Below are 57,671 nucleotides of genomic sequence, written 5' to 3'. Positions count from 1 at the left end.
AAAGCAGGTGTATAAGGGTCGAGTATTTAAGCCCCTCGGCGCGGGCAGCGGCATTAATACGCACAATCCAAAGGCTGCGGAAACTGCGTTTTTTATTGCGGCGGTCGCGGTAGGCGTACAACAACCCTTTTTCAATTGCGTTTTTGGCAACCGTCCAAACATTTTTACGGCGACCAAAGTAGCCCTTCGCCAATTTCATTACTTTTTTGCGGCGCGCGCGCGAGGCTACACTGTTTACAGAACGTGGCATTTTTTTAAATATTTTTTTAAGATGAAAAAAAACCATACATAGTGCATCTATGCAGGTGACTTTCTGGTGCCAATTTTACAGAAAGTACTTTAGCTATTTGTTTATTCTATTTTTAATAAAAAACAGCTTTGGCTTTGTGGTTAATAAAATAAAACAGCAATACAACGAAACATTTATATATGTAACATTGCTTTTACGCGCTTAATATCGCTGGGTGCTACTAAAGACGCTTTCATTAAACGCTTTTTGCGCTTTGTTTCTTTGCGGGTTAGTAGGTGGCTTTTGTAAGCGTGGTTGCGTTTTACCTTACCCGAAGCCGTTACGCGAAACCTCTTCTTGGCCGAAGAGTTGGTTTTCATTTTTGGCATTGCCTTGAGTAAATGGGTAAATTTTGATCAAATGAATTAATAAGGCGGCAAAGGTAAGGCTTTTTTCCGGATATTTAGCAAATACTGCGCCTAATAATTATTTATCCGGATATTTTTTTATTCTTTTCGCTTCAGATTAATCTTGTATTCCATATTATTTGCGTGGGTCAAACATATTGCCATTTAAAACAAATCAAGCAAAAAAATTAACAGTATTACCAAACATTTATTTTGCGTCTTAATTTTGGCCAACTTTTTAGGTAGGCCTCTTATTCCAATTGTTTTTTTCTTTTTTTAATTTTTTAACGAACCTATCTACATTTATGGGAATGATTTCCGAATTTAAAGAATTTGCCCTCAAAGGCAATTTAGTTGACATTGCCGTTGGTATGGTAATGGGTGCTGCCTTTGGCAAAATTACCACCGCTTTTGTTGATGGTATGGTTATGCCTTTAGTTGGTCAGCTAATTGGCGGCGTTGATTTTAGCTCGCTAAAGTGGATATTAACGCCCGGCGTTGCCGAACTTAAAGATGCCACCGGAAAAGTTGTAACGCCTGCCATTGCCGAAGTTGCCGTTAGTTATGGCGCATTTATTGTAACCCTTATTGACTTTTTAGTTGTTGCTATGGTTATGTTTATGGTAATTAAAGCTATAAATAAAGCCAAAAACGCGCCGCCACCCGCACCTGCAGCCCCGCCTGAGCCAACTGCTACCGAAAAATTATTAACCGAAATTAGAGACTCTCTAAAAAGGTAATTTAATTTTGTTGCTTTGTTGCTAATCAGTAACAGCAAAATAAAAAACTCGGGGTACCAATTAATCTGTATCCCGAGTTTTTTTTTAGTTGTTACATTTGCGGATAGTTTATGTACGCACGAAGTTTTGGTGGGTATCTCCGGAAAAAGAAAAAAAATATATACACTGTTTATTATTTACAGTACTTTTGTTTTTAAGAACCAATTCTAATTTAAGTATTTCGCCAATATTACCGAAAAAGAAAAAACTAATACAAACTCGTCTTTTAACAGAACCATTTTTGCCCTGTTCGCCGATAAAAAAGACTATATACAAGCCGAACTACAAACCATAAATGCCCAGCCCTTTGAACCCCAATTCCCCGGAGACGAAAACTGCTACAAAAAAAACCTGACCATTATTTTAAACAGCCTAAACAACACACAAAAAAACATAGATTCGTTAAAAACAATTCAACCAAAAAAATAATTATGAAACAGGTAGTAAAATATTTATCAATAACATTTTTATATATTTTTCTCTCAACCAATTTAATAGCCGCCGATGTTTTAACCGCCGATATAAGCCCCCCAACTTATAATTTAGATTGTAAAAATGGTAAAATAGATTTGCATATAAACGGCGGTTTTACCCCCTACGGTGTGTTTTCTTAAAAATATCCGGAAAAAAAAGAAAAAAATTTAAAAAAAATATACACACTGTTTGTTAATTACTGTACTTTTGTTAAACAATTCTAATTTTTCATCATCAACTAACTTTTTTGCTATGGGTTTATTTTTTTATACTACAAACCGCCTTGTTTGCGGACTTTGGGCTGCTAAACCTGTTTATTTGCGTTTTGGCGGGTATAGGGCTTATACGCCACAAACATAATTGCGTAGCGTTTTTTACAGCATTAAAAGGTAATTTTTCTTTGTTAAAATAAATTTTAAATCAAGTTTTTCGTTATGAAACATACAAAAGGTTATTTTATTTTATTTTATTTTATTTTATTTTATTTTATTTTATTTTATTTTTAATATTTCCGCCCATATTGTATGCACAAAATGGCAGCCTTAAAAAACAACGGGGCGAAAATGAGTTTGAATACGAAGGCTGCGGGTGCAAGGCAAACGTAAACCTTTATATTTATGATGGACTAAACACCCTCGGAGAGCCGGGAAACTGGGGTGGCAATATTGTTTCAGGTGCGCGCAATAAATTTGATGATGGCGCCATTACAGTTGCTAATTTAAACGATACAGATGGCGACGAAACTATTGATATTGACGACCAAGTAGTAACAGCAAGCGATTTTGGCGAAGATGAATGCGATTTAATGAAACTTAATATAGTACCAACCGGAAATTCATCGGGCAACTGTATGGTAACTTTAACCTACGAGGGCGATATTGCATTTTACAACAGCTACACCAAAGGCACACAAATAACAAATTTAGAATTTCCGTTAAAAGACGCTTCGGGCGAGAGCAATATAACCACTTTATTTGTTGAAGCACGGGCAGTAAGTACTGCTATGCGCGACATTAAAATTTATGCCAAAATAGACAACGAAATAAAAGATAAGGTGGCGGCAACTGCAATTTGGGTAGAGAAAAAAAATATTTATTCAGACGAAGATAGTAAAATAGAAGACCCCGACCCGGCATTGCTTACTGGGCTTGACCAACCAGTTTTAGTAAATGTAATAAATAATGATGCGCGCGCCAAAGATTTAACAAGATATGGTTTTGGAAGCTTTCAGGAAATTAATTCTCCACCATATACCATTAACGAAGACCTCTTGAACGGTGGAAGAATATTATTTGAGTTTGAGCTAAAGCCAGCGGCTATTTTAAGCGAAATAAGCAAATTTAATATTACGCTTGACGGTGCAAGAAGGCAAGACTCGAGTACAGGGTTTCGATATGTGTATAATAAATACCTGCCTGAACCAACCATAAATATTCCAAAGCTGGAAAAAAAGAAAGATTTTGCAAACGACGACCCAAAAGACAATAACCCTGATGACAGTTGGCTTTATGGCGATATTATAGATGAAGACAAAAACCCTTTAATCTTGTATTCTTTTGACGGTCCTTCTACGGCAAGGTCTTCGTATGCAGACTCAGATGGTAATTTACAGGGTATAGAGGCATATAGGTTTAGACATGTTACGTTTGAAGAATATTTTAGGGTGTCATTTAATCAAGTAAATGAACTCGAGGGTAATGTTTTATCTGGAAGCAGGGTGTCGAATAAACATTTTTGGAGTATTGATTACGCCACTTACGCAAAAGATACTAAAGTTGCCGATGCCAATAAATATAATATTGGATACCATTACGCCGAATTTGTTGCTACACCGGGCGATAAAATTATCACCTACCCAACATGTTATTTAGAAACATCGGGTAACGGCAGTATTAATATTACAAGTAACAATTTGCCCACAGACAGAGAACTTTATGCAATTAGCTATTCCGAAATTGGCGGTAAGCATTTTGATGTTAAGAGAAAAAAACATGAAAATAACAACAAATGGGATCAAATTGGGAGTAGCAATATAGATGCAACGGGTCCCTGGGTATATACTGATGCTGAAATAACCATTGAAATGGCAAATGACTCGGACATTCCATTTGCACAGGATAATATATTTTATTTTTGGGTTATACAAACATCTGATACTATTATCAACAAATTAAATTACTAAATTATGAAACACCTTTTTTTAAAACTACTACTTATATTATTTTGCAATACCACCATTGCTTTAGCACAAGTAAACGACTCAGATAAAATAATACCCACCGATACAATACTGTCAAAAACGCTTGAGGATGACACCCCACCGCCATTCGCCAACTATGGGTATTGTTTTAATATGACCCCAGAAGAAAAACTAATAGCAGACTCTTTGGCTATGTTTGAGGCGTTTTATAGTCGCTTTTTAGGGTATGATGCTTTCAGGTCGAAATGTTTATTTTATAGATTCATGAGTTTCGAAGTATATAAAACAGTTAGAGCGTTAGCTGTTGTGGAGGAAAACCTATTTATTCATAAAACTTTTGACAATGTCGATGCCGACCCTGTTCTTTCATTGAATCGTTACACACTTGCACCTATGTATATGACTGTTTCTGTATTTACTGACAATTATTACCCCAAACTAATTGGCGAATACGCTTTAAAGAAAAGCTCCAGATTAAAGTACAGTTGTAAGTATTTCGCCAATATTACCGAAAAAGAAAAAACTAATACGCTCTCGTCTTTTAACAGAACCATTTTTGCCATATATGGCGACCAAAAAGACTATTTACAAGCCGAACTACAAACCATAAATGCCCAACCCTTTGAACCCCAATTCCCCGGAGATGAAAACTGTTACAAAAAAAACCTGGCCATTATTTTAAACAGCCTAAACAACACTCAAAAAAATATAGATTCGTTAAAAACAATTCAACCAAAAAAATAATTATGAAACAGGTTGTAAAATATTTATCAATAATACTATTATATATATTTGCCTCAAATAATTTAATAGCCGCCGATGTTTTAACCGCCGATATAAGCCCCCCAACTTATAATTTAGATTGTAAAAATGGTAAAATAGATTTGCACATAAACGGCGGTTTTACCCCCTACGATGTGTTTTGGTACAGGGTAATAAATGGCATAGAAATGGCTGTGCAAGGCAATTATGGTGTTGCCGGCACCAACGACGGCGAAGACCTAACCAATGTATTGCCCGGTATTTACAAAGTTGAAGTTATAGATTATTTATGCGGCAAAGCAGAGGCCTATTTTCTTATGTCCCGCTGCCAATGCAGCACCAACTGTACCATAAATGCAACCATAACCAATGCCGTTTGTAGTGGTAATGGCAAAATTGAGGTAGAAATTGATTGCCCCGAAACAGGGCACGAGCCTTTTAATTATAAATGGGGCGATAAAGGGGCAATAGGAAATTATAGAGGCAATTTATCGCCCGGCGTGTATTGCGTAACCGTAACAGATGCCGACAACTGCACCTATGACAAATGTTTTGAAGTAGGCGGAGACGGTGCTTTACAAGTGGTACTTGCCTATAAACAAAACGTTTCAATATGCAACGACTCCAACTTAACATGCGACGGTATATTAGACATAGAAGTAATTAAAGGGGCAGGCGGTTATACCTACCAATGGTCTAATGGCGTCACTACACAAGACCTAACTAATTTATGCCCTGGCACCTATACCGTTACCGTTACAGACCTGGCGCAATGTACAAACATACAAACATTTGAATTATGCTGCTGTAATGAAGAGGTTGAAATTGAACCCGGCAATTTTAACACCCAAAAAGGCAATTGCTACGCCGAAGGCATACAAAATACAATCCCTCTAAGTATAACAGGGCAGGCATACAGCACCAATAAAATGATTGAAACTGAAATTTTCGGCGGTACAAAAGATTATACCTGCGTTTGGCAGGGACCCAATGGGTATATTTTTTATGGCTGTGTTGATATATTAAGCGGCTTAGAATTGGGGCAGTACTGCTTAACCGTATTTGATGGCTGTAGCCAAGCCGAAGCCTGTTTTGATATTATAGATTGTAGTCTGCAAACAATATTAGTAGATGCTACCATTGTAGAAAATTGTACCGGATTGAACGTTGGAAGTATTGAGTTAAACATCACTGGCGGCACAAGCCCTTATAAAGTATCTTGGAACAATAACAACAAAACCGGATCAAAAATTACCGATTTATACAAAGGCACCTACTGCGCTACTATTTTAGATAAAAACGGCTGTACAAGCGGACCTCATTGCTTTTATGTAGCGGCAAACGAGCCTATTATAACTACAACATCCGAACCTTGTCAAAAAATTACTACTTGTAACGGCATAGACTACACAACAAGTTACGATGTAGACGTTGTAATTAAAGATTGTAACTATCTTGATGAAATTTGTACGGCAAATAACGACGTGATTTCAACTACATATTTGGGCTACGCAGGCGAATATATAAACGAAAGCTGCCAAAAAATAGGCATCTGCCAAGACGGTACAGAGTTAATACTTGAGTACTCAATTGATTATGACCATGAAATGAATCTAGAAAAAGCATGTGGGGCAAACAAATATATATGCCTTGAAGCCGCTTGTAAAGTAGATGGCGAGTATCATGGTAGCTTTTATTGCGCAGATAGATACGAATACAGTATATTTGATTGGGAAAGCCAAAATCATTGTGATGAAGGGCTGTGCTATGTTGAGTATGCATGTGGTTGGGATGAGAAAACACATTGCGAACCATGTAGTAGTTGGAAAAATCAATCGAAACCAAACCACCTACAAAAAGGGGTGCTCTTATACCCCAACCCCTCAACAGGCATATTGTTGTTGCAGTTTAATACCTCCTTAAGCAATCTAAAAATAAAAGTATTCGATGTTTTAGGGCGCGAACAATACACCGAAACCGTTGGCGCGCTAAAATATAACGTGAATTCGGAGCTAAGCTATAAAAAATAGGGGGATTAGTATAGTTGATAGGAATAAAAACAGGAGCATAGTTATCTTTGTAGTGTCCAAAACTGCAAACAAATACTACCCCCTGTTTTTATGAAGTCCAAAGATACAAAATTTGATGTGTCCATGTTATTTGAATTATTTTTTTTTGTAGATAATGCCTGTTTGCTGATGCAACAATGGGTTGCTCAGCATTGGCTTAGCGAAGGTAAAACAATGCCTGGCCTCGTAGTGTGCCCAAAATTTCGGAAAGTGAGATACTTACGATTCTGATTTTCTACCACTATTCGGGCTATAAATGTTTTGAATATTACTATAAAGCATTGGTTTTGAATGACTTAAAGACCTATTTTCCTACTGCCCCATCCTACAACTATTTTATAGAGTTAATAGAACGGGTTGCTCTTCCTATGGCGATTTTAGCCAAATTAACCTGCCAGCAAGCAGAAAAAACAGGAATTTATTACATAGATGCCAAAGCGCTACCTGTTTGTGACATGCTGCGAGCCAAGCAACATAAAGTTTTTGCTCAAACCGCCTCGAAAGGAAAATCTTCTATGGGGTGGTTTTCGGCTTTAAGCTCCACCTGATAGTCAATCACAAAGGACAAATCGTGGACTTTGCTTTGACTACAGGACAGGTGGCAGACAATAGTAAAGACCTCTTAAACAAGCTATTAGAGAAAATATCAGGCTGTTGTTTGGCGATAAAGGCTATTTGACTACCTTATGGAACAACTTTTTTTGAAAAAGGACTAAAAATAATTACCAAGGTCAAAAGAATATGAAAAACAGACTAATGTCTTTAGAAGAAAGGCTCTTATTGAAAAAAAGACCTATGATTGAAGCCATTAATGATATTTTGGCCTCGGTTTTGACTTAGAACATACCAGACACAGAAAACCACAGAATGCTTTTGTCCATATAGTCGCTAGCTTGGTAGCCTATCAGTTTTACCCCAATAAACCTCAAGTAGATCTTGCTAAAATTTACTAAGTAAATCTCCGAACTCACGTTAAAATATAACACCAAACAGTTAAATTTATCGGCGTTAGCATCCGGAATGTATTATGTTTACCTTCTAAGTGAGCATAAGACAATTTCCGTAGAAAAAATTATTATTCAATAATTATGAAAAACAGCGTATCTGAGGTAAATTTGTGCGCCCTCAATCCCTTGTTTTTTTAATTTTAAAACAATCTGTTATGTTCCGTTTTTTTGTTTTAATGCTTATGATATGCTTGATAGTTTCGTGCAAAAAAATAACTCAAATCGAAGACCTGCGCCATAATATTGTGGGCGAATGGGACATTGAACAAATTTTTCATGAAATTAGAGCCGATACTGTTTATTTTGAATATAAATATACAAAAACCATTACCTTTAACGACAACGGCACTGGATCACAGCTTAATCAATCTACAAATAACCTTGAAGAATTTGACTGGCTTTATCAATACGACCCCGAAATTGTGATGATGATTTTTCCTGATGTTTATGGCTTAAACTATAGACCCGTACAAATGAATAAAGTAATTTACAATAGCCCCATAGCCCAAGTTTGGGAATTTGAATTCGAAGATCCAAAACTTATTGCCGATATACTGCGATATAAATGGAATATGACCAAAAAATAATACCAATTAAGCAGAACTCCGGATATTTAAGCCAATTTAAACGTTTTTCCGGATTTAATATTTATCCAACCTTGTAATTACCCTATTACTCAGCTATTTGTTCACAGTACAAAAATTTTAAACAAATATGATACGAATACTTGCTTTTTTCCTTATTTTAACCCTTTTTGCCTGCAAAAAAGAAGACTGCCCCATAGACGAAACCACTGATTACTACGCCCTGCGCAGCAATATTTATGGCGAGTGGGACCTTAAAATGGTAAGGCTAATTTTTAAAGACGATACCCTGAACAACGAGTCAGCTGTAATTAACCATGTTTTAACACTGTACCACGACCAAACGGCTAAACAAGTAAATAACTACACCGGTGATATATATTACTCCCAATGGTATTTCCAATTAAACCCTCAAGTGATAATTTTTAAAGACGAGTATCATACGAGTAATTATGCGCATGCATTTTCTATCTCCAAAAATACCCCAGACAAACAAATTTGGGAAGAAGTGCGAGAATACCAAAATGAAGTTAGAAAAGACACATGGACCCTAACCAAAAACTAATTTTACTTAAAACATTAAAACAAATATCATGACGCGAATTCTTATTCTTGCCCTTCTTTTAACCCTTTTTGCCTGCAAAAAAGACGACTGCCATATAGACGAAGTGCCAAATTATACCACCTTTAAAGAAAACATTATAGGCAGTTGGGTATTTAACGAAAACAGAAAAGACTACGAAGATGGCGTTTTAGACCAAGAATACAATTTCTCAGGCACAGTAATTTTTGATAGCAATAATATTTTTAAAATAATTTACACTAAAAAAGATACTATGAAGGGCAAGTGGTTTCACCAGTATAACCCTCAAATAGTTTTGGTTGATTTTTCTAATTTTTTTGTTTTTACTGTTTTAGAAAACAGCAAAGAACGGCAAGAATGGTTTTTTGAAGATACCGATTTTGGAGAACATAGTAAATATAAGTGGGTGCTTACAAAACAGTAAACACTGCCCTGCTGCAAACAAACTGGCATTAGGTTGTTAGGTTATAAGTTAGGTTAGGCTATACTATAAAAACTAAGCTTCTTTTAGCAACTGCCCTTGCTGGGCGGCGCGGTTTGCCGGCAACAGCGAGGCAAATACCGATATTATCACTACGGTTGCAAATACCAACACAAAATCATTAAAGCGCATACTTACCGGATAGGCTTGAATTAAAAACGAATCGCCCCCAAGTTGCAAAAGGCCATATTTTTGTTGCGCCAAACAAAGCAAAACCGCAATTACCATGCCCGTAAACGCCCCCAACAGCGACAATAACAACCCCTCGAAAAAGAAAATACGCCGCACAAACCCCTTACTCGCACCCAACGATTTTAAAATAGCTATATCGCGGCTTTTTTCGAGTACCAACATACTTAGCGAGCCCACAATATTAAAGGCGGCGACTAATAAAATAAACGTTAATATTAAATAAACTACCCATTTTTCGGTGCGCATTACTTTGTAAAGCAGGGCATCTTGTTGGTAGCGGTTTCGCACCTCAAAATCAGGTCCTAAAATTTGTGTTATGGCTTGTTGCGCTTGTGCCGTTTGCTGGGGCTGGGTTAGGGCAATTTCAAGCGCCGAAACTTCGCGGGGGTAATTGAGCAGTTGGCGCATAAACATTATAGGCACAATAATATATTTGCTGTCAAACTCTTGCTGAATGGCAAAAACGCCTGCCGGTTCAAGGGCTGCATCAACAAAGGCCTGTTCGGGTGGGGTTTGTGCGTTGGCATTGCGGCGCGGCATAAATACATTGAGCCGGCTAAAGGGGTTATCAATATTTACACCCAGCAAATCGCGCACCCCTAAGCCTAATACAGCATAATTTACGCTATCTTGGTTAAGTAAAAATTCGCCTTCTACCAAAGCGGTATCTAAGGCGGTAACAGCGGCAAAATCATTATCAACCCCTTTAAGCCTAAAAATAAACTCTTTATTGCGATACTGCACCAAGCTGTTTTCTTCTAAAATAGTAGCTACTGCTTTTACGCCGGGCAGATTTCGTATGGCCGTTAATTGGGTTTCATCCGGAATGAATACTTTGCCTTGCCTCGGCACTACTCTAATATCCGGATTAAAGGTATTGTATAACGAGGTTACTATATCTTCAAAACCATTAAATACCGATAAAACTAAAACTAAAGCGGCTGTTCCAACCATCATACCCAAAGCCGATACCATACTAATAATATTAATAGCATTGGTGCTTTTTTTAGATATTAAATATCGGCGGGCAATATGTAAGGCTAAATTCACCGTGTTTATTGTTAGTTTTTTATTGCTGGCTGTCTTCTCCCTCTTCTTTTGAAAAAATTTGTGTCTTAGCTTTTATTTTGTGGTGGCGGTGGTGGCCCCATTTTCTGTCGTGGGTTTGGCAAGCCATATTCTAATTTTAAAACTTTAATATCGTACATAAGGCGGTTTACTTCGGCTTCGTCGGTGCCGTTGTAGAAGCCTCTGATTACACCTTGTTTGTCAACGAGTACAAATTTTTCGGTATGAATAAAGTCGTGTTCGCCGCCGTCTCCGGGCGTAGCGGTTACAAAATAGCCATATCTGTAAAAGTCGTACAGGGCCTTTTTTTCTCCGGTAACAAATAGCCATTTCGAGCTGTCGGCTTCAAAGCGGTTGGCGTAGTTATTAAGTGCTTCAATGGTATCGCGGTCGGGGTCAACGGTATGCGAAACAAGCAGTATATCGGGGTCGTTTAGGTATTCGGTTTGTATTCGCTTAAACTGATGTGCCATTTTGGGGCAGGGTCCAGGGCAGTTGGCAAAGAAAAAATCGGCTACAACAATTTTATTCCGGATGGATTCGCGCGTGAATGGTTTATTCGTGTGGGCAATAAAATTGAAAGGTGGGATAGTATGCCAAAGTGTATCCTTTATCCGGATGGCGTAGGTAGTGTCTTGCCCTTCTTGCAGTGCTACATATCGTTTAAGTTTGGGCAAATTATCTTTACCTAATACATTCAGCACATCAAATTTGTATATCATTAAGGCACAAATTACGGGTATGCCTACGGCAATAAACAGCCCTATAAGTTTTGATATTGCCTTTTGGTTGCCTTTTGCTTGCATTATTAGTTTTGTATTATATATTATTACTTTATTACAAAGTTAACAAACTTATTTTGGAATAAAAAAGATAGCTGTTAAATTAGTTTGCGTGTTATACAGCACAATAACCAATTTAACAGCCAATTGTTTAAAAAAACCGGCAGGTATTTAGTGTCCGGAACCTGATGGTTTTGTCTCTTTCCCGGATTCAGTTTTGTGGTCGGCGGGTGCTTTATGCGTGTCATTTCCATGACTATCAGCGCCATGCCCGTGTGCTTTTAATTCTTCCGCACGTTTAACGTCGTTGCGTTCAACTTCAACTTTCCATTTACTGCGATTTTCTTTCCATGCGCCACCTTCCCACAAAAAGGCTATAATAAACCAAATTAAAAACAGCATTGGCGTTAATATAGTAAGGGTTAGTGCGCGGGTTTCGTAGCGCACGTGCATAAACTCGGCTACAATAAAATAGGCTTTAAGCAGGCTGGCTAAAATAAAAAAGCCATTCAGAAATAATTTTGGCGTTGAATGGTCAACGTTATAATACCAATATAAAGCAGCAGCTACTTCAACCACCGTTATAAGACCAAGCCAAATTGTAGCCCGCCAAACAGCGCTAACTTGTTGTTTATATTGTGCTTCCGTAATTGTATGTCCCATATTATATAGTAAATGAATTGTTTTTATAAAGTTAAAATTAAAACAAGAAATTAAAGCAGGTTAAAAGCATTTTATCTATAAATGGTATGCTTAAAGCAAATAAAAGGCTAAAAATACGAATACCCAAACCAAATCTACAAAGTGCCAATAAAGCCCTACTTTTTCAATCATTTCGTAGTGGCCGCGCTTATGGTAAATACCCATTGCTGTTTGCGAAAAAGCAATAATATTAATTACAACGCCACTAAAAACGTGAAAACCGTGAAAGCCTGTAATTAAAAAGAATAACTGTCCAAAAGCTGCCGGACCAAATGGGTTTCCATATACCGTAGTTGCATTATGCGTAATCAAGTGGGTCCATTCCCAAGCTTGGCAGCCTAAAAACGCTGCGCCCCCAACTATACCCCAAAACATCCAAAAAAGCACGCCATTTTTGTTCATTCGGTGGCCTTCTTGTACGGCACGTACTACAAATACACTACTTAATATTAATATAAACGTCATAATGCTAACAAACCCCAATGGAATTGTAGCATCTGTAAATGGCATCGAAGAAAAAACCACGTTCGGGTCTGCCCAATAGGGGCTCATAAACCGGATGGTGCCATACGCAATTAATAAGGCCGAGAAGGTAAAGGCATCTGATACTAAAAAATACCACATCATTAATTTGCCATAACTAACCTTAAACGGCGAATCTCCACCGTTCCATGTTGGTTGTTCGTTGTGCGATGCTTGCGCTTCAATGGTTTGTACTGACATAACTATTTATATAATTAAACCTATTGGGATAGTTTTTGCTGAAAGAGAAATATTGTTTGTTTTAGTTGAAATTGTCTATGTGAAACTTAAAAAGGCTAGTAAATAAATCCATAAAATACCGATAAAATGCCAGTAAATTGACATTAATTTAAGCCCTAAACCATTATTTGGGTTTATACTGCGTTTTGCTTGGGATATGGGGTCGTGGTTTAGAGAAAATGCTTTGATGAACAAAATAAGCATGGCAACAACACCGCCCAAAACGTGAAAAAGGTGCAATCCGGATATTAGGTATAAAAACGAACCAGATGGATTACCGTTTAATAAAATGCCGTAACTTGTTAATTCTTTCCAAGCCAAAACTTGTGTTACAAGAAAGCCCAAACCTAAAAATGAAGTTGTCCCTAAAATTATCCGGTACTTATTCCAGTTTTCCGATTTGAAGGCTTTAACAGCAAATACAAGTACTATGCTGCTAATCAAAATCAGTGCTGTACTAATATAAAACAGGCTTGGCAATTTAAACTCGACCCAGTTCCCTTGTGCTTTTCGTACAATATGCGCACTTGTTAAACCCGCAAACATCATAATAACCGAACCCAAACCCAACCACAAGGCAAACACTTTAGGGTGAATTTGCTTTGTTTGGCCTTGTATATTTGTTTTAGGCATTGGATGAGATGTGGTTATCATTAAAAAAACTCGTATTTATTAATTCTACTGTATTAATTTGTCAATTACCATTACTATTTGAATTAAAGGCAAATAGGTTACAGAGGCCAGCATCAATTTTCGGGCATCGGCAACGGCACAGGTTTGATATAGGGTGATAGCCCATTTAAGCATGAAACTACCTAAAATTATATTAGCTATTGCAGTAATTATTGTAAATTGTCCTAATACAACCGGAACAAAAGTAGATAATATTAGTGCAACAGTATAGATAATAATTTGGGCGGCAGCATATTTATTTCTGTCGGCGGGGGTAGGCCACAATTTGAATCCGGCCTTTTTATATTCGTCAGCGCCCATCCAGCCAATGGCCCAAAAATGTGGAAATTGCCAAATAAACTGAATAGCAAACAACACCCATGCATCGTAATTGGCATAGCTTGCAAATGCTAACCAGCCAATCATAGGCGGCAAAGCACCCGGAATTGCCCCTACTAAAATGGCAATAGATGAAACTCTTTTAAGAGGGGTATATAAAAATGCGTAACTAAATAACGAAATTGCACCAGCTAAAGCCGCTATAGTATTAAACCAAAACCCCAACAAAGCTAAGCCCGAAATACCTAAAATTCCGGCAACAATAGCCGCTTCGGCATTATTCATACGCCCACTAGCCAGCGGGCGGTTTGCGGTGCGCTTCATTAGTTTGTCGTAGTCTTTTTCTAAAATCTGGTTAATAGCATTAGCCGACCCTGTTATGGCAAAACCACTCCAACCCAACAAAATAATGTCTAACAGATTAGCATACCAACCTGCGGCCAAAGCATAGCCCACTACAGCCGAAAAAACAACGGTAATATTTAATTTTACCTTTACCAACACGGCATAGTCAGCTAATTTGGTTCGTAAAAACTCGAACCAGTTGGCAACAGCATTGTTAGTATTTGTAGAGTAAAGCATAAAAACGGTTTCCGATAGTTAGTTTTCTTGATATAATATTCCGGAAAAATACTTTAATTTAAATTAATATAAATTAGTGCATGGGGGGGGGAGTAATAGGCTTTCCGGATTTTTTCAACTCTTCTAATTCTTCGTCTGAAACTGTTTGAGGGATGTGTTCAAAATCTTCGCGGCCATATTCATAAGCCCAGCGGTGAACATGTGGAATTTCGCCAGGCCAGTTTCCATGTCCGGGAACTAATGGAGTTGTCCACTCTAATCCATTTGATTTCCATGGATTTAGATTAGGCATTTTACGGCCTTTGAATACACTATAAAAAAAGTTTAACACAAATAATAACTGTGTAATAAAAACAATAATAGCCGATATAGTTATAAATATATTAACGTTTTGCCAAACATCAAAAGTTTGAAAAGCAGAAAACTCAAAATAGCGGCGGGGCACTCCGGTCATACCCAAGTAATGCATGGGCCAAAATATACAATAGCTACCAATAAAGGTAATCCAAAAATGGATATAACCAAGCTGCATATTCATCATCCGGCCATTAAACAGTTTCGGAAACCAATGGTAAATTCCGGCAAACATACCAAAACCTGCCGCTATACCCATTACAATATGAAAATGCGCTATTACAAAATAGTTGTCGTGGAAGAATATATCTACCGCCGAATTGCCCAAATAAATACCGGTTAGCCCGCCTGAAATAAACATTGAAACGAAGCCAACAGCAAATAAGGTGGCGGGTGTGTAGTTAATATTCCCGCGCCATATTGTAGCTATCCAGTTAAATACTTTTACTGCCGAAGGCACAGCAATTAACAAGGTAAACAACACGAAAACTGAGCCAGCAAATGGGTTCATGCCTGACAAGAACATGTGGTGCGCCCATACTAAAAAGGACAGAACTGTAATAGTCAAAATAGACATTACCATGGCACTATAACCAAAAATAGGTTTTTTAGAATTGGTTGCCAATACTTGCGACACCATACCCATAGCCGGAAGTATTACTATATATACTTCGGGGTGGCCTAAAAACCAGAACAAGTGTTGAAACAAAATAGGGCTACCGCCTTGTAACACCTCGCCTGCCGAGTTTGTTAGGGCTTGCCCACCTATATAAATATCAGATAAATAAAAGTTTGTACCTAAGTGACGGTCGAAAAGTAATAAAATACAACCCGACAACAATACCGGAAACGACAATACACCAATAATGGCAGTAAAAAAGAAAGCCCAAATTGTAAGGGGCAGCCGCATCATTTTCATGCCGAAAGTGCGCATATTTAGCACAGTTGCAATATAATTAAGCGCGCCTAACAAGGACGAAACAATAAATAATGCCATACTTATTAGCCACAAAGTTGTACCCATTTTTGAGCCTAAAGATGCTGCCTGCACGCCGCTAAGCGGTGGGTAGGCTGTCCAGCCAACACCCGAAGCGCCTGTGGTTAAGAACAACGAACCAAACATAATTAGACCTGCCACAAAGAAAAACCAATACGAAAGCATATTTAAAAATGGCGAGGCCATATCGCGTGCACCACACTGCAACGGAATTAACAAGTTGCTAAACGTTCCGCTTAAGCCAGCCGTCAGCACAAAAAATACCATTATTGTTCCGTGCATCGTTACTAAGGCATAATAAATATCGGGCGACATTTTGCCACCTTTTGCCCATTCACCTAAGACAAGTTCTAAAAAGGGAAAACTTTTGCCGGGCCAAGCCAATTGTATCCGGAACATAACCGAAAACAAAACGCCAATAAAAGCCCAAATAATTCCGGTAATTAAAAACTGCCGGCTAATTATTTTGTGATCTTGGCTAAATATATATTTCGAAATAAAACTTTGTTCATGGTGCTCATGTCCATCATGATGATCGTCATGACCGTGGTCTTCGTGGGTGCCAACAAGAATAGTTTTTCCGGTGTGCAAAGTATCTGGCATGATATATTAAGTATTTGACAATGATTATTTACAATTATAGTTTTGCAATATTAAAAGACTTCAGAGGGTGTGAAATTTAGCAATACGTTGCTTGCCAAATCATTTATCTAGTGACCGGATGCAACCTTTGCGGGTTCGGCAGTTGTTGAGCTTGCTGGTTTTGTATCGGGTGGTATTATATTATTTTCGGCAGTAGTTTTAGCTTCGCTGGTTTTTGCTCCTGCATATATTGATTTTTGGTCTTTGAACCATTTATTAAATTCATCTTGGGTTTCTACTACCACAACTCGGCGCATATTGTAGTGCCCAGCACCACACAATTCCATACAAGCCAATTCGTAATTAAAATCAGGATTTCCGGTTTCAGCTCGCATTTGAGCGGTAGTTTTAATAGGGGTAAACCATACTTCAGTGGGGATACCAGGTACGGCATCTATTTTTACTACAAAATGTGGAAGTGCAAAACAGTGTAGTACATCCAAAGCATTTACTTTTACTAAAACTTGTTTATCAACAGGTAGATGTAGCTCAGTGGCCGAAAAGTCGTCATGGCTTGTGGGGTCTTTCCAATCCATACCAAAACTATTATCGCCACTAATGAGTTTAACTGCTTTTTTCCCTAAAACATTATCTGTGCCAGCATAGCGCAAGTCCCACATAAATTGTTTACCTGTTGCTTCAACTACAACGGCTTCATCTTTTGTGGGTGCCCATCCGGTAATTTTAAGCCATTCTTGAATACCCTGATACACCAATAAAACTAGTACAGCCGATGGAATTGCCGTCCAAATCAGTTCTAATTTATTATTGTGGGGGTAATAAAATGATTTATTGCCTTTTCGTCCCCGGTATTTAAAAGCGAATCCAAATAATAAAACATGTGTAATCACAAATATTGGAACAGTAGCTACTAAAGTCCAATAAAATAAATTTTCCCACCATTGGCCCTGTATAGACGCAGGCGAAGGCAAATATTTATCGCTAAAATACCAGGTGCTCCAAAAAGTGGCAATCATGCCAAAGACTAAAAAAAGCATAAACAAAGTGGCATGTAGTCGGTTATTTTTATCCGATACCATTTGCTCTTGTCCATCAGCATCAACTTTTGCTTCCCCATATAAAAGGTTGCTAAGCTCTGAAGCACGGCCTAATTGTAATAAAATGAGAAGTAGTAAGGCAATAATTGCAAGACCTAAAATTGTTGTAAGCATTGCTATGTATATTATTCGGGTGTTATTTTTATTTTATATATTCAAATATTTTATCCGGATTTTTAAACTACCTAAGAAGACATGTTAAGGAATCTGGATTTTTTATTTTAGGATTCGTGTAGTCTAAACCAATAAATTTAAACTATACATGGTGTATGACACTTTCTTTGGTGAAGGGGTGGTTTTTAGGAACCAATGAGGCTTTCGACAAGGCATTAAATACAACAAGCATAAAAATACCTGCCAAGGTTAAACCTAATCCAATTTCTAAAAAGCCAGGGTGGTTAAAATGGGGTTCGTGGTGCGCTGCTCCGTCAGCGGCGTGCATACTATGGTAGTGAGACATTTCATTTATAGCAGCAGGCATTGACATTTGGAAAAAGTCTAACCAATGACCTATTATAATAACAATTGCACCAAACGCTGCAACTTTGCGGTGGCGTTTTGCTCCGGCAGTCATTAATACTAAAAAGGGAGTAATAAAATTCATAAATACACATGCCCACATAAGAAGTGTATAATGATCAATGCGCAATTTGTAGTAAGATGTTTCTTCGGGCATATTGCTATACCATATCAACATAAATTGCGAAAAGAACAAATAGCCCCATGCCACACTAAAGGCAAACATAAACACTCCTAAATCGTGCTGGTGCTCGTCGGTTACGTTTTTTAAGTAGCCTTTACCGCGCAAATATATTACAAACAACATAGTTACAGCGCAACTGGCAACAAACATGCTAATAAAACTATACCAACCCCACAAAGTTGAAAACCAGTGTGGTTGTATAGACATGAACCAGTCCCAAGGGGCAGTTGAACTGGTAATTGCAAATACAAAGATAAAAAAAGCGCTTATTGTTACACTTTTATTGTAATAGTTTAAGTTAGAGGATTGATCGCTTGCCAATGAGTTTCTGCGTATTAAGAAAGCAAATCCTGTCCATAAAAATAAATATAAAATTGAGCGTATCCACCATCCGGAATTATTAAGCCACCATTTTTTTGCAGCTAATAATTTATCAAAATGGGCATTGGCGGGGTCGGTCAATTCCTCATGCGACCATATATAAATTTCTTTCATGCCCAAGGCTAATGTTATAATTAATAACACTGCGCCTATCGGAATATACATGGTAATTGCCTCTGAAACCCTGCGCAACATTAAATACCAGCCTCCCCAACCAACAGTGTGCGCACAAATAAAAAACAAGGCGCAAACACCTAACATTAAAAAGAAATAGTTGTTAAACAGCAAAGCCGTATAAATCCGGGTCGGATTATCTAAATTTGTCAATAGTCCGATGATGAGCATAACCACACCTATAGCAATTGTTATTAAGCCATAATTGCGCTCTTTGGTGGTAAACTCAAATTTATCGGGTTGGGGCAAAATACTCATTTTTATTAAAGTAGATTGGTTTTATAATATAGTTTCTATGAGCAAAAATATTAATTATTGGTCTTTTAGTTTTATCTTTCGGTTTAAAGCACTTTAAATTCTGTTCTACGATTTTTAGCTTTTCCGGCATCGGTATCATTTGTGGCAACTGGCACTAATTCACCATATCCTTTAAAAGTAAGGCGCGGTGCTTTTATTCCTTTTTTAATTAAAAAATCGTAAACAGCTTTAGCACGGGTTTCCGACAAGGTCATATTAGCGGTTTCATCGCCATCGCTATCTGTATGGCCTGAAACTTCTATTTTAGCGCTCGCATTTTTATTCAAAATACTTATCAATTTGTTTAATTCTAAAACTGATTCAGAACGCAATTCGGCTGAACCACTTTTAAAAAAAACATTGTTTAAAGCAATACTTTGCCCTTTATTTAATGGTTTATCAACAATTTTATCTAATTCAGATGGCACAAACTGAACTGCGGGTTCATTTACATCAATTACAGCGGCAATACTTTCACCCGTATTAAACACCGGATTTGAAGGATTATAGGTATTTAACCCTAAAATAGTGCGCAACACCGCTTCTTTTGTAGCTTTGGTTTTGTTAGCACCAGCAGGGTCAGAGGCAAGTTTACCGTTATAATCTGCAACTATAAAATCTGCCTGCATATCCTTAATGTACGATATCACCTCCCAACGCTCTTCTTTACTTAATTGTGGCGCATACGAGCCCATGTTGTTGCGGCCATAGTGTATAGAGTGAAACATCTTACCATCGGGCAAGGATATAAGATTGGCACTTGTTAGCGCTGGTGGGGGCGGGAAAGCACCACTTGCTACAATTGGGCCATCACTCGCTCCTTTATTGCCATGGCAAACCGCACAATTGGTTTCATAAGCTGTTTTGCCTTTAGCCAAAAAATCGGTGTACATTTTAGAATTTTTTGTTGCTTCAGACAAGGCAAATGTTTCCAAGTGCTGGCTATTACGGGGGTTTAAATAACCTTTACCCGCCGCCTCGTAGCCTTCGGGCGTATTAGGGTAGTGGTATGGCATAAAGCCACGGGGAATTGTCCCTGCAACCGGCTCGCGCGAGCTACGCAAACCATCCATAGAAATATTAACCACCTCGCCATCGGCCATATTTACCGAACGGCTTGGGCTATAATATTCGTAGGCTTGCGAATGTGCCATATCGGGCATATACTCCCGACCTGTAAAATTGCCATTTGCCGAGCAGCCCCAATAGCGGCATAGCAGCAAAAAAGCCATAATTCCAATAAAAGTATAAAGATACTTAGCCATATCGTTTATATTGATAACTGCATTTGCAGAGTAAAGGTATTTATATCGTTTTATCCGGAGGAAAATAGCGGCGGCAAAAAACCAACCAACTAAATATATAAATTAATAAAATTAAATCATTTTTTTTAATGATGGCCATGTCCGGCACTTAATGAAGCGTCGTTCGATGAAGTCATTAAATTAGGTTTTAGTTCATTATTTAAAAAACTATTTTTTACGTCAATAGCACTATGTTCTTTTAACAGAGTGCCAATTTTGGCTTGTTCATCAGCGTTGTAGCGTTTGCCATCAAAAACCATTACAAAATGGTCATCACTTGACCGTCTGTATACTATCTCCTGGTCGCGGAACACCGAAAAACCGTTCCGAATATACATAGTTACGGTCATGCCAATTGCCGAACATAAAACGGTAAACTCAAACATAATAGGCACAAACGAGGGAAGCGGAAAATATGGTTTTCCTCCCACAATAAGGGGCCAGTCAACCGCCATAATTATACCCATGGCTACCAAAGAAAATATCGTTCCGAAGGCACCAAACACAAAGCCCGCTGTATGCAGGCGTGACTCTTGTAAGCCCATCGCCTTATCTAAGCCATGCACCGGAAAAGGAGTAAACATTTCGTGGATTTGGTATCCGGCCTTACGTATTTCGGTGGTAGCATGCAGCAATTTGTCGCCGTCGTCAAAAATTCCGAGTAAATATTGATGTTTCATAAAAAGCCTGGTTGATTAATTTGTTTGTAGTGAACAAAAAATACGAGGTAAATTTATTGGTTATCTTTATTTTGCATAGCTACCGATGCCCCACCCGAACCCGACAAACCGGCTTCTCTATCTTTGCGGTCTTCTTCGGCATAAAGGGCTAAGTATTGGTCTCCACTGGTTTTTAAAATTGATTTTACTTCGGCGGCAGCTACAATTGGTAAGAACCTGGCAAACAGTAAAAACAAAGTCATAAATATACCCATTGTGCCTACGTATATACCTACCTCTGTCCATGTTGGCGAGTACATCGCCCAGTTTGAGGGTATATAGTCGCGGTGCAGCGAGGTAACAATAATTACAAACCGCTCGAACCACATACCTAAGTTAATTACAAACGATAAGCAGAAGGTAAACAACACGCTTCGGCGCAAACGTCTAAACCAAAACAACTGAGGCGAAATTACGTTACAAGTCATCATACCCCAATAAGCCCACCAATAAGGGGCAGGGTCAACGCCCATGGCCGGGCCAAATAAATACGGGTCGGCCACCCTATTGCGCAAAAACACCCACTCTTCGTAGGGGTTTCCAGAGTAAAGCGCAACGAATAACTCAGATATATACGCAACCCCTACAATTGAGCCTGTTAAAAGTATAATTTTATTCATACTTTCTATATGGCCAACTGTAATATAGTTGTGCAAGTTCATAATTTCGCGGGCTACAATCATTAGAGTTAATACCATAGCAAACCCCGAAAAAATAGCTCCCGCTACAAAATAAGGAGGAAATATAGTTGTGTGCCATCCCGGAACTACCGAAGTGGCAAAGTCAAAACTTACTATCGAGTGTACCGAAAGTACCAAAGGAGTAGATAAACCGGCTAATACCAAAGACAACGACTCAAAACGCTGCCATTCTTTAGCTGTTCCTCGCCATCCAAAACTTAATAAAGAGTATATTCGGCGGCGTAATCCTTTAGCCCGGTCACGCACCGAGGCAATGTCGGGCAATAGACCTGTGTACCAAAAAAGCAATGATACAGTAAAATAGGTTGATATAGCGAACACGTCCCACAATAAGGGCGAGTTAAAATTGGGCCATAATATACCGCGCGTATTGGGTAAAGGCAGGTTAAAAAACGCTAACCAAACGCGCCCCATGTGAAATACCGGAAATAAAGCAGCACAAATTACGGCAAATATGGTCATTGCTTCGGCAGCTCGGTTTACCCCTGTACGCCATTTTTGCCTAAACAACAGCAAAATGGCCGAAATAAGTGTTCCTGCGTGGCCTATACCAATCCACCAAACAAAGTTGGTAATATCCCAAGCCCAACCAACCGTACGGTTAGCACCCCATGTGCCAATACCCTGCCAAACCGTCCAGGTAAGGCTGACAATGCCAATACAGGCTACAAGTGCCGATGCAATTAAGGCAATTAGCCATTTTATTTGAATTTTACCTTCGGTAGCACCAATAATATCTTGGGTAATATCGGCGTAGGTTTTGTTGCCCGTAATTAGCGGTTCACGAACTGGTGATGCGTAGCGGTGCATATGTTTATTAAATTAATATGATATTACTAATAAAGGTTGTAAGCTAAAATGATTAGAGGCTGATACTGTTTATTTATTATGGTTATTCTTCTTTTATCCGTGGTTGGTGGTATTATTGTCGTGGTGTAACGCTTCGCGGTTCCGGACGATGGTCATGTAACCAACCGATGGAACTACGTGTAATTCTTCGAGCAAGCGGTACGAACGTTCATTTTTTTGCAGTTTAGACAATTCACTGTCCTTATTGTTTGCGTCGCCAAATACAATTGCACCCGCAGCGCAAGCAGCTTGACATGCAGTTTTTACTTCTCCATCAAGTAAGGGGCGATTTTCGCGTTTGGCTTTTAATTTACCCTCTTGGATGCGTTGAATACAGAAAGAGCATTTTTCCATAACCCCCCTTGAGCGCACGGTAACATCCGGATTTAATACCATACGGGTAAGGTCGTCCATTATTACGTGGTCATCGTTGTCAAAAATAGTTCCTTTATAAAAACTGTCTGCTCCTTGATAGTCGTACCAGTTAAAACGACGCACTTTAAATGGGCAGTTGTTGGCGCAATAACGTGTACCAATACAGCGGTTGTAGGCCATTTGGTTTATACCTTCGCTACTGTGATTGGTTGCAGCTACAGGGCAAACATTTTCGCAAGGGGCATTATCGCAATGTTGGCAAAGCATAGGCATAAAACTAATACTTTGCGGATGCTCTAACTGGGTCAATAACTTCCTCGCTATTTAACAAAATATATTCTTTTTCGCGTTTTTCTTCGTGTACTTCTGTGGCATAGTACCGGTCTAAGCGCAACCAGTGCATTTCATGAACTCTAAAGACCTCTTCGTGGCCTACCATGGGCACGTTATTTTCAAGGTGGCACGACACAACACAAGCATTACATCCGGTACAAGCAGTTAAGTCAATTGACATTTCCCAGTCATGGCTACGGGTATATAGTTCTTCGTGCGGGCCAAACTCGGGGTGTGGGCCGTATAAAGTAAAATTTAAATGGTCGGCATTCTCTAAAAAATGTTTAGCATCGTGGTTGCCAGCCCAAGCATCTTTTTGATATTCGGTAAGTGTAGTTTCGCGTATAATCGAGCGTTTGTCGTCAATAGTATGGTGGGTTTGTGTGCGCGGCAATTTATAGCCCGTTCCTACTTTTTTTAAGGTAACACCGCTGTTTGTGTATTCAAAATTGCCGTTATTTACGCGCACAAACGGAAAAGCATTTTTTCCATTATTAAAATGTTCATTCCCCGATTTAGTTCGGCCATAACCTAATGCAATTGCAACAGTACCATATAATACTCCGGGTTGAAAAATAAGTGGCAGTTCAATAGATTTGTTATTTAGGCTTACCTCAATTATATCATTTTCTTCCCAGCCTTGCTCTTTGGCGTATTTTTGCGAGATGGCTAAGCAATTATCCCAGCAAATTTTTGAAATTGGGTCTGGGGCTTCCTGTAAAAACGGGTTAGCGGCATGGCGACCATCGCCAATGGCTATCGTCTCAATTAATGACAACTCAACACCTTGCATTTTATTTCCGGATATAGCAGCCATAGCAGCGTTAATATCACCAGAATTTTGAGCCATGCCAATTAGTGGCTGGTTTTGCAATTCATAAACACCATCATGTACAACTTTATCCCAAAATGCTTGAAAATCGTTTTGCCCTGTTGATGGGAATATACTTGCTTGCCAGTAGTTTTGCAAGAAAGTATAAAAATTAGTGGTATTGCCAGCCCAAGCTAATAGGCTTTCTTGCATTTGGCGTGTGTTAAATAAACGCGAGATGGTGGGTTGTTGTAGGCTAAAATAGCCCGTTACTGGTTCGGCATCGCCCCAACTTTCTAAATAGTGGTTATCCGGACATTGATATTGGCAAGCTTCAGCAGTTTCGTCCATACGTTCATTTAAAGATACGGAGAGCGCTGCTTTTTTTATTCCGGATAAAAATTGGTCGGCATCCGGATAATTGTAGCCCGGATTTACGTTCCATAAAATAACGGCATCAACAGCGCCGCTATTCATATCGGCCACCAATTTGGCCATTTCTTTGTCGTTGCTTTGTATAAAGGTATTTTTGTTGGTAATGGTGCTTCCGTAAGCGCCTAAGGCATCATTTATAGCATTAACTACTAATTGTATATTTACGTCGTTGCTTCCACAAACCACCAAGCCCTTGCCAGCGCCGGCAGTTTTTAACTCGGCAGCAACTTTCTTAAGGGCGGCCTTAGCCTTGTCGTTTAAACTTGCGTTTTGATTTGCTCCGGTTATTTCGTTATAAAGGGCGGCAACGATTGTGCCAATTTCACTGGGTTTAATGGAGGTGCGCACATCGGCTTTTGCGCCGGTAATACTCATATAAGATTCGAACTGCCAATGCTTGTTCATAGTATCTTTTGATGAGCGCAATTTGCGGCGCGAAGTGTATTGTTGGGTAAATTCTACAGGTGCTACCCAAGTGCCTAAAAAATCGGCATTAATACTAACAATTACATCGGCAGCAGCAAAATTATAGGCAGGTACAGCTCTGCGTCCGGTTGTTTGCTGGTTGGCTTCGGCAATACCGTGGTACGAAATGGCATCGAATACTACATGGCGCGAATTTGGATATTTGCGCTGAAACTCGCTTATTGCAGCTTTTGTTCCTGGGCTGGCTACCGATGGGGTAACAACCGCTATGGCCGAAGCAGTAGCTAATTTTGCGGTAATTTCTTTATCAACATCGGCCCATGAAGATTTTTTGCCTTCTTTGCGGGGGTTAGTTAAGCGAGCGGTATCGTACAAGCTAATTACCGAGGCCTGTGCACGTGCTGTGGTGCCACCTTTGTTAAGACTCGACAACTCGTTACCTTCTATTTTTATAGGCCGTCCTTCGCGGGTTTTAACCAATATTGAATTGTATTCGGTGCCGTTGATGTACGAAGTCGCATAATAGTTGGCAATGCCAGGTGTTATTTCTTCGGGCTTAAATACATAGGGGATGGCCTTGCGAACAGGTATTTCGCAACTAGCAGCAATGGTAGCTGCACCAAGACTAAAACCCAGCACTTTTAAAAAGTCGCGGCGCGAGGCGGTTTTATCTTTAAAAAGTCCGTTAATTTCTTGCTCGATGGGCAACTGTTGGCGGAACTCATTGTGTTTTTCCTTGGCAAAATCCGGATGGTTTTCTAATTCTTCAAAACCTTTCCAGTGTTTTATTTGCTTCATTGCGGCGGTGTTATGGTGGATACGATTTTTTATTTTTAATTTGTTTTATAGCTGGCAACAAAACTAACAATAGGTGTTTTTTGCTTTAGTTCTGTTTTTTAGAGGGTAGTAGTATTGTATATTCTATATTGTTTTATTATTGAGCTGTGTTCTTTAATAGTGGCATTTCATACATTCTGTTCCGCCAATATCATCAACAGTAACTTTTTTAATTTTACCCGACTTAAGGTCTTCGTGCATTTTTTCGTACGTCGAGTAATAATTGTTGTTTGTAAATTGTACTTCAGTTTGGCGGTGGCAGTTTACACACCAGCCCATATTTAAGGTACTGTGTTGCTTTAGTACATCCATTTCTTCAACAGGGCCGTGACAGGTTTGGCATTGAAGACCTCCTGCCACAACGTGTTGCGAGTGGTTGAAGTAAACATAGTCGGGTAGGTTATGCACGCGCACCCATTCAATAGGTTTTTGTTGGTAATTTTCTTTATAGGCCATTTTTTCAGGATCCCAGCCTACTGCATTGTAAATTTTGGCAATTTCTGTTTCGCCATAGGTAGGGCCTTTTTTAATGGCTTTGTGGCAATTCATACACAAATTGGGTGCAGGTATAACAGAAGATTTGCCTTTAGCTGCCCCGCTATGGCAGTATTGGCAAGGTATTTTTTGGGTGCCGGCGTGTAATTTATGCGAAAACTTAATAGGTTGGTCAGGAGCATAATTAGTTTGACGACCTAAATTAATAGCACCTTGCGTCATGTGATAGCCAAATAGCACTACCGCTAATAATGCTAAGGTTGCCATTATTTTTTTGCTGAACCACATTTTTTCGCTACTTGTTTTTATGGGTATGAATTTACCCATTTTTTCGCGCAACGAATCGCTAAGGCGGCCTGTAATACGGCTAAGTACTAATAGGAAAACCAACAATATGACAGCTAACACACCGAATATTATGGCTAAGTAGTTAATGGAGCTAGGCGCAGCAGATCCGGCAGTTACACCGCCAGCGGGTGCTGTAGCGGACGGAGCTTCGCTTTCTGCCTTAACATAGGCAATGATATTGTCAATTTCGGCATCCGACAAGTTAGTAAACGGAGTCATAACAGCACTATTAAACTCCTTGAAAATAGCTACGGCTTGTGGGTCGCCGGCCTTTATCAAGTCTTGTGAGTTATGTATCCATTTATGCAACCATTCTTTTGAGTATCGGGTATGCATACCTGCCGATGCAGGGCCTACTAATTTTTCGTGCATTTTATGGCAACTGGTACAATTGGCTTTATACAGTGCCTCACCTTTTTTATATTCGTCGGTGCTTTTATCAGCGCCAGCCCCGGTTGCCGCTGTGGCTGCATTAGGGGCAGCGCCACCTGCGGGTGCTGCTGCGGCGGCGGCTGGAGCCTCGCTTTCTCCCTCTACGTAAGTAATGATATTGTCAATTTCGGCATCCGTTAAGTTGGCAAACGGGGTCATAATAGCACCATTATTCTCCTTAAAAACAGCTACGGCCTGCGGGTCACCGGCCTTTACCATATCTTGCGAGTTGCGAATCCATTTGTGCAACCATTCTTTTGAGTATCTAGTATGCATACCCGCCGACGGAGGGCCTACTAGTTTTTCGTTCATTTTATGGCAACTGGCGCAGTTGGCTTTGTATAGTGCCTCTCCTTTTTTATAAGCGTCGCCGTTCTTATCAACAGCAGCAAAGGTTGAGGTAGTTATGCCTACCCAAAATGTTACTACAATACATAAAAAGGCAAAAAAACGATACATCATAATGACCTATTTGCAGGTTGATATAACAAAACTTAACTAAATTTACTTAGTGGCGCAAAGATACAAATTGATTTTTTAGTTGTGCTACCTTATTGCTTTAATTTTATCCAAAAAGGATTTTTAAGGCAAAAAATCCTTTCATTGACTTATTTAAACGTATGATATACTCAATTTGAATACTGTTTGCTTTTAAATTTTGAATATTTTTTGAAGATGACGCAAATATCCGAAAAAATCCGGAAAGATTTCACCCCCCATTCCGGATTTATAATTTTATTAGGCATAAATTTTTTCACTTTTACCTCCGACCACAATCTTACACCTTAATTCAACTATTTTATTTCTACTTTGTTTACGTAAATATACTTAACCGCCGCATGACATTTAGAACAGTTTAGTTTAGAAAGGCATAGCAATAATTTTCCGGATTTTGTTTAACCTTTGCACAAATTGACCATTAATTAATAAATGAACAGCATAGAAAATATTGCCCCAAAAGGACAACTTAAAAGGGTAGTAATTGTAGGTGCAGGTTTCGCCGGCCTCAAATTAGCCCGAAAACTGCCCCAGAATCAGTTTCAAGTCGTTTTAATAGATAAAAACAATTATCACCAGTTTCAGCCCTTGTTTTACCAAGTGGCAACCGCCGGACTTGAGCCAAGTTCTATATCGTTTCCGTTGCGCAAAGCCCTGCATAAGCGCAAAAATATACATATACGCACCGCGCAAGCGCAAAATATTGATGTTGCTAACCACCAACTACTAACCGATATTGGCAGTGTAAATTACGACTATTTAGTTTTAGCTTTAGGGGCCGATACCAATTATTTTAATATGGTCAATATTGCCCAAAACGCCATCCCAATGAAATCGGTAACCGAGGCATTATACCTGCGCAATACCATTTTACAAAACTTCGAAGATGCCCTTAACACAACCGACCCCAACGAGTTGGCAGCCTTAATGAATATTATAGTAGTTGGCGGCGGCCCAACTGGGGTTGAGCTTGCCGGCGCAATTGCCGAAATGAAAAAACATGTATTGCCCAAAGATTATCCGGAATTAGATTTTACCCGAATGCACATCTACTTAGTCGAATCGAGCGATAAGGTGTTAGGTGTTATGTCGAGCCAAGCGGCATACAAAGCGCATCAATATTTAACCAAATTAGGGGTCGAGGTGTTAACTAACGTTGCTGTAAAAGACTACGATGGGCATTGTGCCTCCCTTGCCAACGGTCAAGAAATATATGCACGCACCTTGTTATGGGCTGCTGGTATTAAAGCCAACAGCATACTAGGTTTGCCCAATACGGTGTACGGACGCGGAGGCAGGCTGATAACCGATGCTTTTAATGCGGTACAAGGGTATCCGGATATTTTTGCCCTTGGCGATATGGCCCTCACCCCAGACGATAAATATCCAAATGGACACCCCCAGGTAGCACCAGTAGCCATTCAACAAGCCGATAATTTGGCCAAAAACTTAGTGCGAATGCAAAAACAGCAAAACTTGCTCCCTTTTAAATATGTCAATCAAGGCTCACTCGCAACTATTGGCAGAAATTTAGCCGTTGCCGACCTGCCTAGTTTTAAATTAAGAGGCTTTTTAGCCTGGATTTTATGGTTGTTTGTACACTTAATGAGTATAGTTGGGGTAAAAAATAGACTGTTTATCTTTATTAATTGGGCGTGGAGCTATTTTACTTACGACCAATCTTTGCGTTTGTTGATTAAACCCTACACCAAACAAAAAATGAACCAAAACCAAAGCCAATAAAATAGGTTTACCTGCATTTGGCTAACCAAGCAGTTTAGAGATAAAATTTTACCCTACAAATGTAAGTAGGCCCAGCAAATAGCCCTACCTTTGTGACGTTAATTGATTAATTAATTGGTTTATTCATTTATTTTTTAGATTTAATTGATTTTGCAAACATTAGTTTTAAGTGGCCTCGAAGCAGTTAGCCTTTACCCCGGCAGCAATTTTGTAAATATTGGCGAACGGACTAACGTAACCGGCTCGCGGCAGTTCGCCCGGCTTATACGCGAGGGGCGTTATGAAGATGCACTGGTAGTTGCCAGGCAACAGGTTGAAAATGGCGCACAAATATTAGACGTAAACATGGACGAAGGCCTGTTGGATAGCGAACTGGCCATGACCACCTTTTTAAACCTGATAGCTACCGAACCAGATATTGCCCGTATTCCAATAATGATAGACTCGTCGAAGTGGTCGGTTATTGAGGCCGGATTAAAATGTGTACAGGGCAAGGGCATCGTCAATTCTATATCGTTAAAAGAGGGAGAGGTCGCCTTTATAGACCAAGCCAAAAAAGTACGCCGTTATGGTGCCGCCGTTGTGGTAATGGCTTTTGACGAGCAAGGGCAAGCCGAAACAACCGAACGAAAAGTAAGCATTTGCCAACGTGCTTATAAAATATTAACTGAACAAGTGGGGTTTCAGCCAACTGACATTATATTTGACCCCAATATTTTTGCCATAGCAACCGGAATTGAAGAGCATAACAACTACGCCCTTTATTATATTGCCGCCGCTAAACAAATTAAACAATTAATGCCTCTTACTAAAATAAGCGGGGGGGTTAGTAATTTATCGTTTTCGTTTAGAGGCAACGAAGTTGTGCGCGAGGCCATGCACTCGGTTTTTTTATATCATGCTATACAAGCTGGTATGGATATGGGTATAGTAAATGCCGGAATGATTGCCGTTTACGACGAAATTGAACCCAAACTGCGCCAACTTTGCGAGGCTGTAATTTTAAACCAACACCCCGAGGCTACCGAACAATTATTGGCTTACGCCGAAACTGTAAAACAAACGGGTACAACCCGCATAAAAGACGAGGCTTGGCGGCAAACAACTTTTGAGGAACGTCTTAAACATGCCTTAGTAAATGGTATAACCGATTATATTGAAGCCGATACCGCCGAAGCCCTTGAAAAACTTGGGCGACCTATATTGGTTATTGAAGGGCCGCTAATGGCAGGCATGAACGTTGTAGGCGACCTTTTTGGCTCGGGAAAAATGTTTTTGCCCCAAGTTGTAAAAAGTGCCCGGGTAATGAAAAAAGCAGTTGCCTGGCTTCAGCCTTTTATGGAAACCGAACTACAACAACAGCAAGAACAAACAGGAAACAAAAATAAGCAAGGCAAAATTGTATTAGCTACCGTAAAGGGCGATGTGCACGATATTGGTAAAAATATTGTTGGCGTAGTGCTGGCCTGCAATAATTACGAAGTAATTGACCTTGGTGTTATGGTGCCAACTCAAGCTATATTAGATACTGCCCGCCGCGAAGAGGCCGATATTATTGGGCTAAGCGGACTTATAACGCCATCGTTAGATGAAATGGTACAAGTTGCCGCCGAAATGCAAGAACAAGACTTTAACGTTCCGCTGCTGATCGGTGGCGCAACAACAAGCCAAACACATACTGCCGTAAAAATTGTACCGCAATATAGGCATCCGGTAATACATGTATTAGATGCCAGTCGCTGTGTGCCCGTAGTAAGTGCTTTGCTCAATCCGGAAACAAAAAACAACTACGTTCAACAAGTACAAACGCAATACAACGAGTTGCGCGAACGGCATCAACGCAAACAGGCTCAAAAGAATCTGCTAAGTTTAGCCCAGTCCCGAGCCAATAAATTACAGGTAAATTGGAGCGGCTACACGCCTCCTCAACCTAAAAAAATGGGGGTTACGGTTTTTGACAATTACAATTTGGCCGATTTGGTTCCATTTATTGATTGGACACCATTTTTTCAATCGTGGCAGTTGGCAGGCAAATATCCGGATATATTAACCGATAAAATAGTAGGTACGCAGGCAACAAAACTATTTGCCGATGCACAAACCTTGTTGAATCGAATTGTATCGGAAAAATGGCTGACCGCACGTGGCGTGGTAGGTTTGTTTAAAGCCAACAGCATTAATGACGATGACATTTGGGTTTTTAACAACACCATCGACAATGCTACCCCGCAACAACCTTTGGCTGTTTTACATCATTTGCGGCAACAAACACAAAAATCAGAAGGTTTGCCCAACCTTTGCCTTGCCGACTTTATAGCGCCACTACATAATAATAATGATAGCTCAAAACCTATTGAGGACTATATAGGAGCTTTTGCCGTTACTGCCGGCATAGGTATTGAAGGGTGGATACAACATTTTGAGCAAAATCACGACGATTACAACGCAATAATACTTAAAGCCCTTGCCGACCGACTTGCCGAAGCCTTTGCCGAACACCTGCACCAATATGTAAGGCGCAATCTTTGGGGCTACGAAACTGGGCAGCCGCATACCAACCAAGCGCTTATTGATGAACTTTATACCGGCATAAGACCAGCTCCGGGCTACCCCGCCTGCCCCGACCACACCGAAAAAACTACACTTTGGCAACTGCTGAATGTAACCCAAAATACCGGCATCCAACTTACCGAAAACTTTGCCATGTACCCCGCGGCAACTGTTTGCGGTTGGTATTTTAGTCACCCCGAAAGTAAGTATTTTGCCGTTGGGCAAATTACCCCCGAACAAGCCACCGACATAGCCCAGCGCAAAAACCTTGACCCAAAAACAATGATGCGCTGGTTAGCCCCCAATTTGGGGTAAAAAGCTTAAACCTATATTTTTAAGAGTTTGCCCTCTATGGCTTAAAAAAAATACCCACTTAGTCAAAATTAGCACTATGCCTTTCCCAATCCGCATCATCTCGTATAACGAAACCGAATATCATATACACGAGTGCGAAGGAATGCACGAGGTAAAACAAAAACTAAAACCCGACTTTACTCACTGGATAGATGTTGGAATTTGTGAAGACGAGACTGCCTTAGAAAACATAGGTTTTTATTTTAACCTGCACCCTTTGGTGCTCGAAGACATACGCAATACTGACCAACTGCCAAACTTTGAAGACTATGACAACTACTTGTTTATAACCCTAAAAATGTTGCACCTAAATGCCAACAAGCTAACAGAAGAACAAGCCAGTATAATATTAGGCGAAAATTATGTAATTACTTTTCAAGAGGATTTAAAATTAGATGTGTTTAACAACGTTCGCGAACGTATCTATAATGCACGCGGCCAAATCCGTAAACTTAAAGCCGACTATTTGTTTTGCCGCCTCGCCGATGCTGTTGTAAATAACTATTATATTGTACTAGAATATTACAGAGACCGAATTGAAGAATTAGAAGGAAAAATTTTACATTTTCCGGATAAATTAGATGCCCTAAACAGCATTACCGACCTAAAGCGCGAAATTGGCATTGTGCGCAAACACGTAACTCCGCTTAAAGATGGGTTTGGCAAAATACGTTACGAGCCAGGCAATCTGTTCAGGCATAACTCCCTGTCGTATTTATATGATGTGCACGACCAGTTACAATATTTAACCAGCAATTTCGAGTCGTTTCGCGAAATGTTAAAAGACTTAATGGATTTACACCATACGCATTTAAGCCATAGTATGAACCATATTATGAAAACCCTAACCATTATTACCGCCGTGTTTATACCCCTAACCTTTATAGCAGGTATCTATGGAATGAACTTTGAATATATGCCCGAATTGAAATGGAAATACGGCTATGCAGGCGTTTGGATTTTAATGTTGGTTTGCGCAGCAGGCTTAATTTATTATATGCACCGCAAAAAATGGTGGTAATAAACCTTATTACTTTTTTCTTGTTATAAGTACAATTTGTTCAAGATAGCGCGTTAATTCATAGTATTAATTTATTATTTTTGCGGTCTGATTTTTACTTCTTACTTTTATTTCTTATAACACGGTTTGATTAGTTTAATTATATAGCACTAATATTTAATAGTGCTTAAACAACTTTGATGGAAAAACATACCGACTTAGACATGCCCAATACCTTAATGAACATTGACGAAGAAATGGAATTTTTGCCATTTATGCCAATTGAGGTACAAGACGACAGCGACACCAATTATCCACCTGAATATCCGGATACTTTACCCCTGATACCTTTGCGAAATACCGTATTGTTTATAGGTGTAACAGTGCCAATAGCTATAGGCCGCGAAAACTCGGTACGTGCCATTAAACACGCCAACAGCCGCAACAAATTTGTAGCCTTGTTAGCCCAAAAAAATCAAGATGTTGAACAACCCAACCAAGATGAATTATACCAAACAGGCACTATCGCGCGTATTGTTCGTACCCTGCGAATGCCCGATGGCTCAATGACTGCTATTTTACAAGGCAAACACCTGTTTGAAACAGTAGAAATAATTCCTACCAATGAACCTTTTTACTTAGTAAAAATCAATATACTACCCACCGAACCAGTACCCAACGACCCCGAATTTAAAGCCCTTACCTCGGCAGTACGCGATACAGCTATAAATATCATTAACAACTCGCCACATATACCCGACGAGGCTGCTACTATGCTGCGCGATATTGACAAACCCGAAAAACTGCTGCATTTTGTAGCTACAAATTTAAACGTCGATATTGCCGAAAAACAATTTCTATTAGAAAAAACTGATTACAAACAGCGTGCCTTTAAAACCTTACAACATTTAAGTGTTGAATTACAACTATTAGAACTAAAAAACAAAATTCAGCAAAGAGCACGTGTTGATATTGATAAACAACAGCGCGATTATTTTTTGCAACAACAATTGCGCTCAATACAAGAAGAATTAGGTGACAGCACCGATGCCGACATGGATGAGTTTAGTCTGCGAGCCGGAAAAAAACAGTGGCCTAAAGCTGCAAAAGAAGCATTTGAACGCGAACTAAAACGCCTGCGCCGGATGAACCCAGCCATGCCCGATTATAGTATGGCCTTAAACTACGTTGAATTATTACTTGATTTGCCATGGCAACAATATACCAAAGACGATTTTAACCTAAACCGGGCTATTGATATCTTAGATAAAGACCACTACGGGCTCGAAAAAGTAAAAACCCGGATTATCGAATATTTGGCCGTGTTAAAACTTAAAGGCGACATGAAATCGCCAATTTTGTGCTTTTTAGGCCCTCCCGGTGTAGGTAAAACATCATTAGGACAATCGGTGGCCAAAGCACTTAGACGCAAATACATCCGGATGTCGTTAGGTGGTCTGCACGACGAGGCCGAAATACGCGGGCACCGCAGAACTTATATCGGTGCTATGCCCGGGCGGATCCTTCAAAATATTAACAAAGCAAAATCAGCAAATCCCGTTTTTATTTTAGACGAAGTAGATAAAATGGGTAGCGATTTTAGAGGCGATCCCTCAAACGCTTTGTTGGAAGTTCTTGACCCCGAACAAAATTTTAGCTTTTACGATAATTATTTAGAGGTTGACTTCGACCTGTCGAAAGTGTTATTTATAGCAACCGCCAATACGCTCGAAGGATTGCATCCGGCATTGCGCGACCGGATGGAAATCATTCAAATATCGGGCTACTCTTTAGAAGAAAAAATAGAAATTGCCAAAAGGCACCTGGTTCCTAAACAACGCGAAAATCACGGCTTAGTGGCCAAACAAATTAAATTAACTGATGTAGTTTTGGCTACCATCGTTCAAAAATACACGCGCGAGTCGGGTGTGCGCGAGTTAGACCGGCAAATTGCCGCCGTTATGCGCGCGACAGCAAAAAAAGTTGCCTTGAACGAAACCTATAATATTACCATTAAACCCACCGAACTTAGCAGTATTTTAGGTAAACGTACCTACGAAAACGATATATACCAAGACGATAATCCGGCGGGGGTATCGGTAGGGTTAGCGTGGACACCTACCGGCGGCGATATTCTGTTTATAGAAACCAGCCTAAGTCTGGGCTCGGGCAATCTTACCCTTACGGGCAATCTTGGCGAGGTAATGAAAGAAAGTGCTACAACCGCCCTCAGCTTTATAAAAGCTAATCATCAAATATGGGCTATTGACCCCGACCGCATAGCACATACCAATTTTCATTTACACGTACCTGAAGGAGCAGTGCCTAAAGACGGCCCGTCTGCAGGTATTGCCATGCTTACTGCTTTGGTTAGTGCGCTAACCAACAAACCTGTTAAGCCCTACTTAGCCATGACAGGCGAAATTACATTGCGAGGCAAGGTGCTGCCGGTTGGTGGCATTAAAGAGAAAATTTTGGCCGCAAAACGGACAGGTATTAAAACGGTTATTTTATGCGCCGACAACAAAAAAGATGTTGATGATATTAAACCTAATTATATTACTGGCCTCGAAATTCACTACGTAAAACATATAAAAGACGTAATTGCCGCCGGTATCGATTTGTAATAACACAAATGACGTTTTTTTTTAGTAGCCTATCTTTCTATCGGCCGTCGCCTCCTATAAATATTTTCTTGACGTACCAATTAGTTTAAGTTTAGCAGATAAAATACTTGTGTAGCTTTGCTTATGGCGTTTTTATTGTTGGTAGTGCTGCTGGGCGGGTAAATACCCTCAATATTAGCCTTTTTCTTTGTTGATTTTGCTTCGCCTAAGGCTGCTTCCAACTCTCTGACCGATCTTATTATTTTTCCATCAATATTGGTAATAATAAACCCTTCGCGCATAGGTGTATATTTGCGCAATAACCCCCTCGAAATATTGCTTACCCTAATACCACCATGCAGAAGCCCTATTTTCCGGGCTTCGTTTAATTCTAATTCGTAAAAGTCAGCGCCTAATTGATCTAATATATTGGCATCCGAAGTTATTTTTTCGGTATTATTTTTTTGGTTTTTTAATAACATATCGCAATAATATTCCCGGCCATCGCGAAGGTAGGTTAAGTTTATGACATCGCCGGGGTTGAACTGGGATAAACGCTGTTGTAGTTGTGCTACATTTATAACCGGATAATTTTGAACTTCGGTGATTACGTCCCATTTTCGCAGCCCGGCTTCGGCTGCCGCCCCGTTTGGGTTCACAAACTCAACGCATATACCACTTAAACTTGGTAAAGACAGACGTAGTGCCAGCTCTTGATCAATATCTAAAAAATTAGCCCCTAAAAATGCGCGTTTTGTTACACCATAAGTTTTAAGATCGGCAGCTACTTTAACTACTACATTTACCGGAATTGCAAAAGCATAGCCATCGTAAGTGCCTGTTGTTGAGGCAATAAGCGTATTAATTCCTACCAGTTCGCCACGCAAATTTACCAACGCACCGCCACTGTTTCCCGGGTTTACAACTGCATCGGTTTGAATATACGATCCGGTATTTTTACCAGATTTGTTCTTTTCAATTTTCCGGTCTTTTGCACTTACAATGCCTGCAGTTACCGTTGTGCGAAGGTTAAACGGGCTGCCAACCGCCAAAATCCAATCGCCAACATATGTCGAGTCAGAATTGCCAAACTGCATGGGTTTTAAATTAAAGGCATCAATCTTTAACAACGCCAAATCGGTTTCCTCATCTACGCCAACAACAACTGCCCTGCGTTCTTGTTTGTTGGGCAAGGTAATTTCAATAAAACCATCGCGTTGTAGTACATGATTGTTAGTAATTATATATCCATCGCTGCTGATAATTACCCCAGAGCCAATGGTAGATTTTGTTTTTTTAGCTCCACTACTCCACGACCTTGTTTCGCCCAAATCGTCTTCTAAGATGTTTGTATTTTTGAACTCGATGTTTTAATATGCACCACCGATGTTGAAGCAATTTGGGCTGCCCACCTAAACGATTTATAAAAATTATTTGAAAACACGTCAGGTGGTATATTCTCTTCATTATCCGGAAATTTAACTGGCAAGCCATGCATCTCTGGAGGTGTGGCTATTATGGTGATGTCTCTAAACAACAAATTATTAACAAATGTTGTTATTAACGAAGTTATAAATATTAAGGCAAATACAGGCCAAATTTTTTTCATTTTGGGGTAGTTAATTTGCCGGAAAAACAAATATTATTCATCTTTTCATTTGCCGGCAAAACTTGTAGTAGTCGATAACTTTAATAAAAAATAATACCCCTAATTCGTTATTAAATAATATAACAGGTTAATTATTAGGGCAATATTTTGCTTATTTTACTATAGGCAATAATTTTGTTAAAAAATAGTCCCCGTAAACCTTAATAAATTAAGATTGGGAGTTAAAATAAAGCATGTAACTATACTACCCCAAATATAATGCCGTTTTTGCAAAAACAGCATTATAGAGCAAAGGCTTGCCTATTTATGCAACAATGATAATTTTATAAGAAACCCTAAAACGACCTGTTCGTTTCGACCCAGTTTTTTAAATAACGAACAATTTCGCGCATATCGGTTCCGGGTTGAAAAAGTTTACCTACCCCCATTTCATATAATAATTGAGCATCTTCTTCCGGAATAATTCCACCTCCGGTAAGTAATACATCATTTAAACCGTTTTGCTCCATTAATTGTAATACTTTCGGAAAAACTGTATTATGCGCTCCAGATAATATACTGATACCAATAATATCAACATCTTCTTGCAGGGCGGCATTTACCACCATTTCGGGGGTTTGGCGTAAACCGGTATAAATAACCTCCATGCCAGCATCGCGCAAAGAAGCAGCTATAATTTTTGCTCCCCGGTCATGGCCGTCCAAACCAACTTTGGCGACCAAAACTCGTATTGGGCGTTTAAGCGATATTGTGTTTAGCTGCATATCCGTATTCATGCCTTGTTTATAATATATTTGTTGTTGAGATTAATTAGTGTCGGTATGCGTTTCGGGTTCGTTAGACTGGGAAATTTCAGCCTCCAAAGTTTTATGTTTTGGCTTGGGTTTAGATTTGCGTTTCCGGTTTGATTTTGCTTTTACTGGTTTATTTTCAAGATATCCTTCCGGATTAGTTTCCCGTTCGCGCAGTTTTTTATCTTCAACGTTTTGGTCTAAAAACTTGGTTAATTGATCAAACGGAATACTTGAAATAATTTCGCCGAACTCGTTAATTCGAATCTCATACCCCTCGAGGGCACTATTAACCTGTGGTTTGCCATCTTGTGGCTTTTTTTTGGGCATAGTGTGTTTTTTTAGAACCAATAATAATTGGCACAAAGATAAGTGAATGTATTGATTTCTGTATGAGAGGATGATTTACGGGATAAATTGATAAAACAAAACAAGGTTTGCCGTTTTTTTATGGCGTTTAACACAAATGGATATTGTGCAGCTATAATTATTCCGGATTTTTTTTGCTGTCTTTGTTAATTAGATACGTTTTTCTTCAGTCCAAAGTTAAGATGCTAAGCAACTTTAAATAAAAAATCAAGAAAGGCAAAGTACATTATATCAAATCGTTATGTTTTTTTATTGTTTGCCATGTTTGATATAAAACTTCTTGGTTTGGGCGATTTTTTGGTATTTCGGTAAGTGGCTGGCAGGGTTTTAGGGTAGCATAACATTCGCTGGGCAATTGCTGATATAATTGAGTGCCGGCGGTTTTCCATTGCAGTTGTTCGTCGGTTACCTGTTTAATAATTTTAGCCGGATTACCTACCACCAAACTCCGGCGTGGAATAAACATCCCTTCGCGCACAAAACTTAAAGCGCCAATTATGCACTCTTCCTCTATAATCACATTATCCATAACAACAGCATTCATGCCAACCAATACGTTTCGCCCAACGGTGGCACCGTGTATAATAGCACCGTGTCCGATATGCGCTCCTTCGTGCAGGCGCACTACTACGCCCGGAAACATGTGAACGGTACAATTTTCTTGAATATTACAGCCATTTTCAATTACAATGCCTCCCCAATCACCTCGTAAAGCCGCACCAGGGCCAACATAAACATGGCTGCCAATAATAACATTACCCGTAACTACGGCTTGTGGGTGCACAAAGGCCGTTGGGTGTACTACGGGTTGAAAGCCTTTAAATGTGTAAAACATAAAAGCAAAAAAACAAATGCTAAAGGCTAAAAGCCATCAGCTAAAAGCCATCAGCCAAAGCTAATAGCCAGCAGCTAAAAGCCAGCAGCCAAAAGCCAGCAGCCAAAATTAATTAATTAATCGGGTCAATAACATCAATATTGGCAGCATCTATAATACTACGCTTTATAAAATCAACAACGTCGTTATTGCAGTGTTTTCGCGTGTAATTGTTGGCCAAAAATTGTTTAAAACTATTTTTACGCGATGAGGGTGCGTGGCGTTTTTGTTTCGTAAGTACTGCCTGTGTTACTATGGTTGCATGTACTACGGCTTTTGTGCCTTGTTGCGTTCGGGCATCGCTACCTTCAACGGAGTTATTATGGCCAGTTGGCGAATTGCTGCCAGAAAAACGACTTTTCATTTTTTTATGGTGGAAATGTTAGTTAGCTAATTAAATAAGGAAAATTAATATAAGCAAAGTTGCTGTGCTGTGCTATCGTTGTACTTCTAATTTGTTAGTTGGTTAGTTAGTTTCTTTGTTCCATAGTAAAAAGAGAGTTTGACGATAAAATAACATAAAAGTTTAATGGTCAGGTCAAAATAATAATAAAGTGAGGTCTCAATTTTAAAAAAGAATTATTTATTCGCGTTCATCTAATATATAACCTTGTTTTTGGGCGTAATGGTATAATTTTTTCTTAAGTTCGTGGCGGGCGCGGTGCAAACGCGAGCGTACCGTACCAATTGGAATGTCAATAATTTTGGCAATCTCTTCGTAAGTAAATCCTTCAATATCGCAAAGTAAAACTACCGTTCTAAAATCTACCGGAAGTGCGTTTATGGCTTGTGCTACCTCATCGCCAACACGGCCTGTTACTGCCTCGCTGCGCACTTCAAAATTATTATCAGTTACATCATCGCCCTCGTGGCGTTGTACAATTTCGTCGTAATCTACAGAAGTAGGTTGTTTATCGCGGCGCCGATGTTCGTTAATAAAGGCATTGCGTAAAATTTTAAACAACCAAGCGCGCGCATTAGTTCCTTTAGCATAAGAATCTAAAAAGCGATACGCTTTTAAAAAGGTTTCCTGCATTAAATCTTTCGAATCGGCTTCATTAAACGTTAAATGATAAGCAAAATTATACACCGATTGCAAATGTGGATAAAATTCCTCCTCAAAAATTTGTTGTTTCTCGGCATCAGTCAATTCCTGTTTTGGGGGTTCACTTTTTTTTAAAGCTGCCGTGCTCAGCTCACCGTTTCCATCCAAATCCGTTTTATATAACACTTTCATACATTTTAAACTTAACCAATAAATATATTTGCAGCAAAATTACAATAAAAGAAGTAAATAGTTCCATTTTTTTATCTCATAATGGGAACACAATTCAACAAAATTAAAAATTAATCCTAAAAACGAACAAAAATGATATTGCCCCTTTAGTTTCCGGATAAAAAAATGGCCAGGAGGCATTATTATCCGGGTAGTTTAATTTCCGGATATAGAAAAGAAAACATATTTTACCGCTGCTCAACCATTTAATAATTAGCCGTTTGCAATAATCTTTCCTAAAATAAATAGCCTCTGATTTTTGAATCTAAACCCTTTCTAACCAAATTTGCCATTTTTGAAAGAAAAAAACCTATTTTTGAGGCCAGTCAGCCATTAGCCATTAGCCATCAGCCATCAGCCAAAAGCCATCAGCCATCAGCCAAAAGCCATCAGCCATCAGCCAAAAGCTAACAGCCATCAGCCAAAAGCTAACAGCCATCAGCCATCAGCCAAAAGCCACCAGCCAAAAGCCACCAGCCAAAAGCTAACAGCCATTAGCCATTAGCCACCAGCCACCAGCCAAAAGCCATCAGCCATTAGCCACCAGCCATCAGCCATCAGCCATCAGCCATCAGCCATCAGCCATCAGCTAAAAGCTAACAGCCATCAGCTAAAAGCTAACAGCCATTAGCCATTAGCCACCAGCCATCAACCAAAAACTTTTTAAAATGACCACCTACACCGAACAATTTATTGACAACCAAGGCGTAAAAATTCAATGCCTAATTACTGCCAATTTTAACGCTACCGCCAACAACAAACCGCCATTAATAATGGTGCCAGGCATGACCAATAGCGCCAACGACTTGGCCGACGACTTAAAAAACCAGTTGCAGTACCCGCACCTAATTGTTAGCATAAGAGGAAGAGGTAAAAGCGACTCGCCAAACACCGACAGCTATACTTTTGAGCATCAAGTTAGCGATATAAATGCAGCCATTACCGCCTTCAATATTTCCGGATGTTTTATCTTTGGCTTTTCTATGGGCGGCGCTATGGCCATTAGGGCAGCCGCTAATATTGGCAACCACGCAAAAGGACTTATAGTAGGCGACTATCCACCAATTTACCCGCCTCTTAGCCCCGAATGGGCCGAGCGAGTGTTAGCAAACCCCAATAATCAAATGCCCCAACACGCAGTAAACGGCATCGTTGCCCAAAGTGGTGCAGAACCCATTATGTTAGTTCCCGATTTGTTAGCCCTCCCCTGCCCTATTCTATACCTGTCGGGCGGCAAAGAAGGGGCCATGTTTCCGCCCGATGACGGCGCTTACCTAAAAGAACTATTGCCCACCATACAAACCGCTACCCTACCCAACAGCGACCACGACCTTTTTAACCCCGATGTGCTGCCATTAATACAACTAATTACGCAGTTTATTGCCGCGGCAGGGTAGTTGCGTTTTGTTCTTTGTATGGCAGGGCACAACTTTACCTAAATTAAACAATTTTTTAAATGTAGTTTTACCCCAATATTATATTATTTAATTAGCTATATCCAAACCAAAACTAACCCTACAAAAACCAGTATGACTTTAAACCAATACCTTGACAATATAAATAAACGGTATTTACTTGGCAATGCCACCGAACATACTTTCCGCGGCGACCTGCAACAGTTATTAGAAAATTTAGTGCCAACAATAAGGGCAACCAACGAACCTAAAAGGCAAAGCTGCGGAGCACCCGACTACATTTTAACAAAAAAAGATATTCCCGTAGGGTTTATCGAAGCTAAAGACATTGGCGACAAAGACCTTGAAGGAGCAAAAAAAACCGGAAACAAAGAACAGTTTGATCGGTACAAAGCCTCGTTAAACAATTTGATTTTTACCGACTATCTAAACTTTCATCTTTACAGAGATGGCGAGTTTGTAACCAAAATCTCCATTGCAGAAATTACCAACAAAGGCATAAAACCACTGCCCCAAAATTTTGCCAACTTCGAAAACCTTATTAAAGATTTTTGTACCCACATTGGGCAAACCATTAAAAGCTCAAAAAAATTAGCAGAAATGATGGCAGGTAAAGCCCGCCTTCTCTCTGATATTATTGAAAAGGCTTTGACAAGCGACGAAACCAACCAAGAGGATAGCACGCTTAAAGACCAAATGAAAGCGTTTCAACAAATCTTAATTCACGATATTACCCCGCAAGGCTTTGCCGATGTTTATGCCCAAACCATTGCCTACGGTATGTTTGCAGCAAGGCTGCACGACCCAACTTTACCCACTTTTAGCCGACACGAAGCCGCAGAACTCATCCCCAAATCAAACCCATTTTTACGCAAACTATTTGGCTATATTGCCGGACCCGACCTCGACGACCGCATAAAATGGATTGTTGACAGTTTGATTGAAATATTTTTAGCCTGCAACGTAGAAGAAATTTTGAAAAACTACGGCAAAGCTACCAAATTAGAAGACCCAATTATTCATTTTTACGAAACTTTTTTGAGCGAATACGACCCAAAACTGCGCAAAGCCCGCGGCGTTTGGTACACCCCACAACCAGTTGTAAATTTTATTGTTCGTGCCGTTGACGATCTGTTAAAAACCGAATTCGATTTGCCACAAGGCTTGGCAGACACCAGCAAAACAAAAATTGAAAAAACCGTACAAGGAAAAAAAACAGAGCAAGAAGTGCATAAAGTGCAAATTCTTGACCCCGCCACCGGTACCGGCACCTTTTTGGCAGAAGTAGTAAAACACATACACAAAAAATTTGCAGGGCAACAAGGCATTTGGAGCAATTACGTAGAAACGCATTTACTGCCACGCCTTAATGGGTTTGAATTGCTTATGGCAAGTTATGCCATGGCGCACCTTAAATTAGATTTGCTTTTAACCGAAACCGGCTACAAACCAACCACCAACCAACGCTTTAGGGTTTACTTAACCAACAGTTTAGAAGAATACCACCAAGACACCGGAACCCTGTTTGCCAACTGGCTAAGTACCGAAGCCAACGAAGCCAACCACATTAAACGCGATACCCCCGTAATGTGTGTTATTGGAAACCCACCGTATAGCGGCGAAAGTGCCAATAAAGGCGAATGGATTATGAGCCTAATGGAAGATTATAAAAAAGAGCCAGGTGGAAAAGAAAAACTGAAAGAAAAAAACCCTAAATGGATTAATGACGATTATGTAAAATTTTTGCGCTACGGACAACATTTTATAGAAAAAAACGGAACCGGAATTTTAGCATTCATAAACCCGCACGGCTTTTTAGACAACCCAACTTTTAGAGGTATGCGTTGGCATTTATTAAAAACTTACGACAAAATTTACACCATAGATTTACACGGAAACAGCAAGAAAAAAGAAACAACCCCAGATGGGAATGCCGACCAAAACGTGTTTGATATTATGCAAGGCGTTTCTATAAACGTATTTGTAAAAACAGGTACGAAAAAAACCAATGAATTAGGAAAAGTTTTACATTTTGACCTCTACGGAAAACGGGAAGATAAATACAATTTTTTAAGCGAAAACAGTTTAAAATCTATTGCATGGAACAATTTGCAACCGACCCAACCCAACTACTTTATGGTAAGCAAAGATTTTGATACCCTAAAAGATTATAATTCAGGGTTTAAAGTAAATGAGTTGTTTCCGGTAAATAGCGTCGGAATAGTTACAGCAAGAGATGGATTTACAATTCATGAAACAAAAGAGCAAGTTCAGCAAACTATAGAGGAATTTTTAAGTTTAGACGATGAAACAGCTCGTATTCGATTTAAATTAGGAAAAGATGTTAGAGATTGGCAGGTTGACTTTGCTAAGAAAGATTTGAAGGGTAATTACCCAAATAGAGGGCAGTTTGCAAAAATTTCTTACCGACCATTTGATGAAAAATGGACATATTATACCGGTAAGTCTAAAGGATTTCATTGTTATCCAAGAACAGAAGTAATGCAACATTTCTTGCGTGGTGAAAATGTAGGGTTAGTATATAAACTTGGAAATGCAGAACTAAGTTCAGTTTCAATAATGGTAACTTTAAATATTATTGATTTTAGGAGTTGGTCAAGACCTGGAATGCAAGGTGGCGACTATATTTCCCCTCTGTACCTTTATCCGGAAACCAAAGGTCAGCAAACAATTGAGCAAACAACAGAAAGACAGCCCAACCTCAATGCAGAAATCGTTAAGCAAATAGCAGCTAAATTAGGCTTAAGTTTTACTAGCGAAAAAGAAACAACCGAAAACACTTTTGCCCCAATAGATATTTTAGACTATATCTATGCTGTTTTACACAGCCCAACATACAGAGAAAAATACAAAGAATTTCTAAAAATAGATTTTCCGCGGGTGCCCTACCCCAAAGATAAAAACGTGTTTTGGCAGCTTGTTAACCTTGGTTCGCAAATACGCCAAATTCATTTATTAGAAAGCCCCGTAGTAGAAAATTATATTACCCAATACCCAATAGATGGCAATAATAATATAAGTGCAATCAAATACATTCCGGTTCATAAAAATAAAATTACTCATCAACCTCAAGGCGATGTTTACATAAACGAAACCCAATATTTTGCTCAAGTACCTTTGCGTGCATGGAGCTTTTTCATTGGTGGCTACCAACCCGCCCAAAAATGGCTAAAAGACCGCAAAGGTCGTAAACTCGAATTTGAAGGTATTTTACACTATCAAAAAATAATTGTTGCCTTAACAGAAACCAGCAGACTAATGAAGGAAATTGATAAAATAACCTTCGAATAAAAATAAAAATTATACATTTTTTTAATAGTCCATCGCCTTGTTCAAGGAAAAATTTATTTTCTTCCGGATTTTACTGCCCTTCAACTGCCTTTTCCGGATAAAAATACATACCCGCATAAGCACGCAACTACCTGCCTCTGTTGTTTGTAGCCTAAAAAAACTGCCCTAAATGGCAAAATCTACAAACAGATTTTGGCACTAAGGGCAGTTGTGCACATCTTGGCAAACTAAACAATACTTATTGGTGCTTATTTAATTTCCGCCGGGTTTTGTTTTTGTTTTAGCTTTGGTTTTACCGCTTTTATTAGGTGTTGGCATATTGGTTCCTCCGGGGTTGGTTGTGGTGCCACTGGTTTTGCCACTTGGGTTAGCGTTAGTAGTGCTTCCGCCCGTACGCCCGCCACCAGTACCGCCACCTGTATTGGTATTACCGCTTGGCGTTGAAGGGGTATCGCCGCCGCCCGTGCTACCGCCTGGATTTTTGGTTTTTGCTTTTCCACCGCCCGGTTGTAGTGCCGCCACCACCGTCATTGCTGGGCGTATTGCCCGCCGAACCGCTTAGCGAGGTGTTTTCTTTTTTAGGTGCGCCATCGTAAATTTTTTGCGCCTTGGCTAACTGTTTTTTAAGGTCGCTAATGCGTGTAGAATGGCTTGGGTGGGTGCTTAAAAACTCCGGAGGCTGCGCGCCGCCCCCTTTACTGCTCATGCGCGACCAAAAATCTACCGATGCTGCCGGATTATAACCCGCCATAGCCATAAAAGTAAGGCCAAGCTCGTCGGCTTCGCTTTCGTGTTTCCTCGAAAAAGGCAATAATATGCCTACCTGCGAGCCTAAACCGTATGCCGACATAAATAATTGTTGCGTTTGCTGGGGTTTATCTTTTAGTGCAACGGCCAAGCCCACAGCACCTAATTGCTGTACCAAGCCCTGGCTCATGCGCTCGTTGCCGTGCCTTGCAACAGCGTGGGCAATTTCGTGCCCCATTACAACGGCAAGGCCATTGGCATCTTTTGCTACCGGCAAAATACCCGAATAAACGGCAACTTTACCGCCCGGCATACAAAAGGCATTAACTTGCGAGGCATCGTCAATAACATTATACTCCCATTTAAACTCGTTGGCCAATTTCGAAAGTTTATGCTGGCGCAAGTAAGTGCCTACTGCCGCGGCAATATCGTTACCTACACGTTTTACAAGTGTAACATCGCCGCCGGTATTCATAATTTTGCTTTCTTTTAAAACGTCACGGTAAGCATCAAAACTCATTTGGTTTAAAGTGGCATCGGGTACCAAATTAAACTGTCTGCGCCCTGTTAAAGGAACTTTCGAGCAAGCACTTACCAACAAGGCTATTAAAACCAAAGCTGCAAATAAATTTTTCATTATATAAAATAATTTATGTTTGTAATCAAATTTGTAGTTTAAGAGGGGCGTAGCCCACCTTGTCATTTAGACCCCTATACTATAAAAATGTTACAACTGACAAGGCTATTTTTTTTAGTACAATTCATTTCCCGGTAAAATTAGTTCTGAAATTAAAAAATTTGCCTTCAAATAATGTTTGTTTTGGCAAAAATTAGGTTTGCAACACGCCAACTTTAAAAGGTTGGGTTATGGGGGCATGGTTGGCCGCTTCAATACCCATCGAAATAATTTGCCGTGTTTCTAGGGGGTCAATTATAGCATCAACCCATAAGCGAGCGGCGGCATAATAGGGCGTAGTTTGCCGTTGGTAACGCTCGGTAATTTGTTGCAATAACTGGGCTTGTTCGGCTTCGGTTATTTCTTCGCCTTTGCCTTTGCGACTACTTACTTGTATTTGCAGCAATGTTTTTGCCGCTTGTTCGCCGCCCATAACGGCAATTTTTGCTGTTGGCCAGGCCACAATAAGGCGCGGGTCGTAGGCTTTACCGCACATTGCGTAATTGCCTGCCCCATACGAGTTGCCCACAATAACGGTAAATTTTGGCACTATCGAGTTCGACATAACATTAACCATTTTAGCGCCATCTTTTATTATACCACCTTGTTCGCTGCGGCTGCCCACCATAAATCCGGTTACATCTTGTAAAAAAACCAACGGAATACGTTTTTGGTTACAAATCATTATAAATCTTGCCGCTTTGTCGGCACTGTCGCTGTAAATTACACCGCCAATTTGTGTTTCTCCCTTTTTGGTTCTGATTATTTCGCGGTTATTGGCTACAATGCCTACCGCCCAGCCATCAATGCGGGCATATGCGCAGGTAATTGTACGACCATATCCGGCTTTATATTCGATGTATTCCGACTTATCGACCAACCGTTTTATAAGTTCGATAGTTTTGTAAGGTTTCGCGCCTTTTTCAGGATAAATACCATACAAATCGGTTGCGGGCAATGCCGGAGGTTGCGCTTCGAAGCGGTCAAAACCGGCTTTCTCCGGATGCCCCTGCTGCGAAATTAAATTCCGGATAGTTTTAAGGCAAGTCTGGTCGTCTGGCATCCGGTAATCGGTAACCCCCGATATTTCGCTGTGCATTTCGGCGCCGCCAAGGGTTTCGCTATCTACGTTCTCGCCAATAGCAGCCTTTACCAAATAGGGGCCAGCCAAAAACACCGAGCCGGTTTTATCTACAATTAGGGCTTCGTCGCTTAAAATTGGCAAATAGGCACCTCCGGCTACGCAACTGCCCATGATGGCTGCAATTTGTAAAATTCCCATAGCCGACATAATAGAATTATTCCGGAAGATGCGCCCAAAATGCTCTTTATCCGGAAAGACCTCGTCTTGCATGGGCAAAAATACGCCGGCACTATCAACCAAATAAATAATTGGCAGGTGGTTTTCCATGGCAATTTCTTGCGCCCTTAAATTTTTTTTGGCCGTTATCGGAAACCAAGCTCCCGATTTTACTGTTGCATCGTTTGCCACAATTACACAAAGCCTTTTTGACACGTAACCTAAGCCCACCACTACCCCACCTGCGGGGCATCCGCCTTGCTCGGCATACATTTCGTAGCCAGCAAAAGCGCCAATTTCGGTAAATGGTCTATCTTTATCAATTAGCAATGCAATACGTTCGCGGGCTGTTAATTTGCCTTGTTTATGCAATTTTTCGATTTGCTTAGTACCGCCGCCAAGCGCTATTTTAGAGAGGCGTTGTTTTACTTCTGAGGTGGCCAATTTTAAAGCATCTTCGTTGCGATTAAACTCTAAATCTATCATGTAATAATTATAAAATGTAGCTTCTAAAGAGAATTACTTTTGAACTATAAAAAAGTTTATTCGGCAAAAATACGTTTAAAATATTTATCCGGAGGGTTAATCGGTTTTTATTCTATAAAGTTGCCTAAATTAATGGGTTAAGTCAAAATTAATACTAAAGTGAAAAAGTAGTAGTCCAATTAGTTTAGGTAGTCCCCTCTTGTTTTTGTTTCCATTTATAAAACACATTCTATCATTAATTTTATAATGCTTTTCCGGAAACTTATAGGTTTATTTTGGACTATTTAAGAAAAATTGGCTTATAGTTTGCATTTATCGCGCTAGGAGATAGCGTTGTTTGAGGTCTGTTTGGGTATTGGTTATGCGCGCAAAATACACGCCATTGGCTATATTTGCGGGTATTGCCAACTGCGTTATACTGCCTTTTATGGTTTGCTGCCATACCACTTGCCCCAGCACATTGTATAACCTAAACTGCGCGGTGCTGCTGCCAGCAGGTAATACTATTGCAATACTGCTGCTGTCATTTTTTTAAGGGTTGGGGTATAGTAGCTATTGGTCGGGGGCGGTGGGCGAAACCCACCCCTGCCCCTCCTAAGGAGGAGAAAAACTCCCCCTCGTCCCCCCACGGGGGGGAATTAATAGAGCAGGAGTTTAACCCCTTCAATCTCCGGATGGTTGCGCATGCGGCAGCTAAACCCCGAAGGGGTGAACTATTTCAAACAAACCAAGTAAAAACTACCCCGAAGGTGGTAGCATTATTCTCTTTCTAATCCACGCCATGAAATTTCGACAGACTCAACCCATTGTTTACAGAGTTTTAGAAGGGGCAGGATGCCCCTCCACCTAAAAAATTTACCACACCACCATTTTAACGCCTTCTATCTCCGGATGGTTTTGAAGGCGGCAGTAATAGATGCCGGATATTAGGTTGGCGGTGGTAAAGGTGGTAGTTTCTAATCCGGATAAAGGAATAGTTTTTACCAACTGCCCTTGTGTGTTAAAAATTTCAAGGGTTTCGCCTTGGTGTATTAAATGGGTGTAGTTGTGGTTGATGTTTATAGTAGCGGTTTGGTGGGCGGGGTTGGTGCTTACGCCCCCTAACGCCCTCAACGAGGGGGAAACCCCCTGTTTTGGCGGTGGGGAAATGGCAGTGTATATTTGAAGATTTTCATTGCAGGTTAAATAATCGTCTATACAGCCATCGGCGGAGAGCTTTACTATCCATGTTTCGGTAGAAAACACCAATTTTGTATCAGCAAACCCAGCAGCGTATATACTGCCATCGGGGGCCTCGATGATGCTATACAACTCATTTTCGCTTGCTTTACCTACATCATAAATATAATGTTCCCATACCAATTCTAAATTTGGCGTTACCCTATAAATCCACCCACCATAAGTAAATTCCTTTGGTTGATTGGGGTATTGAAATAGTGCAACACGACCGGCACATATAATATCGCCATTGGCGCATAGGGCTATATCGTAAATGTCGCCAAAATAATCGCCTACTATAGCTGTTTGAAGTGTATCGCCCTTTTCAGGTTCAATTTTAAACAAGCCACTTGTATAATGACCATTTATTAAAAATGCCTTGTTACGCGCACCTACTATTAATATATTGCCATCGGCTAAGGCAATCATATCGTTGAAGTAATTTATTGGTGGTCCAATTATTTTCTCATAAAACCGCGTCCATAGTTCTTTACCATTTTTATCTACTTTAATTAGACCATGGTAGCCATCGTCATTCCAAGGGTTAGGTAGTTTCCAACCCATAAACGACACCATAAAACTGCTATCGGGCAATTGAATTGTGGACATGGGGTTAGAAAATGAAATATGTTTAGTGCCAGCCAAGGTGTCCCATAAAGTATTGCCCAAACTATCGGTTTTTATTAGCCACAAATACTGTTAAAACCATCTCCTGCACTTTTATTAGTCGTTATTAATATTCCGTCGTCAAGGGTGGGTATAATGTTGTAGGTATAATTATTATAGGTGGTGTCTATTAGGGTCTTTGTCCATAAAGTATCGCCAGTTTGGGCATCGGCACATACAATCCAAACATCTAAACTATGGGGGTAGGGACATTCGGTGGTAATATACAGTTTGTCATTTTTTTCAAAATAGTCGGATAATAAGGGATCAAGTTCGGGATTATAATATTTGCTCCAAATTTTATTTCCATCAAAATCGGTTTTTAATAACCCAAAAGTGCCGTCCCAACCTTTATCTAACTGGCATCCTATCAGCAAGCCATCAGGTTGTAATGTTATTATTCTTGCGAAATCTGTGTAGTTTTCAAAGCCATCAATTACTTTAGAGTAGCCAATTTGCGCATTTACATTAGTGGTTGCTAAAAAGTATATAATAGTCAAAAAAATGTTCTTTGTATTCATAAAATATTGTAGTGTAAAATAGCTCATAGCCTTACACAGTTATTGTGTTAAGGCTATGAGCTTGGGTAAATAACGGATTTAACGATTAATAACGAGTTTGCTTTGGGCTAAAACGCTGTTGCAGCCAAGTACTTGTACATAATACATGCCTTGTTGTAAATTAGTAGTGTTTATAGTAAAATAGGTATTGTTGTTTAAAACCGGGATTTGATACACCATTTGCCCCAATAGGTTTACTATATGCAGTTGTAACACTTCGTTAGTTGTGTTATTTATAGTTTGCAAGCTAATATTCAGTTTATTAGCAGCAGGGTTTGGGTATATATATAGCCCATTGGTTTGTGCAATACCATGGTTTTGGGCGGGGTTGGCTTTAGCATTTTGTAATGGCATTGGAGGCATTTGCAATGGGTAATACTCGTTTTTAAAATAGCGCAAAAACGCTTGTGCCATTGACGCATCTAACGCAATATGTGGGCTGTTTGCCATTGCTGTTAGGGTCGAATCTTGCAAGGGGGTTAAGGTTAACACCCCTGTTGTATCTTGTAGCCAGTTTAAATACCAGTTTTGCATGGTTTTAACCCCCAGCATATAGTTGGGGGTATTGGGCATAGCAGCCAGGGTGCTGGAGGCATTTTGGTAGTTACCTGCCTCAACTTGTATGCCATATAATAGCCATTGATTGGCAAGGGTGGGGGGTTCGGCAAGTAGGTAGGTTTCGGCAAGTGCATAGTTGTTTTGCATTATGGCTTCGCCAATTAAAAATTGCAAAATTTGGCTATATAGTAGTTCTGCTGCTGCCAACTGTGCTACATAATCCTCATTTTGCGGGTTGGCGGCAACCAATGCCGTTAAATTATTAACCACAGTTTGTTGGTTTTGCAAATCGTTGTTTGTATATACAATACCTGCGCCTTGATCGCATACATACAAGTTGCCAATTGTTTGGTGAACATTATAATCGCCGGGTGTTATGGGTATAATACAAGGTGGCGGTGGCGTTACATCTTCGTAATAGTACTTAAAAGGTACTACCTCGCCTTGGAGTGCTTGTATATCGGCGTTTATTATTGGGTTGCTAAAGCAGTTGCCGGCGGGTTGTCCGGGCGATCCTTGATATTTATAGATAGCCCCTAAGGTAGTAAGGGGTGGGGTTTGTGCGAAATCGGTATAAGAACTTATCGACCAATCGGTATTATTATTGGTGAAATTGTTCGACCACAAAATTACGTCTCTGTTTTCGCCAAAAAAGGTAATGGCTCGGTCGCAATTATTAAAGGCGTTGCACAATGCAAATCGTTGAAAATCGCCGGGCTGCCCACTACTGCATCCGGCAATTCCGGGCATATTTTCTGTTTCAAAACTGCACTCTTCAATTAGATAAAAAAAAGGGTTGCAGATAAATATTCCGGGTGCTGGTCCCATAAAGTCGGCATACCGAATTAAGGCTCCTCGAGTAAAATTATCGGGCATAACACCAATTGTATTATCTAAGCGTATATGCGCGCTGGTGTTGTGGTCGAAAAGGTGTCGCTGAAATTCGCTTCCGGTAAATTTAAGCCACGAGGTTGTTGAGGTGCCTAAGATAAAATTGCTCATATCTATACCAAAATTATTATCATCAAAAATTGTTCCTCCTTCAATTTCAATGCCTGAGTTAACGCCTAAAATACCACTTTGGGTAAACCCTGTAAAACGGCATCGGCTTAATAATATTCTATGGGTAAAAAAGCTAACAATACCGTTGGTATTGGGTGTTAAATGGTGGTTATCAACAAAAATACAATCTTGGAAACTACTTGCTGTAGTAGTGGGGGTTAAAAATGCCGACATTAAAACGCCATTGCCATTGTTAATAAAATTTGTTTGACTAATGGTCAATAATCCTGGTGTTGTTTCTTCAAAAGTTGTAATAGCTGATATGCCGACCAACGCTTTTTCAATTACACTATTGTTGTAGCTACGCATAATACCACAATGGAAAGGGTTGTTTAACCCATTATTGGCTGTTTGTTGCCCAATGCCACCCTTAACAATGATACCCTGCCAAAAAGGGTTTGACAACTCGGTTTCTTCGCTGCAAGTTGCCGCTGTTAAATAGGCGTTATTAAGGGTAAGTTTAGCATTGCGCTCAACAACTATTTTAGCGTTCCAAGGCATTTGTATGGTGCAGTTTTCGATTATTAACTCGCTACCGCTGTTTATTACTATATTTCCGTTCATAACTTGGTTGGTATTGAAAACTGTATTTGTGGTAATATTGGTTGTAGTAAGTAGCGGTAAAGGTATTAACCTTTGCTCAAAATTAATGTTAGGTTCATTAAGGTATTCGTTTATAATACAACGCATACGCACGCCTTGTTCGGGGGTAAATATATTTCTACATTGGTGGTGTGAGTTGGACGACATAAAATTAATTATATTCGAGTTTGTTGGTAAAAGTGGCCAAGTTGATACACAATCCGGAAAATTGGAAGCGGCATCGCCAAAAGGGGTGTCGCATACAAAATCGCAAGATGTTTGGCAGTCTGTATTTTCTAAAATTTGGGTGCAATTATTTGCCAAAACTACATGGTGTAACCCGAAAATATGCCCCATTTCATGGGGTACAGTAGATGTAAGTACAACGGGGTCGGTTGGGTTGGGGTCGCCAGTAAAAAGGCATTTTTTACCCGATACATGTATGGCGCGACCTGGAATATTATCTGCTACTCCTCCATTGCCATTGCCAATACAAATCCATGGGTCATTGGGGTCGGGGCTTTCTTCATCTCCCACGAAAATATTAATGCCATCTTGATGGCCACAAATAGCATTTAAGAATCCCGTACTTGCACCGGTTGCACCACTTAAATATATGTTATGGTTGGAGCAAAATTCTAACTCGCAATTCCAAAGAAAATAAATATTATGTTTGTTAAATGCACGTTGCAAATTTTCGACCATAATGGGTATATGTGTAAGGTTTACATTGTGAGTGCCATCATCGTCGGTAACAATAAAAATATGTAGTCTAAAATAATAAGGGCCTTGAGGGGCGTTTGAACAATAACAATCGGGAAGGTTGCCATCATCGCAGTTATCGCTGGCTAAAACAATAGGGTTAAGAGCGTCACATAAATTTTGCCCCCGCACCCCCACACTACTAAATATAAATAGTAGCGCCATAATTATTACCTTTGTTGGTTTAAAAATATTATTAGCTGTTGGGCTGTTGGGCTGTTGTAGGTATAAAGCCTACAAAATTAAGAAAAAATGTTTTCATTTTAAAATGAGTTTTTTTGAGTTAAAAAATTGGTTTGATTTCGCAATTTCCCCTCCTTGGAGGGGCGCAGGGGTGGGTTAATCTTCCGGAAGGGGGAATTAGGGGCAAATACAAGGCGGTGAGCTACGGGCCTAGTATTTACCCCAGCACTTGCTTAAAGCGCGGGAGGTGCCGGTGCAGGGGGAAGCGTTAAAAATCATAGCAAACGGCGGTTATATGGTTAAATACGGCGGCAATTTACGGCATTTATTTTAAGTTGTATGTGTTTGGGTAAAAAAATTGCCTTGAATGATGAAATTTCGGCAGGCTCAATTCATCGTATTTATGATTAAAGAATTAGCTTGATTTTGCACCTTCCCTTCCTCGGCGGGGTGCAGGGGTGGGTTAATCTTCTATGGCACGCAGGGTGGGTTATTTACTCGGATTGGAAGCTGCACCTAACTCCAAGGAGGAAGGACTTGAATAGTATTTACTTCTATATTATTTTTTTGTTGTTTATTGCCAGATTTGAGAACCTCCCGATGCATTAACCTTTTCCAGAAATTGGGCACTACTAATTAAAAAATATAAAATTGACATCATGTTCTAAGTTTTATTGAGCACACTACGGTTTATCTCAAAACCAGTACTATTTTACCCTAATTTCAGGCGGTAATTTCTAATTTAAAGTACTATTTGTATAAAATTAAGGCATCTGTCTATTATTTTGTTAATTTTGCTTGCAAACTTAGTCTTATCTTTAAGCAAAAATAAATCGCTACAAAATAATGCCAAGTCTTCGCAGTTATATAGTTAAACGTTATTTAAGGTTGGGGCAATATTTAATGACCAGCCAAAACAAACATAAAGACATTTTTTTCATCCGGAAAGCCTTAGAATTAGCTACTTCGCGGTTACCATCTACATCAAGCGTAACGATAACTCCTATAAAAATTAAGGGTATGGAGGCCGGATATTTTAAACCACAATTTGCCGATAAAGATGTGGTGATGCTGTATTTACACGGTGGCGGCTACGCATTTGGCTCGTATCAAACGCATAGCTCCTTAATATCGCGTTTGGCCTCAAAATTAGGGATAGGCGCAATTGGCCTTAATTACAGTTTATGGCCCGAAAACCCCTACCCTGCTGCCTTAAACGATGCTTTAACGGCTTACGAGTGGCTGTTAGAAAAAGGGTATCATCCGGAAGATATTTTTTTGGCGGGCGACTCGGCAGGTGGCGGCTTAGTATTAGCTACGCTCTTAGCCCTGCGCGACTACGATTTGCCACTTCCGGCCTTGGGCGTTTGTTTGTCGCCTTGGACAGATTTAACAGGCTCGGGCAATTCGGTTACCGAAAATAACGATATAGATTACATGCTCATTGGGAGCGAAATTAAAACTTGGGGCAAATCTTATGCTAACAACGAAAAAGTTCAGCACCCCTATGTTTCGCCGTTGTATGGCCATTTAGAAGGGTTACCGCCCTTACTTTTACAGGTTGGCACTGCCGAAGTATTGTTAGATGATTCGCTTAGTTTTGCCAAAAAAGCCCGGAAGGCTGGCAATGATATAAAACTCGAAATATGGGACGATATGCCGCATGTATGGCAGTTTTTTTGGCCAATTATTCCAGAAGCCGAAGAGGCACTTAATAGTATAGCCGCGTTTGTACGGCAAAAGATGACAATTTTGGCAAATTAGCTAACACCTTGTTATTAGTTATATGCTTTAACAATTTAAGCAAAGAACGGCTTTCTCAATATTATAGTTAATAGGGTTTAGTGTTTTGGAATGGGCATAAATTAAAAAACCCAACCGCTTATGCTAAATAGAATAGCTACAAACGGTTGGGCGATATTTTTTATTAGTTACCAGCAACTAATAAACGAAACACTAATGTGGTTCATCTTCTAAAAAACCAGTGCGGCGGTGTCCTTGAATAACATAAGGCCCGTCGGGTAGTTCGCTTGAACTGGTTATGCCCCATACTACAGTTGTATCGCCAGTTTCGGCGCTAATATCGTACGATGAAGCAGTATAAATTTCTGATCTGTAAATAGCAGTAATAGTAAACCTCATGCTATCGGTAGTTGTGCCCGATGGTGGGTGGGCTGCGCCAGATAAAATGCCACCACTAATGGTAACAAACTCAGGCACCGCGCTTACCGATTCGGTGGTTTCGCCCAAAGGTACTACTACGCTGGGGTCGGGGGCATCGCCAGGGGCAAATTCAATATTAGCCGCTTTTGATGATGACATAGTTTTAGCATTCTGGTCGGTGCTTGCTTTAAATTGCATGCCAAAAAAGTCGTGGTCTATTAACCACATTTCCGAGGCAGTATTAGCAGCGGTGTTTGTTGTTGTCATTAAGCCCTGACCTGCAAGGTGCGTACCTGCTTCGTCAAACAAGTCAAGTACCCACTCGCCAGCCATTGCCTGAGTGTTGGTGCCCGTAATTTCTGGCTCGGTGGTTAAGTCGCACGACGTTAAGCTAAAAATTATTAATGATAATACTATTAATATTGATTTTTTCATTTTTACTTTTTTAGTTTATTGTTTAATAAAAGTACGAAGAGCAGCACCATAACCCGAATTAATTACTACCCATTTAAAATTCACACCTAACTCAACACTTTCGTTGGTACACTCGAAAGCGTTTCCAGGTGTATTTTGGAATGGCACATCTATTTTGCCAGGTGCATAATAATAAAAGAATACGCCTATACTTGGATTGGGGACTGCAACACCGCCAACATTGTTAGAGTAAAACAAGTTTCCGGATATTTTTGACACCGTAGCAATACCCTGTGCGCCAGCGTTCCGTTTATAGGCGCCTGACATATCTTGGCCAGCTACAGCAGGGTCAATAACGCCAACATAACGGTAATCGGTAGAAGAATAACCGTCTTTATTTACTGCGGTGTAACTAATGGTGTAAACACCGGGGGTGTTAACATCAACTGTGCCCTCTGTTGTAACCGAAATTTCTGTTTCGCCCTCTTTGGCAACAACTCCGGGGTCGGTAAACGAACCACCAACAGCAATTTCGTTCCATTGGTCGCCATT

Annotated in this window: 50 protein-coding genes and 1 pseudogene (2 of these 51 only partly in view); 19 read left to right on the top strand and 32 right to left on the bottom strand. The window is 39.9% G+C overall.

Going from position 1 to position 57,671, the window contains the following annotated elements:
- On the bottom strand, positions 1-250 hold the 5' portion of the coding sequence (gene rplT, locus IPI59_09290) for a 50S ribosomal protein L20 (protein MBK7527727.1). Its footprint begins 95 nt before the window's first position; 250 of the gene's 345 nt are visible here — the first part of the coding sequence; the start codon lies at positions 248-250; its stop codon lies off the left edge, out of view.
- A gap of 173 nt (positions 251-423) precedes the next feature.
- On the bottom strand, positions 424-618 hold the full coding sequence (gene rpmI / locus IPI59_09285; GenBank protein ID MBK7527726.1) for a 50S ribosomal protein L35: 195 nt from the start codon (positions 616-618) through the stop codon (positions 424-426).
- Between the two features lie 323 nt (positions 619-941).
- Here rpmI and mscL point away from each other — a divergent pair, with 323 nt between their 5' ends.
- The 12 genes from mscL to IPI59_09225 all read left to right on the top strand — a co-directional run bounded on the left by mscL (position 942) and on the right by IPI59_09225 (position 9,518).
- Positions 942-1,376: a large-conductance mechanosensitive channel protein MscL gene (gene mscL / locus IPI59_09280; GenBank protein MBK7527725.1), complete on the top strand. Its 435-nt coding sequence runs from the start codon at positions 942-944 to the stop codon at positions 1,374-1,376.
- Positions 1,377-1,846: 470 nt separating this feature from the next.
- A complete protein-coding gene (locus IPI59_09275; GenBank protein ID MBK7527724.1) occupies positions 1,847-2,029 on the top strand; it encodes a hypothetical protein in 183 nt (60 codons plus the stop codon).
- Positions 2,030-2,409: 380 nt separating this feature from the next.
- Entirely contained in the window at positions 2,410-4,071 is a 1,662-nt protein-coding gene (locus tag IPI59_09270; GenBank protein MBK7527723.1) for a hypothetical protein, read from the top strand.
- A 3-nt stretch (positions 4,072-4,074) separates the two neighbouring features.
- Complete coding sequence (locus tag IPI59_09265; GenBank protein MBK7527722.1) at positions 4,075-4,833, top strand: hypothetical protein; 759 nt, start codon at positions 4,075-4,077, stop codon at positions 4,831-4,833.
- Positions 4,834-4,835: 2 nt separating this feature from the next.
- The gene (locus IPI59_09260) at positions 4,836-6,881 is read left to right on the top strand and encodes a hypothetical protein (GenBank protein MBK7527721.1); all 2,046 of its coding nucleotides are present in this window, start codon (positions 4,836-4,838) and stop codon (positions 6,879-6,881) included.
- 230 nt (positions 6,882-7,111) lie between these two features.
- A complete protein-coding gene (locus tag IPI59_09255; protein ID MBK7527720.1) occupies positions 7,112-7,468 on the top strand; it encodes a hypothetical protein in 357 nt (118 codons plus the stop codon).
- Positions 7,441-7,599, top strand: coding sequence for a hypothetical protein (locus IPI59_09250; protein MBK7527719.1), 159 nt, complete (start codon positions 7,441-7,443; stop codon positions 7,597-7,599). The genes IPI59_09255 and IPI59_09250 overlap by 28 nt, the downstream gene beginning before the upstream one ends.
- 62 nt (positions 7,600-7,661) lie before the next feature.
- On the top strand, positions 7,662-7,760 hold the full coding sequence (locus IPI59_09245) for a hypothetical protein (GenBank protein ID MBK7527718.1): 99 nt from the start codon (positions 7,662-7,664) through the stop codon (positions 7,758-7,760).
- A 117-nt stretch (positions 7,761-7,877) separates the two neighbouring features.
- The gene (locus IPI59_09240; protein MBK7527717.1) at positions 7,878-8,006 is read left to right on the top strand and encodes a T9SS type A sorting domain-containing protein; all 129 of its coding nucleotides are present in this window, start codon (positions 7,878-7,880) and stop codon (positions 8,004-8,006) included.
- A 76-nt stretch (positions 8,007-8,082) separates the two neighbouring features.
- Complete coding sequence (locus IPI59_09235) at positions 8,083-8,514, top strand: hypothetical protein (protein ID MBK7527716.1); 432 nt, start codon at positions 8,083-8,085, stop codon at positions 8,512-8,514.
- A 127-nt stretch (positions 8,515-8,641) separates the two neighbouring features.
- Positions 8,642-9,076 carry a hypothetical protein gene (locus tag IPI59_09230; protein MBK7527715.1) on the top strand — a complete coding sequence of 145 codons (435 nt, stop codon included), beginning with the start codon at positions 8,642-8,644 and terminating at the stop codon, positions 9,074-9,076.
- A 28-nt stretch (positions 9,077-9,104) separates the two neighbouring features.
- The gene (locus IPI59_09225; protein ID MBK7527714.1) at positions 9,105-9,518 is read left to right on the top strand and encodes a hypothetical protein; all 414 of its coding nucleotides are present in this window, start codon (positions 9,105-9,107) and stop codon (positions 9,516-9,518) included.
- Positions 9,519-9,590: 72 nt separating this feature from the next.
- Here IPI59_09225 and IPI59_09220 read toward each other — a convergent pair whose 3' ends face one another.
- The 14 genes and pseudogenes from IPI59_09220 to IPI59_09155 form a co-directional block, all read right to left on the bottom strand.
- On the bottom strand, positions 9,591-10,817 hold the full coding sequence (locus IPI59_09220; GenBank protein ID MBK7527713.1) for an ABC transporter permease: 1,227 nt from the start codon (positions 10,815-10,817) through the stop codon (positions 9,591-9,593).
- Positions 10,818-10,882: 65 nt separating this feature from the next.
- The gene (locus tag IPI59_09215; protein MBK7527712.1) at positions 10,883-11,641 is read right to left on the bottom strand and encodes an SCO family protein; all 759 of its coding nucleotides are present in this window, start codon (positions 11,639-11,641) and stop codon (positions 10,883-10,885) included.
- Between the two features lie 147 nt (positions 11,642-11,788).
- On the bottom strand, positions 11,789-12,280 hold the full coding sequence (locus IPI59_09210) for a cytochrome C oxidase subunit IV family protein (protein ID MBK7527711.1): 492 nt from the start codon (positions 12,278-12,280) through the stop codon (positions 11,789-11,791).
- Positions 12,281-12,370: 90 nt separating this feature from the next.
- The gene (locus IPI59_09205) at positions 12,371-13,042 is read right to left on the bottom strand and encodes a cytochrome c oxidase subunit 3 (protein MBK7527710.1); all 672 of its coding nucleotides are present in this window, start codon (positions 13,040-13,042) and stop codon (positions 12,371-12,373) included.
- A gap of 75 nt (positions 13,043-13,117) precedes the next feature.
- Positions 13,118-13,714, bottom strand: a complete 597-nt coding sequence (locus IPI59_09200; GenBank protein MBK7527709.1) for a cytochrome c oxidase subunit 3 — start codon at positions 13,712-13,714, stop codon at positions 13,118-13,120.
- A 45-nt stretch (positions 13,715-13,759) separates the two neighbouring features.
- Positions 13,760-14,674, bottom strand: coding sequence for a protoheme IX farnesyltransferase (cyoE, locus tag IPI59_09195; GenBank protein MBK7527708.1), 915 nt, complete (start codon positions 14,672-14,674; stop codon positions 13,760-13,762).
- A 73-nt stretch (positions 14,675-14,747) separates the two neighbouring features.
- Positions 14,748-16,628: a cbb3-type cytochrome c oxidase subunit I gene (locus IPI59_09190; protein MBK7527707.1), complete on the bottom strand. Its 1,881-nt coding sequence runs from the start codon at positions 16,626-16,628 to the stop codon at positions 14,748-14,750.
- A gap of 107 nt (positions 16,629-16,735) precedes the next feature.
- Positions 16,736-17,839, bottom strand: a complete 1,104-nt coding sequence (locus tag IPI59_09185) for a cytochrome c oxidase subunit II (protein ID MBK7527706.1) — start codon at positions 17,837-17,839, stop codon at positions 16,736-16,738.
- 142 nt (positions 17,840-17,981) lie between these two features.
- The gene (locus tag IPI59_09180) at positions 17,982-19,241 is read right to left on the bottom strand and encodes a quinol:cytochrome C oxidoreductase (GenBank protein ID MBK7527705.1); all 1,260 of its coding nucleotides are present in this window, start codon (positions 19,239-19,241) and stop codon (positions 17,982-17,984) included.
- Positions 19,242-19,324: 83 nt separating this feature from the next.
- On the bottom strand, positions 19,325-20,008 hold the full coding sequence (locus IPI59_09175) for an OmpA family protein (protein ID MBK7527704.1): 684 nt from the start codon (positions 20,006-20,008) through the stop codon (positions 19,325-19,327).
- Between the two features lie 662 nt (positions 20,009-20,670).
- Positions 20,671-21,264, bottom strand: coding sequence for a DUF3341 domain-containing protein (locus tag IPI59_09170; GenBank protein MBK7527703.1), 594 nt, complete (start codon positions 21,262-21,264; stop codon positions 20,671-20,673).
- 53 nt (positions 21,265-21,317) lie between these two features.
- Positions 21,318-22,814 carry a polysulfide reductase NrfD gene (gene nrfD, locus IPI59_09165; protein MBK7527702.1) on the bottom strand — a complete coding sequence of 499 codons (1,497 nt, stop codon included), beginning with the start codon at positions 22,812-22,814 and terminating at the stop codon, positions 21,318-21,320.
- A 93-nt stretch (positions 22,815-22,907) separates the two neighbouring features.
- A pseudogene (locus IPI59_09160) lies at positions 22,908-26,031 on the bottom strand (TAT-variant-translocated molybdopterin oxidoreductase).
- Between the two features lie 153 nt (positions 26,032-26,184).
- Positions 26,185-27,807 carry a c-type cytochrome gene (locus tag IPI59_09155; GenBank protein ID MBK7527701.1) on the bottom strand — a complete coding sequence of 541 codons (1,623 nt, stop codon included), beginning with the start codon at positions 27,805-27,807 and terminating at the stop codon, positions 26,185-26,187.
- Between the two features lie 468 nt (positions 27,808-28,275).
- Between IPI59_09155 and IPI59_09150 the strand changes: the two genes are divergently transcribed.
- The 4 genes from IPI59_09150 to lon all read left to right on the top strand — a co-directional run bounded on the left by IPI59_09150 (position 28,276) and on the right by lon (position 36,117).
- Positions 28,276-29,586, top strand: a complete 1,311-nt coding sequence (locus IPI59_09150; GenBank protein ID MBK7527700.1) for an NAD(P)/FAD-dependent oxidoreductase — start codon at positions 28,276-28,278, stop codon at positions 29,584-29,586.
- 144 nt (positions 29,587-29,730) lie between these two features.
- Positions 29,731-32,451, top strand: a complete 2,721-nt coding sequence (gene metH, locus IPI59_09145) for a methionine synthase (protein ID MBK7527699.1) — start codon at positions 29,731-29,733, stop codon at positions 32,449-32,451.
- Positions 32,452-32,527: 76 nt separating this feature from the next.
- A complete protein-coding gene (corA, locus tag IPI59_09140; protein MBK7527698.1) occupies positions 32,528-33,511 on the top strand; it encodes a magnesium/cobalt transporter CorA in 984 nt (327 codons plus the stop codon).
- A gap of 203 nt (positions 33,512-33,714) precedes the next feature.
- On the top strand, positions 33,715-36,117 hold the full coding sequence (lon, locus tag IPI59_09135; GenBank protein MBK7527697.1) for an endopeptidase La: 2,403 nt from the start codon (positions 33,715-33,717) through the stop codon (positions 36,115-36,117).
- Between the two features lie 80 nt (positions 36,118-36,197).
- Here lon and IPI59_09130 read toward each other — a convergent pair whose 3' ends face one another.
- The 7 genes from IPI59_09130 to IPI59_09100 form a co-directional block, all read right to left on the bottom strand.
- The gene (locus IPI59_09130) at positions 36,198-37,427 is read right to left on the bottom strand and encodes a trypsin-like peptidase domain-containing protein (protein MBK7527696.1); all 1,230 of its coding nucleotides are present in this window, start codon (positions 37,425-37,427) and stop codon (positions 36,198-36,200) included.
- Positions 37,428-37,435: 8 nt separating this feature from the next.
- A complete protein-coding gene (locus tag IPI59_09125; GenBank protein MBK7527695.1) occupies positions 37,436-37,705 on the bottom strand; it encodes a hypothetical protein in 270 nt (89 codons plus the stop codon).
- A 335-nt stretch (positions 37,706-38,040) separates the two neighbouring features.
- Positions 38,041-38,469 carry a cobalamin B12-binding domain-containing protein gene (locus tag IPI59_09120; protein MBK7527694.1) on the bottom strand — a complete coding sequence of 143 codons (429 nt, stop codon included), beginning with the start codon at positions 38,467-38,469 and terminating at the stop codon, positions 38,041-38,043.
- Between the two features lie 42 nt (positions 38,470-38,511).
- Positions 38,512-38,826, bottom strand: coding sequence for a hypothetical protein (locus IPI59_09115; GenBank protein ID MBK7527693.1), 315 nt, complete (start codon positions 38,824-38,826; stop codon positions 38,512-38,514).
- Between the two features lie 265 nt (positions 38,827-39,091).
- Positions 39,092-39,700, bottom strand: coding sequence for a transferase hexapeptide repeat family protein (locus tag IPI59_09110; protein MBK7527692.1), 609 nt, complete (start codon positions 39,698-39,700; stop codon positions 39,092-39,094).
- Between the two features lie 112 nt (positions 39,701-39,812).
- Positions 39,813-40,103 carry a hypothetical protein gene (locus tag IPI59_09105; protein ID MBK7527691.1) on the bottom strand — a complete coding sequence of 97 codons (291 nt, stop codon included), beginning with the start codon at positions 40,101-40,103 and terminating at the stop codon, positions 39,813-39,815.
- A 219-nt stretch (positions 40,104-40,322) separates the two neighbouring features.
- Complete coding sequence (locus IPI59_09100; GenBank protein ID MBK7527690.1) at positions 40,323-40,976, bottom strand: sigma-70 family RNA polymerase sigma factor; 654 nt, start codon at positions 40,974-40,976, stop codon at positions 40,323-40,325.
- 707 nt (positions 40,977-41,683) lie between these two features.
- Here IPI59_09100 and IPI59_09095 point away from each other — a divergent pair.
- Both IPI59_09095 and IPI59_09090 read left to right on the top strand, forming a co-directional pair.
- On the top strand, positions 41,684-42,412 hold the full coding sequence (locus IPI59_09095; protein MBK7527689.1) for an alpha/beta fold hydrolase: 729 nt from the start codon (positions 41,684-41,686) through the stop codon (positions 42,410-42,412).
- A 132-nt stretch (positions 42,413-42,544) separates the two neighbouring features.
- A complete protein-coding gene (locus tag IPI59_09090; GenBank protein ID MBK7527688.1) occupies positions 42,545-45,742 on the top strand; it encodes an N-6 DNA methylase in 3,198 nt (1,065 codons plus the stop codon).
- Positions 45,743-45,994: 252 nt separating this feature from the next.
- Here the strand turns inward: IPI59_09090 and IPI59_09085 are convergent, their stop codons facing one another.
- The 7 genes from IPI59_09085 to IPI59_09055 form a co-directional block, all read right to left on the bottom strand.
- A complete protein-coding gene (locus IPI59_09085; GenBank protein ID MBK7527687.1) occupies positions 45,995-46,264 on the bottom strand; it encodes a hypothetical protein in 270 nt (89 codons plus the stop codon).
- Complete coding sequence (locus tag IPI59_09080; GenBank protein MBK7527686.1) at positions 46,209-47,126, bottom strand: M48 family metallopeptidase; 918 nt, start codon at positions 47,124-47,126, stop codon at positions 46,209-46,211. Before IPI59_09080 ends, IPI59_09085 begins: the two co-directional genes overlap by 56 nt.
- A gap of 193 nt (positions 47,127-47,319) precedes the next feature.
- Complete coding sequence (locus tag IPI59_09075) at positions 47,320-48,948, bottom strand: acyl-CoA carboxylase subunit beta (GenBank protein MBK7527685.1); 1,629 nt, start codon at positions 48,946-48,948, stop codon at positions 47,320-47,322.
- A 315-nt stretch (positions 48,949-49,263) separates the two neighbouring features.
- Positions 49,264-49,464, bottom strand: coding sequence for a T9SS type A sorting domain-containing protein (locus IPI59_09070; GenBank protein MBK7527684.1), 201 nt, complete (start codon positions 49,462-49,464; stop codon positions 49,264-49,266).
- Positions 49,465-49,806: 342 nt separating this feature from the next.
- Positions 49,807-50,838, bottom strand: coding sequence for a T9SS type A sorting domain-containing protein (locus IPI59_09065; GenBank protein MBK7527683.1), 1,032 nt, complete (start codon positions 50,836-50,838; stop codon positions 49,807-49,809).
- 14 nt (positions 50,839-50,852) lie between these two features.
- Entirely contained in the window at positions 50,853-51,356 is a 504-nt protein-coding gene (locus tag IPI59_09060) for a hypothetical protein (protein MBK7527682.1), read from the bottom strand.
- Positions 51,357-51,434: 78 nt separating this feature from the next.
- The gene (locus tag IPI59_09055) at positions 51,435-54,524 is read right to left on the bottom strand and encodes a T9SS type A sorting domain-containing protein (protein ID MBK7527681.1); all 3,090 of its coding nucleotides are present in this window, start codon (positions 54,522-54,524) and stop codon (positions 51,435-51,437) included.
- A gap of 864 nt (positions 54,525-55,388) precedes the next feature.
- On the opposite strand from IPI59_09055, the gene IPI59_09050 reads away from it, so the two are divergent.
- A complete protein-coding gene (locus tag IPI59_09050; GenBank protein ID MBK7527680.1) occupies positions 55,389-56,306 on the top strand; it encodes an alpha/beta hydrolase in 918 nt (305 codons plus the stop codon).
- Between the two features lie 192 nt (positions 56,307-56,498).
- On the opposite strand, the gene IPI59_09045 is transcribed toward IPI59_09050, so the two are convergent.
- Together IPI59_09045 and IPI59_09040 are read right to left on the bottom strand one after the other, a co-directional pair.
- The gene (locus IPI59_09045; protein ID MBK7527679.1) at positions 56,499-57,140 is read right to left on the bottom strand and encodes a hypothetical protein; all 642 of its coding nucleotides are present in this window, start codon (positions 57,138-57,140) and stop codon (positions 56,499-56,501) included.
- Positions 57,141-57,155: 15 nt separating this feature from the next.
- Positions 57,156-57,671 carry the 3' portion of a DUF5011 domain-containing protein gene (locus tag IPI59_09040; protein MBK7527678.1) on the bottom strand. Its footprint extends 126 nt past the window's final position, so the window shows 516 of its 642 coding nt (coding positions 127-642); its start codon lies beyond the right edge, outside the window — the gene reads right to left on this strand; its stop codon occupies positions 57,156-57,158.

The organism is Sphingobacteriales bacterium, assembly GCA_016706405.1.
GTDB lineage: Bacteria > Bacteroidota > Bacteroidia > Chitinophagales > UBA2359 > BJ6.
The sequence above is the reverse complement of the archived record's forward strand: the minus strand, read 5'-3'. Positions and strand labels throughout refer to the sequence as shown.

Bases quoted from the DNA above. Each gene is read 5' to 3' on its own strand.
- IPI59_09260 (MBK7527721.1), top strand. From the start codon at position 4,836: ATGAAACAGGTTGTAAAATATTTATCAATAATACTATTATATATATTT.
- IPI59_09245 (MBK7527718.1), top strand. From the start codon at position 7,662: ATGAAAAACAGACTAATGTCTTTAGAAGAAAGGCTCTTATTGAAAAAA.
- IPI59_09180 (MBK7527705.1), bottom strand. From the start codon at position 19,241: ATGAGTATTTTGCCCCAACCCGATAAATTTGAGTTTACCACCAAAGAG.
- IPI59_09080 (MBK7527686.1), bottom strand. From the start codon at position 47,126: ATGAAAAATTTATTTGCAGCTTTGGTTTTAATAGCCTTGTTGGTAAGT.
- rpmI (MBK7527726.1), bottom strand. From the start codon at position 618: ATGCCAAAAATGAAAACCAACTCTTCGGCCAAGAAGAGGTTTCGCGTA.
- cyoE (MBK7527708.1), bottom strand. From the start codon at position 14,674: ATGCTTTACTCTACAAATACTAACAATGCTGTTGCCAACTGGTTCGAG.
- IPI59_09200 (MBK7527709.1), bottom strand. From the start codon at position 13,714: ATGCCTAAAACAAATATACAAGGCCAAACAAAGCAAATTCACCCTAAA.
- IPI59_09050 (MBK7527680.1), top strand. From the start codon at position 55,389: ATGCCAAGTCTTCGCAGTTATATAGTTAAACGTTATTTAAGGTTGGGG.
- IPI59_09275 (MBK7527724.1), top strand. From the start codon at position 1,847: ATGAAACAGGTAGTAAAATATTTATCAATAACATTTTTATATATTTTT.
- IPI59_09265 (MBK7527722.1), top strand. From the start codon at position 4,075: ATGAAACACCTTTTTTTAAAACTACTACTTATATTATTTTGCAATACC.
- IPI59_09235 (MBK7527716.1), top strand. From the start codon at position 8,083: ATGTTCCGTTTTTTTGTTTTAATGCTTATGATATGCTTGATAGTTTCG.
- IPI59_09205 (MBK7527710.1), bottom strand. From the start codon at position 13,042: ATGTCAGTACAAACCATTGAAGCGCAAGCATCGCACAACGAACAACCA.
- corA (MBK7527698.1), top strand. From the start codon at position 32,528: ATGCCTTTCCCAATCCGCATCATCTCGTATAACGAAACCGAATATCAT.
- IPI59_09105 (MBK7527691.1), bottom strand. From the start codon at position 40,103: ATGAAAAGTCGTTTTTCTGGCAGCAATTCGCCAACTGGCCATAATAAC.
- IPI59_09055 (MBK7527681.1), bottom strand. From the start codon at position 54,524: ATGGCGCTACTATTTATATTTAGTAGTGTGGGGGTGCGGGGGCAAAAT.
- IPI59_09060 (MBK7527682.1), bottom strand. From the start codon at position 51,356: ATGAATACAAAGAACATTTTTTTGACTATTATATACTTTTTAGCAACC.
- IPI59_09155 (MBK7527701.1), bottom strand. From the start codon at position 27,807: ATGATGTATCGTTTTTTTGCCTTTTTATGTATTGTAGTAACATTTTGG.
- IPI59_09170 (MBK7527703.1), bottom strand. From the start codon at position 21,264: ATGAAACATCAATATTTACTCGGAATTTTTGACGACGGCGACAAATTG.
- IPI59_09150 (MBK7527700.1), top strand. From the start codon at position 28,276: ATGAACAGCATAGAAAATATTGCCCCAAAAGGACAACTTAAAAGGGTA.
- IPI59_09095 (MBK7527689.1), top strand. From the start codon at position 41,684: ATGACCACCTACACCGAACAATTTATTGACAACCAAGGCGTAAAAATT.
- nrfD (MBK7527702.1), bottom strand. From the start codon at position 22,814: ATGCACCGCTACGCATCACCAGTTCGTGAACCGCTAATTACGGGCAAC.
- IPI59_09125 (MBK7527695.1), bottom strand. From the start codon at position 37,705: ATGAAAAAAATTTGGCCTGTATTTGCCTTAATATTTATAACTTCGTTA.
- IPI59_09045 (MBK7527679.1), bottom strand. From the start codon at position 57,140: ATGAAAAAATCAATATTAATAGTATTATCATTAATAATTTTTAGCTTA.
- IPI59_09215 (MBK7527712.1), bottom strand. From the start codon at position 11,641: ATGCAAGCAAAAGGCAACCAAAAGGCAATATCAAAACTTATAGGGCTG.
- IPI59_09210 (MBK7527711.1), bottom strand. From the start codon at position 12,280: ATGGGACATACAATTACGGAAGCACAATATAAACAACAAGTTAGCGCT.
- IPI59_09190 (MBK7527707.1), bottom strand. From the start codon at position 16,628: ATGCCAGATACTTTGCACACCGGAAAAACTATTCTTGTTGGCACCCAC.
- IPI59_09120 (MBK7527694.1), bottom strand. From the start codon at position 38,469: ATGCAGCTAAACACAATATCGCTTAAACGCCCAATACGAGTTTTGGTC.
- lon (MBK7527697.1), top strand. From the start codon at position 33,715: ATGCCCAATACCTTAATGAACATTGACGAAGAAATGGAATTTTTGCCA.
- IPI59_09100 (MBK7527690.1), bottom strand. From the start codon at position 40,976: ATGAAAGTGTTATATAAAACGGATTTGGATGGAAACGGTGAGCTGAGC.
- IPI59_09115 (MBK7527693.1), bottom strand. From the start codon at position 38,826: ATGCCCAAAAAAAAGCCACAAGATGGCAAACCACAGGTTAATAGTGCC.
- IPI59_09185 (MBK7527706.1), bottom strand. From the start codon at position 17,839: ATGCTTACAACAATTTTAGGTCTTGCAATTATTGCCTTACTACTTCTC.
- IPI59_09175 (MBK7527704.1), bottom strand. From the start codon at position 20,008: ATGTTTCACTCTATACACTATGGCCGCAACAACATGGGCTCGTATGCG.
- IPI59_09090 (MBK7527688.1), top strand. From the start codon at position 42,545: ATGACTTTAAACCAATACCTTGACAATATAAATAAACGGTATTTACTT.
- IPI59_09110 (MBK7527692.1), bottom strand. From the start codon at position 39,700: ATGTTTTACACATTTAAAGGCTTTCAACCCGTAGTACACCCAACGGCC.
- IPI59_09230 (MBK7527715.1), top strand. From the start codon at position 8,642: ATGATACGAATACTTGCTTTTTTCCTTATTTTAACCCTTTTTGCCTGC.
- mscL (MBK7527725.1), top strand. From the start codon at position 942: ATGGGAATGATTTCCGAATTTAAAGAATTTGCCCTCAAAGGCAATTTA.
- IPI59_09225 (MBK7527714.1), top strand. From the start codon at position 9,105: ATGACGCGAATTCTTATTCTTGCCCTTCTTTTAACCCTTTTTGCCTGC.